Here is a 57,671-nt window from a genome sequence, read left to right on the forward strand (position 1 = left end):
CTGATACGCTTTGCTCTGATGATTTGCAAGCATTGATTGAAGACAATCACTTGAATCCAGATTTTGAAGGCTACAACTTGCGCCACATTTTTGGTAGTTCTTCTATTAAAGATACAGTGTATAATAATCCGCGTGCTTGGTACGGTCAAAAATATTTCACTCCTGAAGTGGAACAAGACCCAATGGATCAAGATTTGCCATTCATTTGTCATGCGAACCGCAAAATCTCCATTGAAGACGTGAAATTTGTGTTAAGCTCTCACTTTGAAAACACGAAATACGATCCTTACGGCGACGGGACAGAAGCAGAAAAAACCTTGATTCGTCCAATTGGGATCAACCGTAACCACAATGTACACATTTTACAAATTCGTAACGGTGTACCAGCTGAAATCGCCGGTGTTCATTGGTTAGCTTATGGTGCGAATACCTTTAATACTGTCGTGCCATTCTATTCAAATGTTAATGACACACCAGCATGCTATAAAGATGCGACTGGTACTTTTGACATGAATAATATGTACTGGTTAAGCTGTGCAACTGCTTTACTTGGGGATACGGATTACAATTTCTACGTTGATTTCCGCAATACCTTTGAATTGCAAGCAATGTCTGCCTACCACGGTATTCAAAATGAAACCGACAAGGCTGTTGCAGATCAATCTGATGTCCAAAAATTCTTGGAAGCTGCCAATGAAAAATTAGCAGAAGAATCTTTCACTCGTCAAACCAAACTATTTGGCGATATGGTCATCTCAGGTTCAGAAAAAATGAAATTGCGTTACAACTTGAACGACTAATAGATATAAAAAAACTGGAACCTCTCGCCTTAGCGAAGGGTTCCAGTTTTTTGTGCTTATTTCAGTCCGTGGCGCTGGTATAGTTCGACGACCGTTTCATAGCGGTGCAAAATCCCGCCGCCAGATAAAATTCGCTCGGTACAATCTTTTTGAATGGCGCGAGCGCGTTCCACTAAATGGCTGAGATCATTGAAGCAAAAGGCGTTCATCAGGTCGGTAGATGCCAGTTCAATCGATAAATCTTCCTTTAAAGATTGCTGCAAACTACTAGCAGTCAGAAAAGCTAACTCATTGTTATTGGTCTGCTGGCAAGTATGTAGCTTATTGAAGCTTGAACAGACTTCTTCATACCAAGTTGCGGCTTGCTGATAATCTGGAATAGCTTCAGAAGAAGTATCTGCTGAAGGTACAATTGAGTGATTCACAGGATAGTTACAAAATGTGCCGACGTCCGCAACTATTTCTTGGCAAACGATTTGCAAGTCCGTCAGATTTTGTGTCTGCAAGATTTTCTGATAGAGAGAAAAAAAGTTTTTAGGCAATTCGGACATTTTTTGTAAGGCTTGATAGTGTTCTTTGATTCCTTTGTGGAAGTATGTTTGATTTTGATAAGCGATACAAGTCGATAAAGTACTCAACAGTTTACCCGCTAATTCTCTAGCAAAACTCCAGTCAGCAGTTTGCTGAATTTGCTGATTAAGCAGCAGAGCCCTTTGTAAACGACCAACGGCATGTTGCTGCATCAGTAATTTATCGGTCAAATTTCGTTTCATCTGCTGTTTTAGCTCATTAAAATGTTTTATTTCTTCCTTAGAATAGGAAAAAAGAATCTGTGAATCGCCAAGTAAGGGTGACAATCCGTTTTTAAAATCAGCGATGTCTTTCAAGGTATCCCACGATAACGGGAAGATATCATAACCGACGTCCTTTAAGATAAATGTTTCTGACAACTCTCTATTGGCTGAACGTGGAATATAAAATACGTCAACATCAGAAAATTCTGTAGCATTTCCGGTGACATAAGACCCGTAACAGATGATCAAATCAATTTCATCCGCTAGTTTTTTCGCTCGTTCAGCAATATAGGTTAAAACCTGTTCTTGTATCTTCATAGCGCTTCCTTTCTGATGATGTCGTAACTAACTATAGCATGAATCGAAGAGGGCAAGAGTCCTTTTTTCATGATGAAAGTACCAAAAAGGCCGAATTTTTGTCAATAGTTTTTTTCAAATTCGTGAAATTCGGCAAAAAATGTCGCGTTTTTGAGACATTTCCCGACAAAGTGAAAAACCTCGTTGACTTTACTGCTTTTTTTGACGTATCGTTTAGGCGTGATTACAAGCAGAAAATGAAAAAAGGAGGCGACAGCATGTCAGAACCCCTATTTACACCGAGACAATTATTTACGTTAAAACGAAAAACTATAGAGAAACGCACGAGCACTTATTACGAAGAAACGCGCGATGAAGCGCAGACAGTCAAAATTTTGATAGCGCTTCAAGTAAGAGATGAACTGGGAGAAGACGATTTCTCCTTCTTCATGTATGACCTCGTCCGCCGTCTATTTATGAAAACCAAATCGACCCGAGCATTGCGTCGTTATTATGTCTACTTCAAAGAATATTTTGAAGCGAAGGAGTGGCGGTTATTAACGCTCCGCCTATTTCCAATCAAAACCTATATCGCTGAAAAGCTTGAGCAATTATATACGCAATTTATCAAAGAACCCTTAGAAGGATTGGTCGGGTCTTGACGAAGGAGCAGCGGTAAAAAAAACGAAAAGAAAGGATAAAAACAAATGATAAATTTAGCCGCAACATTTGAGAACAGCAATGGCAGAAACCATCGCTGGAGTATGAAAGACCCAGATACCAGTAAATCCGCGACAGAAATCAAAACATCCTTAGAAAAGTTAACGGCGCTCAATCTATTCGAAAAAGACGGTGTCGGCTTGTTCCAAAAAGTCGTGACTGCAAAATTTGTCGAAACGATCGTGACTCCGATTTTTGATAAAAATGATCCAACGAATGATGAAGCAACTGCTATGACAAGGGATGAATCTGTTCAAATGCAGACAGTTCCAGCAGTCGAACCAATAATTGAACCAGCAGAAAATTCTGCAGAACCGATCCGCGATCTGCGAGAATTAATTGTGGAACAAAAAGTGATTCAACCAGACATCCTGCGTCAAGTAGTTGAATTACCAGAAGGTGTGAACGCAGAAGAACTAAGCCAACAGGAGGCATTGTCCCTAGTGCTGGCAATCATGCCGCCAAACGGTACACTCGAAGACCTTAGTATGGATCAAAGTACAGAGCCTGTGCGAATGATCCTAACCGTTCGAATGAAAGAAGAACCCAAATCTACAGCTGGCGAATCGCCGCCGAAAAAGAGGCGAAAGCGGCTATTAGAATGGCTTAGAGGTTAAGCTGAAAGGTATAATTCGACGTGGAAAAAATCAAAACAGTACCAACAAAAGGGGGATGAATAGCGCGCAGCCATTGCCCATAGTTTGTGCTGATTAAATATAATTATCGCCTAAACTGAAAGAATCTTTGATAAAAAAGATTCCTTTGGCTTTGGGCTCTTTTTCGTGGGAGGCATCACCAAAGGTAAATCGCCCTCTACCTGTTATACTGAACTAGAAAACGGATACTTGATACTAATTTTCCAGATAACCGAAAAGGGGAGAAATGAAACTATGAAAAAAGCAGTCTTGATCGTCAATCCCAGCTCTGGGAATGAAGAGGCAAAAAAATACTCGGGTCAAGCTCGGGAAAAACTAGAGCAGTTTTTTGACGAAGTAGAAGTTCGGGAAACAGAAAAAGGCGGCGATGCGACTAAGTTTGCTCGTGAGGCCGCAGAAGCAAGAGTGGATAGTGTCTTTGCAATGGGCGGCGACGGAACGGTCAATGAAGCAATCAGCGGATTAGCAGAACAGAAATATCGACCGAAGTTCGGCTTTTTTCCACTAGGAACAGTCAATGACTTGGGGCGTTCGCTGAATATTCCAATGGACCCGCAAGAGGCGATCGCATCGTTTGATAGCGAGCGAAAAACTTCCTTGGATATCGGCAAAATCAATGAGGACTATTTCATGAATATCGTGTCCGTGGGCAGTATACCCGAGGCCATTAGTGATGTAGACGTAGAAGAAAAGACCAAATTCGGCAAGCTGGCGTATTTCGTAAACGGAGTCAAAGAGGTATTCAATGATGAGAACTATCATTTTACTTTGGAAATTGACGGCGAAAAAACGGAGATCGAAAGCAGCGCCGTTGTGATCGTATTGACGCGCACGATTGGCGGATTTACTCACATCGTACCCGAGGCTAAAAATAATGACGGAAATCTTTATCTGCTTTATCTAAAAGATCAGAGCATTACGGATCGGTTGAAGAGCGTGCCGGACATTATCAAAGGTGTCGATCAGTCCACTGAAAATATCGGGTATACACCTTTTAAAGAAGGACGATTGACAGTGAAAGAGGATGCTGATCTGCATCCTAGTGTCGATGGCGATGAAGGCCCCGAGCTGCCTTTGAGTTTCAAAGTATTGCCGCAGCATCTTGAGGTTTATTGCGGAGAAGAAGAAAATTAATAAGGTGAGGCGACTGCGAGAAATGTAGTCGTCTTTTTGTATATCAGGAAAAGAGGATTATATTGATCAGAATAACCAAAAATAATTTTATATTTAGCGTAAAATATGGTATTTTTAGAGTGTCTTTAAAATGATTCTCAGTTACTAAAAAATAAAAGTGTCTTTATTTTAAGAGCTTGAAGGGAGAAAAGATGATAAAGAAGTTAATGGTATTTGGGTTGTTGTTGGTCATCAGTGCTGGGTGTGGCGCAGAAAAGGATGGGGCGACAGAAGATACTCAGAAAACAGCAGCGACTGTTCGAAGAGTTGAAAAGAAAGACGAGAAGACCACAGAAAATAGAAACCTGGTAGAAGCAAAGGCAGAAAACGGGGAAGTCTTTCACTACACATTACTAAACGGCTGGCAAAAAAGAACGGGGGATGACTCGGACATTTCTGTTACTTCAAGCAAAGCAGGGGTAAGCGTGCTGTTCGAGAATAAGGCAGATTATGTAGATTTTGCCAGCTATCAAAATGGAATCATTAGCAGTGTCCAATCAATGGGAGATCAGATCACTGAAGAGGCAAAAGACGTGGAGATCCAAGGATTGCACGGCGTTGAAATGGTAGTGGAGTCCGAAAATGAAGGCAATAAGCAAAAAGGCCTGCTTTATTTATTGGAAGCTGACCAGAATTTCGTTCAGATCTACACAACAACAAACAAAACCCGGTTTGATAAGTCTAGAGAGACACTTGAAAAGGCCTCTAGCACATTTAAGAAAGCAGAATAATTTGAAAAAAAGCAAGCCAATCCTCCTTTTGAGATCGAGCGGCTTTTTTTCTTTAAAAAGAAAAATTATTCTAATGGTCAAATTTCTCATTAAAAGATGTAGAGAAAATGATTTTTAAAGTGAGATTAGTGCCAAACTAGCGGGAATTGGAAAACTATTTTCTCCATCAATCAGGAAATTTTTAACGGCAAATAGTTATTTTCCTTTGTTGCTCTCATGATTAATAAAAAGCGCTTAAGCTGAACATTTGGCAATTTATTTGTTAAGGATTATAGTAATTACAGAAAGGGTTTTATTTTAGTTTTGTTATTCACAACAGTAGGGGAGGAATTAAAATGGATATAGTGACGTTGGCCCGCTTTCAGTTTGCTATGACAACGGTTTTTCACTTTTTCTTCGTGCCATTCTCAATCGGGATGGTCTTGGTAGTTGCCATTATGGAAACGTTATTTGTAAAAACGAAAAATGAAAAATACCGTCAATTGGCGAAATTTTGGGGAAATATTTTCCTATTAAGCTTTGCGGTGGGCGTCGTGACTGGGATCATCCAAGAATTTCAATTTGGGATGAACTGGTCGGATTATTCACGGTTCGTCGGAGATATTTTTGGCGCGCCATTAGCAATAGAAGCTTTGTTAGCTTTCTTTATGGAGTCGACGTTCTTAGGACTCTGGATGTTTACATGGGATCGTGTGAAACCGCGGACACATGTCATCTTTATTTGGTTAGTAACTATCGCTTCAATGTTATCGGCTTTCTGGATTTTAGCGGCAAATAGTTTTATGCAGCATCCGGTCGGTTATGTTCTTCGTAATGGTCGAGCAGAAATGACCGATTTTGGTGCGGTCATTGCCAATCCAAAGGTCTGGTATGAATTTGGCCATGTAATCGCGGCGGCGATCACAATGGGCGGAATGATTGCGGCAGGTCTTGCGGCATTCCAATTGTTAAAACGCAAAGACAAAAAAACGCGTGAGTTCTTTATGAAATCGATGCGTATCGGGCTAGTAGTTACTTTATTTGGCTCGATCATGGTTTTAGGTGCAGGTGATGCGCAAATGAAGGCGTTGATTGAAGGTCAGCCGATGAAGTTCGCGGCGATGGAAGGAACGTATGAGGATACGGGCGACCCGGCAGCTTGGACGCTGATTGCTTGGGACAATGAACGGGAGCACAAGCAAGTGTTCGGCGTTCAAATTCCGTATATGCTAAGTATTCTTTCCTATAATAAACCGTCTGGCTCTATTAAAGGAATGGACACAATCAATAAAGAATTGATCAAAAAATACGGGGATCGGAATTATTATCCGCCGGTAAATGTTTTGTTCTGGAACTTCCGGATCATGGCCGGCTTTGGTATGCTGATGTTGTTAGTTTCAATACTTGGCTTGTTCTTTACTCGTAAGAAGAAACCGATTCTTTATGAAAAACGCTGGATGTTGTGGGTGATGGGACTGTGTACGTTTGCCCCATTCTTAGCAAATACTGCCGGCTGGCTAGTGACTGAATTAGGTCGTTATCCTTGGACTGTTTATGGTTTATTCACGATCGAAGACAGTGTCTCACCTAATGTTTCGGTTACTTCACTATTGATTTCAAATATCGTTTATTTCTTATTATTCTCAGGATTAGCGGTAACGATGATTTATTTAGTTAGACGTGAATTAAACAAGGGTCCAGAATTAGATGAAGGCAATAAATCTGATCAAGATTCAATTGATCCTTTCGACAAGGGGGCGTTCTCTCATGAGTAGTTTACAATTATTATGGTTCTTATTGATCGGCGTCCTGTTTTCCGGTTTCTTCTTCTTAGAAGGTTTTGATTTTGGTGTCGGCATGTCTGTTCAAACGCTGGCTCATGATGAGCATGAAAAAGATCAGATCGTCCAAACGATTGGACCGGTTTGGGACGGTAATGAAGTTTGGCTATTGACGGCTGGCGGAGCGATGTTCGCTTCTTTCCCATATTGGTATGCGTCACTGTTCAGCGGCTACTATTTGATCCTGTTTATCATTTTATTCGGCTTGATCATTCGCGGAGTGTCTTTTGAATTCCGCAGCAGTATGCCGAAGGAACGAAAACAATTATGGAACTGGACATTGAGTGTAGGTAGTTTCATCGTGCCATTCTTCTTTGGTGTTTTGTTCATCAGTATGATCCAAGGGATGCCGCTTGATGCGAATCACAATATGATGGCTACCTTTACCGATTACATTAACTTGTATTCAATCGTCGGCGGAGTAGCTTTGACGCTGTTGTGCTACTTGCACGGCTTGAACTATATCGCATTGCGCACAGAAGGTCCGGTTCGATATCGGGCGAAAAACTACGCGCAAGTATTATACGGAGTGTTGTATTTCGGGTTGGTTGCGTTCGCAGTATTGATGTATTTCAAAACGGATTTCTTCCAAAATAATTTTGCGGTGACGTTGATTTTATTGGCAGTGATCGTTTTACTTACTGTGATTGCCAATGTCTCTGTCTTCAGAAACAAGGAGATGCTGGCGTTTATCACCAGCGGGTTGACCTTGGTTGCTTTAGTTGTATTATTGTTCGGCGGATTGTTCCCACGGGTATTGATCAGCTCGATCCCAGGCAATGATCTATTGATCCAAAATGCGTCATCAAGTCCTTATACATTGAAGGTTATGTCTTATATTTCATTGACGATCTTACCGTTCGTATTAGGCTATACAGCCTGGACATACTATATTTTCCGTAAACGGATCAAGCATCCGCATGCGGTGGAGTACCAGTCCAACTCTTAACAGTTTACTTGAAGTAAAAAACCAACGACGTTTATTATTCTATTAACATTAATGAACTAGTTGGATGGCATACGTGATGACAGTAAAACTCATTTTTCGTATTTTGAAAAATGAATACTTTATTAGGAATTAGGAGTTCAATCATGATCGACAAGAAGTTATTACAACTTCCCGGTATCAAAAAAGTTCTAATGTTGCTTGCAGGATCTGCTGTCCTGCAAGCAATCTTTATAATTGGGCAAGCGTATGGTCTATCCATGACCATTACGCATTTATGGAACGGGGAAGGGCTGAACAAACAACTAACTTGGCTGCTGCTGTTCTTTGTCTCTTTCGCGTTGCGGCATTTAATGACTTATTTGCGGGAGCACGTGTTAGAAGAATATGCTTATCAGCAGGCCAAGGATCTACGCAGTCAATTGCTGCGGAAGATTTTTCACTTAGGTCCTCAAGTTGTACAAAAGCAGGGTACAGGGAGTGTGGTCACGACCGCACTGGACGGGATCAATCAAGTAGAAGAGTACTTGCATTTGATTTTGCCGAAAATGCTGAATATGATGATCATTCCGTGGATTTTACTAGTCGCGATCTTTTTTATGGACTGGGAATCGGGCGTGGTCTTATTGATCGTGTTCCCGTTGATCATTATTTTTATGATCATTTTGGGCTATGCAGCACAAAGTAAAGCGGACAAGCAATATAAGGTTTTCCAAGTATTGTCGAACCACTTTATTGATTCGCTGCGAGGAATCGACACGTTGAAATTCTTCGGAATCAGCAAGCAGTACAGCAAGAGTATTTTTACAACCAGCGAACGTTTCCGAAAGGCGACGATGAGCACGTTGAAGGTCGCGATTTTATCAACGTTTGCGCTGGACTTCTTTACAACATTATCTGTGGCGGTAGTTGCGGTTCTCTTAGGATTACGTCTGATCAATGAAGCGATTCTTTTGTTTCCAGCATTGACGGTCTTGATTTTAGCGCCGGAGTATTTCTTACCGATCCGTGATTTTTCAAGTGATTATCATGCGACTTTGGACGGCAAGAACGCGATGGATGAGGTCAATCAGATTTTAGAGTTGCCAGAAAGCCAAGATGCGACGATCGGCTTGCCTACGTGGTCGGAAGATAGTTTATTGGACGTGAATATGCGTTTTAGCTATGAAGAAAAACTAGGCGCGGAAGTTGATTTTACGGTGCAAGGCTATAAAAAAATCGGGATCATCGGGATGAGCGGTTCCGGCAAATCAACACTGATCAATCTACTGAGCGGTTTTTTACGACCGGATGAAAGTCAGCTTCGTTTTAATGAGCATGAGCTGCCGGCCTTTGATCAGCCTCAATGGCAAGAACAACTGGTTTATATTCCGCAAAATCCTTATATTTTCCAACGCTCAGTTCGGGAGAATATCGCTTTTTATCATCCGCAAGCTAGTGATGAAGAAATTCTAAAAGCGATCGAAGTGACCGGTTTGACGGATTTGTTAAATGAATTGCCAGAAGGTTTGGACACGAATCTAGGCGAGGGTGCCCGAACACTCAGCGGCGGACAAGCACAACGAATCGCTTTGGCGCGGGCGTTCTTGGATCAAGAGCGGAAAATTTTATTGTTCGATGAACCAACTGCTCATTTAGATATCGAGACAGAAGTGGAATTGAAGGAGCGGATGCTGCCGCTGATGGAAAATCATTTGGTCTTCTTTGCGACTCACCGGCTGCATTGGTTAGCGGAAATGGATTATCTGCTGGTGATGGATCATGGCAAATTAGTCGAGCAAGGAACTTTAGCCGAATTGCAGCAGAAAAATGGCGCCTTTACGAAATTGAGTCAAGCATTGCGAGGTGAGAAAGCATGAATCGAATCGGTTTATTTCAAGTCTTAAAAACGGATGAATGGGTCAAACCCTTCTTCAAACAATATAAAAGATCGTTGATTCTTGCTTTGGTACTGGGATTCATTACCTTTTTCTGTGCCGGTGCGTTAATGTTCAATTCCGGCTTTTTGATCAGTCGGGCGGCGTCATTGCCGGAAAATATCTTGCTGATCTATGTTCCAATCGTTTTGACGCGGGCATTTGGGATTGGTCGTCCAGTCTTTCGTTATGTTGAACGGTTAGTCAGTCATAACTGGGTTTTGAAAATGACCTCAAACTTACGCGTGAAGCTTTACGATTCATTGGAGCAAGACGCGATCTTCTTCAAACAGAATCATCGGACAGGGGATATTCTTGGATTGCTCTCCGAAGATATCAATCATATTCAAAATTTGTATCTTCGGACGATTTTTCCAACGATTATCGCTTGGCTGCTGTATGTTTTCATCATTATCGGGATCGGCTATTTTTCACCGTTCTTCGCTTTGGCGATGCTGCTGCTTTTAGGCATCGTAGTCTTTTTATTGCCGCTGTGGTCAATGATTATTAATGGCGCGCGGCAAGAGCAGCAGAAGCAAATGAAGAATCAGCTTTACAGTGATTTGACGGATAATGTCTTAGGCGTGTCTGATTGGATCTTTAGTCAACGAGGGCAGGATTATGTGAACCACCATGAAGAATCGGAAGAAGCCTTGCGGGAAGTGAATCGGAAATTACAAAGTTTCCAACGAAAACGCAACTTCATTTTGCAGCTGATGTTTGGTGTGATCACGCTTGCTTTACTACTATGGACGAGCCGGCAATTTCCTGGCAATCATGGCGGGGCGGCTAACTGGATCGCAGCCTTTGTTTTATCAGTCTTTCCTTTGATCGATGCCTTTGCGCCGTTGCCAGCTGCGGCTCAAGAAACCAATAGCTATCAGGACTCGATCAAAAATTTGAATGATCTGCCAACGATTCAGAAGAATCAATCCGCGGCACCAAGTATTTCGGGACCAGTCACTTTGAAAATCGATCAGGTTCATTATCATTATCCCGAAAGTACCAAAAAAGTATTGTCAGGCATTGATCTGACGCTGCATCCAGGCGAAAAAATCGCGATCTTAGGCCGCAGCGGTTCTGGCAAGAGTACGTTAGCCAATTTGATTCGCGGCGATCTGCGAGCAACTGAAGGGACAATCACGTTAAATGGAGAAGAGACTTACAAGTTTGGTGATGACATCAGCAACTACTTAGGCGTTATTCATCAAACACCGTACTTATTCCATACTACGATCGCGAATAATTTGCGAATCGGCCGCGAGTCAGCGACAGAAGCAGACCTGTGGCAAGTCTTGACCCGTGTCGAGCTGAAAGAGCTGGTAGAAAGTCTGTCGGACGGATTGGAAACGATGGTGGACGAAGCCGGCTTACGCTTTTCTGGTGGCGAACGTCAACGTTTGTCATTAGCCCGGATCTTATTGCAAGAGGCACCGATCATTCTGCTGGATGAACCAACGGTGGGACTCGATCCAGTAACCGAGCAGGCGTTGATCAACACCTTCTTCCATGAACTGGAAGATAAAACGGTTATTTGGATCACGCATCATCTGCAAGGGATCGACGCGATGGATCAGGTTATCTTTATTGAGGATGGCCACTTGGCGATGCAAGGACGTCCGAATGAGTTAGAACAAACGAATGCCCATTATCGCAAATTGAAACAAATTGATAAAGGGATCATTTAGACGAAAAACTTCTCTGGTGGATCACTGGAGAAGTTTTTTTCTGACTATAAAAAAAGATTGTTAATTATGCTTGACTCCCACGTTACGTGTTGGTCCATACTGATTGTAATGAAAGAGATACGAATCAGTTCGATTCACTAACTATGAGGAGGAAAAAATGATGGCAAGACCAACGACAAAAAATGATTTGATTCAAGCAGGGAATGATGGGTATAAGAAAATGATCGACTTATTGGATTCTATCCCGAACGAAGAAGTGGACAGCAATTTTACTTTTGATGTTGAAAATGAAAAGCAGGCGCATTGGACACGAGACAAAAATTTGCGGGATGTATTGATCCATTTGTATGAATGGCATCAACTGCTGCTGAATTGGGTGAAGGCGAATCAGGCCGGTGAGGCTAAGCAATTCTTAAAAGAGGGCTATAATTGGAAAAGCTACGGGGCAATGAATATTGAGTTTTGGGAGAAGCATCAGACGACTAGTTATGAGAATGCGCGTGACCTGCTGGCAGAAAGTCATCAACAGGTGATGGATCTAGAAGAGGGCTTTTCCAATGAGGAGCTATTTTCGAAAAATGTGTTCCCATGGGTCGGCGGCAGTACATTAGCCAGCTACTTTGTTTCCGCGACGTCGAGTCATTATGAGTGGGCGGCGAAAAAAATCAAGAAGTTTAAGAAATCGTTGTAAATCAAACTATTGAATGGAGCAGTGAATCTGCTCTTTTTCTTTTAAAAGATAATGCGAACTAAAAATATCGCAAACGAATTATTTTCAAAAATCACTCTTACTAGCCATTAGCGGAATGACTGATCGGATTCTTTTCTGGTAAAATGGAAGAAAAGGCAGGTTGGAGGTAAGGTATGAAAAAGAGCAAAGTTGTTTTAGCCGCAGGAGTACTGGGAGTCACGGCGTTGGTCGCGAAAAAGAAACTTATAGATGAAACCGTCACCAAACAATTAATCCCGCGTCATTGGGATGATAAGGAACTCAACGATCGATTGATTGCATTTACAGAGGCGTTAGCGTTAGGTGAAGAGGAAGCAATCGGGTCTTTTCTTTTAGGAAAAACAGCCAAACAATTCAATTCGCTGAAAGGTCAGTCCTTAACATTTTTAGAAGCGCATTTCGTGTCCCTTTATAAGGTTAAAGGCGATTCCTATAATGATCTACGCGGCTTGGTCTCCTATCGAGTAGCAACCCCTAAAAAGGAGTACACCTACTTGATCAAAGTAGCGCGTTTAGGAAACGAGCAGAGATTAGACTGGTATATCCAAAAAATCGTTGAACAGGATCACGGGATCAAATATCCAAATCAGTATCTACTGCAATTGACGCCGATTCGCTCAAACGAGGAGCTTTGTCTGATTGAAACGGACGCAGGGACGATCACCATGAGAGTCTTTCAGCAGGATGCGCCGAAAGCAGTCAAAAATTGGCGCGGACTGGCGAAGCAAGGATTTTATGACGGGACGCCTTTTGCACGCGTAATCAAAGATTTTGTGATTCAAGGGGGCGCCTTGGACGGTTCCGGCGAAGAAGGACAGTCAATTTATGACGGATTCTTTGAAGACGAGGTAGACGAAGGTTTGTATCATTTTGATGGCGCGGTGTGCTTGGGCAATCACGGGCCAAATACCAATGGCAATCAGTTTTACATCGTTCAGCGCAGTTATGTAGACAAAGAACAGCTGTATCGGATGAACTTTCCGTTAAAAGTCCGTTCCCATTATGAAGCTGTCGGCGGAATCCCAGAGCTAGATGGCCGCTACACTGTTTTCGGTCAAGTCGTCGAAGGGATGCCGGTTGTGCGTGCGATTGCTGCTCAAGCCACAGATGAACAGGATGCACCGCTAAGTCCAATCATGATTCAAAAAATCACGTTTAAAAAAGCCAATCAGACTTGATCTGATTGGCTTTTTCTATTTCTTTCCGTTGTGACTCATTCGTTTAGAGGTTGCCCAGTAAAGCATGATCAGCACGATCATGATAATCAACCGAGGCAGGGCAGGTGGAGACCAGACCCAAATGACAAAAGCCGCAGCTAAAAGATAGAGTAAGGTAGCAAGAATCATCAGATCGCTCCTTTAGTTATTTTATGTTCAGGGTGACGAAGTGGTCGCCAAATATTTCTCACAAAAAAAGTTAAGGAATGCTTAAATCAACTTCCTTAACTCTCTTTATAATACCACATTTTGGACTGGAATTCAAGATTGTCTTTTGGCTGCGGGTGTGCTATTAAGTCTTTGAGAGGAGCGTGTGCAGAAATGACCCAATTTGATCTGTCGTTATTTAATCAGTATTTATCGGAACGAAAGGAAGAACCGCGGACAAAGATAAACCAAGAGCTTCAGGTAAGCAGCAAGAGCTATCAATTATCGGCGGCCGATTTTTCTGAATTGGCTGAGGAGCGGAATCAGCTTTTCAAGGAGCATCACTTGCTTGATTTTAGCTGGGGGAATTCACAGGCTTTGGCAGGATTTTTAGTCACGGAACCACTATTTTACAAAAGCGATTATTTAGAGCATTTGTCGGTATGCCAAGCGATCTTCTATTACTTGCGGGCGTATCATCCTGGTCAGATAACCGATCAGGAAATCATTGACGAAATTCAACGGCGCTATCAAACGTACCAAGGTGATCTCGAAATGTTGCAGGGATCATTTGAAGATTTTCCAGACATGGAGGCGGATGAATGAAAAACGAAATATTAGATCCGGCATTTTATCCTTTTTTTATGGAGAAATTACAAGAGCGTTTAAGTGGTTCGAGCGTCATGCCGGTCGATCAAGCGGAGAGAATCCAACAATCAATCGCGTTTGTTTTGGAAAATGGAAATGAAGGAAGTCTGCCCGAACGATTTGAACAAGGGAAAGAACAATTAAAGCAGCGATTAGCCAGATTGAAAACTCTCTATTTGACGATAAAAGAAAATTATCAAAGCTTTGGAATCGAATCCTTGGAAGAGAGCTTAGAGGAAATCGGGCATTTTTTCACGACCTATGATTTGGATTATGGTGCAGCAGAGGTTGATCAGGCTTTTCTTGACTATCAACTCGCGGAGGCTGTTCCGGCAAATTATGTCGGTATTGATTTTTATGAGTGCTATTTGCACAATTTAGCCGCCGAAGTTTTCTTTTTAAAAAGTATTCCCTCAGCTCAAGTCTACGAACTTTTGGACCAGTATCAGCAAAAATTAGGATTCGATTATCGTCAGGATGTGAATAATTTATTTGAGATCGTCTACAGACAAATGATTGGAAAACTATTAATTGGAAAAAACCAAAACACGACACTCTTATTTAATCGGATTGAGGCACAATATGCCTTTGGTCGGATCAAGAATGAAAGTACTCCTCCAGAGCTAAATCAATTATTTGAACGTAGTGATTACTATCGCCGTATCTATCAGCAATTCCAAGTGACTGTCCGTCAGCTAAAAGAGGCTGAGAGCGCCGTTCACTTCTTTATCACCACTACTCCTAGGAAGAAGCAATTAGAATTGCCTCCTACGATGCCGGCAGCAGCATTTAATCGATTGCTAGAAGCTTATTCGGCCGCGAATTATGAGGGGGAAATTCGACTAATTAAGACAAATATTTCAGCACCAGCAGATTTCGAAGAATACCTCAATTTGAGTTCAGAAAGCCCTGAGTTTTACAAAAGACTTTTTAAAGAGCTTGATAAAAACTTTATAATGACTTTGGTTTTGTATTTTAGAAAAGAATATGACTACAAAATAGATGTCTAAAACATTGATTCTAAAGCAAATTACGACGTTTTGCATCTTTTAAAAGACTATTTAAAATCTTTGCCTAAAAAAGAGCGATTCGAACTATTTGCCATCATTGATGAGTACCAACTAGTTCCCAATGACTATTCATAAAACTGTAAAATAGTCCCGCTATTAATGATTTTCCTAATTATGTGCTCGCCAGTTTTGTCAACAAAATAGAAAGTTATGAAAATATTGAGCAAAAACCGATTAATTATCGCTTTAGGCGAATAAATATAATATCAATGGTTATTTTATGAGCAGTATACAACTGATAGGACCGATTTTCCGTTAATTTGTAAGCAAGAGCTAATCTCTTTGCTTAGGAGGAAATAGAAAATGAGTACCTATCTTAAAATTGTCGTTATCGCTGCCATGTTCCTATCGTCTGGTGCAGCATATGTATTAGGTGATTCTGAAACGAGCTCGCCTAGTACTACCGATCAACAAACAGTAGAACAGTCTAGTAGTAAAAAAGCGGAGGAATCAAACCATTCGACGGATGCTTCGGCTTCATCAGCTAGTCAGGAAGCATCATCTGTTCAATCAACAAAAAATAGCGAGAAGGAATCGGTCGCACAAGACAGCAATGAAGTTGCGACAGCTGCTAGTAGTTCAGCTGAACAAGATTCGGCAACCGCTCCTGCAGTAGAAACTGCTGAAGCCAATAGTCGTCCTGCTCCTACTATTAATGAAGCAGCTCCCGCTAGTGAGCCAGCCGCAGCACCAGAAAATCAAAATGCGGCAACACCTGTTCCTGAAACCATGCAGGCCGACCAATTGAAGGTCAACGGTCAATTGATTTCATATTCAAATGCAGGGCAGGGATATGGGCAATCGATCATTGATGCTAATCCCAATCAAGTCGCAACTTGGGGTGGAGCGACTGTTCAATCTGGGAACGATGGATCGAATACTCACTTTATCGGTCATAACCCTGGAATCTTTAATGTACTATTCTCAGTAGGAAATGGTGCTACGATCGAAGTATCGGATGGATCAAATAATGTGACTGCTTATAGCGTGACACATACCGTGACCGTGGATGATTCAGGTATAGCCGCAGATGGAACGGACTATTGGGATCAAATCACTGGAACAGGCGGAGGCGAACGTATTACTTTGCAGACCTGTATCAACGATGATTACAACCTAATCGTTTTTGCCAGCAAATAGACACAAAAGAGCCGTGGATTTAAAGTGTAATTTCACTTTGAACCCACGGCTCTTTTTTAGTTGTTTAATACTTTTTGCGAAAAATAAATCTCCTTGGCGGTTTTTAATTTTACGTTGCCCAATTCTTTCAAATGCTTGCGAGCCGCATTTTTTTGAATCGCCACGATGAAGTTCAACAGATTCTCCCGATCGGAGGCAGAGAAGAAATTGTTGACGATCAATACATTTTCATTGTCATAGCCTTTGATCGGATTATTACTCAGCACAATGTCATATTGAGCAAACTTTTCAAAATCCTCTGGTCCGGTTGAAATGACCGGCTCATTGAAGGTAGAGACGACGATCCGCTTATTGTAATTGACGACCAGAAAATCCTGCAGCATTTCTGCATGTCTGCGGCCTAAATCGCTGATTACGAGAATCGTAACTTTCTTTCGCAGATTTTCTAAATGGATAGGCAGATGCGACCATTCTTTCATCAGCAGGAAGAAGACATTATTCAAACGAATGTCCGTCCACAACTCCGGCGACTTCTTCTCAATATCCCCCAAATAGATTTTTACTAAGGTTGAGAAAATCGGATAGACAAGTTGGATCTCTCGGGCAAATTTTTGATGTTTATCAAACAGCATGATCTGGCGGTAAGGATAAAAATTATACTCTACGTACCAAGACATCATCTCTTGAATAATCTTTCGCTTGTCATCACGATCCAGCGGGTATTCAATTGCCTGCGAAACGTTTTCTAAAAAGGTTTCGATTTTCCCATTGATTCGGACGATCTGTTCCGGATTGTCCCAATTATAAAATTCATGAAATACGGTTCGACTGATTTCCTTGTACCACTTTTTCGGAAGCTTGAAATCAGTCCCAGCTAATAAATGCTCCGCAAAAGGACGGCTGAAATCCAAGACTTTGTCGAGGGTATCATCTTCTTCAGCATAGACATTTTCCGGCAGATAAAACCCTTGATGCATGCGGTTCAGCGTCACCATGAAAAGATAGGCGGCTTCTTGGATCTCCCGATCATCTAATGAAACATCAAAATCTGTCGATGTCCGCATAATGAAACAGGTCGTACCCTCATGGTCCAAAGTGAAAGGCCACTGATTGACCCCATAAGCTTCAGTAAAATATTGCTGGTAGAAAAAGCGCACCCAGCGTTCATCAGGTCCGGTGACTCGAAAAGGGGAGCGTTCAAGCTTAAGACCGCGCCGCTGCAAGAAATCTTCTAAAGCATTGACCATTCGATAAAACGACGCCTCGCTCATAAACAGCTCATTGATCCAATAATCGGCGTCCTGATTGGATTCATAGAGCATTTTTTCTAAAAATTGAAATTCGAGAGATTCATGATAAATCTGGCCATAAACATTGCCTAATTTATTTGACGTGAGGTTGTTCAAGCGTACTCCTTGAAATTTTGAGTACTCGATATAAATATAGTCGCCCCAAAACTCATTGATAAAATCAATGTCTGATAATAGCGTTTTTACGGAGCAATCCACTGTATGTGCGGCTTCTTTGATATCGCACCAAGAGGGAAGCTGATCCAAAAACTCAACGAATTGAATTCGTCGATAGGTAGAGGAGTTTAATAGTTGTTTCATGTTGCACTCCTTTCAAGAAATAGTTTTTATCATTATAATTTTACCGATTTTTTTCAAAAAAAGCGAGTCATTTAGCTAATCAATCGGATAAATCCTGCAAAAACGCTCTGCACAAAGGAATAGCGGGCCTAAGCAAGTCCTGCCAGAAGAAATTTCCACATAGCCATAGCCGAAATCGATTTCCGGCAGAATTCGATTAAATGCGCAATCCGTTAATGTAGACCTCACAATTTTATTCTTGAAAGGGAACATCTGTGCTTGTGAATCGTTTATAAATAGAACCACAAGAAATAATTCTGTAACCTTTTAGCTTACTAAAACACACCAATAAATCATGGTTTGAGTGCTTTCTTATCAATTAAATTTGAAAAAATAAATATTTTGGGTAGTTTTTTAAGCTGATTTCTAATAAACATTCTAGAATCCTCATTGTGAAACCGTTATACTTTAATATAGACAGGCAGTCGGTCATAAAAGAAAAGGAATGAGTACTATGCGTGTATCAAAAGATCCAACCGTACGAAAAAATGAAATTTTGGATGTTGCTGGTAGACTTTTTGCGGAAAAGGGCTTTGATCAAACGAGTACTGGGGAGATTATTACTCAAGCAGGGATTGCTCGCGGGACTTTGTACTATCACTTTAAATCAAAAGAGGAAATTATGGATGCCTTAGTGGAACGAACAACGAGTTTGCTGTTCGATGCAGCCAAAAAAGTGGCAGACGATCATTCGATTCCGGTTTATCAGCGTTTTGTTCAAACAGTCCTGGCTCTGCGGTTAGATACTTCAAAAGACGATACGATGATGGACTATGTTCACAAGCCGCAAAATGCACTGATGCATCAAAAAATCCAAACGGCGTTAGTACGGGAAATTACACCAGTACTGGCAAGCATTGTTGAAGATGGTATCCAACAAGGAATTTTTCAAACGGATTACCCGTATGAATCTGTGGAGCTGGTGGTAGTTTACGCGAGCGCGGCATTTGATGAACAGGAAATGGTTCCAGACAGCAGAGCTAAGAAAGAACATCGAGTGAAAAGTTTCTTTTATCTTTTAGAACGATTGTTGGGTGTTGAAGAAGGAAAATTAGCAAGAGAAATGGAGGGTATGTTTGATTAGTACATGGGTAAAAATGAAGGAGGAATGGGTTTTATGTATGGTAGGTTAATCACAAATGATATCAAAAAAAGTAAGCTGGTGACCGCCGCGACAACAATTTTCATCGCGATTACCGCAATGCTGGTCTCTTTGGCCGCGATTTTGATAATCAATTTGGCTGGTTCGATCGATGGGATGATGGAGCGAGCGAAAACACCGCATTTTATGCAGATGCACTCTGGAGCACTCGATCAAAGTAAATTGGAGGAGTTCGCAGAAGCACAATCGAATTTGGCCGATTGGCAAGTCTTGGACTTCCTGAATGTCGACAACAGTGAATTATTTATCGCTGGAAAGCCTATGACAGAAAGTGTTCAGGACAATGGCTTTTCGGTTCAAAGCGAACAATTTGATTTTCTGGTAGATACGAAGGATCGTATCATTCAGCCAAAGGTCGGCGAAGTCTATCTGCCGATTATCTACGAAAGAGAAGGCATCGCCAAAAAAGGGGATTCATTGGAGGTACGCGGTCATAAGTTAAAAGTCGCTGGTTTTCTGCGGGATTCTCAGATGAATGCGTCGCTGTCTTCGTCGAAACGATTCATTGTTAATAAAAAGGATTATCATGTATTAGAAAAGTTCGGTAACGTCGAATACTTGATTGAATACCGGGTCAAAGATACGGAGAAAATCGGTGATTTAGAAAAGGCTTATTTGAAAGCTGATCTGCCAGCGAATGGTCCCGCGTTGACTCACACGCTGTTTCGCATGATGAATGCCATGTCAGATGGAATCATGATCGCAATCATTTTACTGGTGAGTCTTTTGATGCTGGCGGTGGCCTTTTTATGTATTCGCTTCACGCTCTTGTCAAAAATCGAAGATGATTATCCGGAAATCGGAGTACTGAAGGCCATTGGACTAAGAAATTCAGATGTGAAACGTTTGTATCTGGCGAAATACGCGGCGCTTGGATTGGTTGGCTGTATTCTTGGTTATCTGCTGTCCTTTGGCTTCCGCGGCATTTTATTGAAAAATATTCAGCTTTATATGGGGGAAAGCGGCAATCAAGGTTTGTCGTTGCTCGTTGGTTTGGTAGGAACGGTGTTGATCTTCTTTGGTGTCGTCTTGTACGTTAATCTCGTCTTGCGCCGTTTTCGGAAGATTTCCGCGGCCTCGGCCATTCGATTTGGCGGATCACAAGATAAAGCTCGTGGGCGCAAAGGAATAAAAATAGCTGGGCGCTCTTTCCCGAAAATCAACAACTTATTAGGGATCAAAGACGTCTTGGCACGTAAAAAGATTTATCTGACCCTGTTTACTGTTTTGCTGCTGTCTTCGTTTATTTTGATCATGCCGCAAAATCTTTACAGCACGGTTTCGTCCCAGAGTTTTTCTCGTTATATGGGGATCGGAAAATCGGATCTGCGTTTAGATATTCAGCAAACCAAAAATATTCCTGCTAAAACAGCGGAAGTTATGGAAGCATTGCAGCAAGACAAACAAGTCACCAAATCAGTCGCTTTGACAACAAAAGCTTTTTCTTTGATCAAGCAAGGCAAAGCGGAGGACCAATTAAAAATCGAATTAGGCGATCATACGGTCTTTCCAGTGGAATACGCTGAAGGAAAGGCTCCAAAAAAAGCCGATGAAATTGCTTTATCCAGCTCATTGTCTGATGATATTGAGAAACCACTCAATAGTTCGCTGACAGTGAAAACCTCAACCGGCAATCGCACACTTAAAGTTTGTGGCATCTATTCCGATGTAACTAATGGCGGAAAGACCGCCAAAGCTGTTTTCACTGATCAAAAGGCGAGAACCATGTGGTGTACGATCAGTGCGAACTTGAAATCCGGCATCTCGGCAAGTGAAAAAGCCAAAGACTACGGCAAACAATTCACCTATGCCAAGGTCTCTGATATTAAGAACTATATGCAGCAAACATTTGGTTCGACGATTCAAACGGTGGCGACCGCAGCCAAAGTAGCAGCAATCGTAGCCTTAGCCATCACTGCTTTGATCGTTTTATTGTTTATCAAGATGTTGCTGGCGAAAGATCGCCACGAAATCGCGGCGTTGAAGGCTTTAGGATTCACCAGTTCAGATGTACGCCAGCAATACTTTATGCGTTCACTCGTCATTGTTGTGTTAGGGACAATTATCGGAACGCTGTTAGCGAGTACATTAGGTGGACAGGTCGCGGGTATCGCCATGTCCATGATGGGTGTCAGCACCTTCCGCTTTTCGATCAATCCGCTAATCAGTTTTGTGCTTTGCCCAGTGGGTATGCTGCTGGTGACTTTAGCAGTCACAACATTAGCGACCGGCTCGTTACAAAAAATAAAAATCAGCGACAATATAAAGGAATGATGACGATGAAAAAAATGATTGTTGGGACCAATATAGAGAAAGCTTTCGGGCAAGAAAAAGTTTTACGCGATGTGTCAGTTGAAATTGATCAAGGAGAATTTGTCTCGATTATGGGACCCTCAGGATCAGGAAAAACTACTTTAATGTTCGCGTTGAGCGGCATGGATGAAATTGATGCAGGAAGTGTGCAGTTTGATGATAAGGAATTGGCGAGTCTTTCAGAAAATGCTCTGGCCGATCTGCGCCGCAAACAAATGGGCTTTGTTTTTCAACAGCCGACATTATTGAAAAATCTGAATGTGTTAGACAATATCGTGCTGCCCGCCCAAAAAGGCAATGAAAATCAGGCCAAATCATTAATGGAAAAAGGCCAGCAATTAATGAATCGAATGGGTATCGCCGGACTAGAGCAGCGAGACATCACACAAGTGTCAGGCGGTCAGCTGCAGCGTGCAGGAATCTGCCGAGCATTGATGGGTGATCCGCAAATAATTTTTGGTGACGAACCAACCGGTGCACTGAATTCTAAATCGGCCCAAGAAATCATGACGCTCCTAGCGGAAATCAATCAACAGGGAACCGCGGTTTGCTTAGTCACTCACGATGCGAAAGTTGCCGCGCAAACGCAGCGCGTACTATTCATGAGTGATGGTCAGATCGTTAGTGAACTTCAATTTTCAAAAGATGAGCCGAAAAACTTGGAAGAACGAATGGCTTGTGTTTCGGAAAAAATGCGAGAAATCGAAATCTGAACATCCTACAGAACAAAGGTTGGTGCATAATTGCCCAGCCTTTTTATTGTGCCGTCCAATAATATTCTTTTAAGACAAGAAAAAAAGTGAAATCGTTATGCTATACTTTTTTTATTAAATTTATATGAGAAAAGGGGAGGGAACTGGATGCGAATCGGTTTTATTGGCGCTGGGAAAGTTGGCACGAACTTGGGACGCTACTTTCGCAGCAAAGATTTTCCTATCGTCGGCTATTATAGTCGAAATTATGAAAATGCCGTCGCTGCTTCACGACAAACGAACAGCCGAGCGTTTACAGATTTAAAAGAATGTATTGAAGCCTGTGATTGGTTGTTTATCACTGCGCCTGATGATCAAATAGCCGCCGTTTGGTCAGAAGCGGAAGCCTTTGTATCTGCTGAACAATTCATTTTTCACTGCAGCGGAGCGAAAAGTTCGCTGGTTTTTGCTACGGACAAAGATGTTTCTTGTTTTTCGTTCCATCCGTTAGCAGCCTTCGCGAACAAAGAGCTGCCGCTGACTCAACTAGCCGATACTGCCTTTACTTTAGAGGGAACAAAGAATGTGGAGCAAGTCGAACAGGCGCTTGTGCGGCTGGGAAACCCGATCGCGGTCATCGCATCGGAGGAAAAAGTGCTTTATCACGCGGCCTGTGTGTTTGCCAGTAATCTAGTTGTCGGTCTAAGTGCGACCGCTGAGGAATTGTTCGTAGCGAGCGGACTGCCTAATGAGTTTGCCAAAAAAGCTTGGCGCCAATTATTTTCACAAAATATCCAGAATTTACTGGTCATGAGTCCTAGTGATGCATTGACTGGCCCGGTGGAACGCAACGATCTTTCAACAGTAAGCGACCACTTAGCGGCGCTTCCACCCGAATCCGTAGAGATTTATCGCGAACTTACAAAGAAATTGCTTCAAATCGCAGCAGAAAAACACCCCGAACGAGATTACCGACCGATGGAAAGGAAGTTAGATCAATGAAAAATACCGTTTTGACAATGCAAGAGCAAAAAGTAAACCACGAAAAAATCAGTATGTTGACCGCCTATGATTATTCCGCCGCCAAATTAATGGACGAAGCAGGAATCAACGCGCTATTGGTAGGCGATTCGCTAGGCATGGTAATGCTTGGATACGAGGATACTTTATCTGTAACTATGGAAGATATGATTCATCACTCCCGCGCGGTAGCTAGAGGAGCAAAAGAGGCATTCGTAGTGACTGACATGCCGTTTATGTCTTATCATGTCTCGATTTCTGATGCGGTTTATAATGCTGGCAGACTTATTAAGGAAGGAAATGCTGCGGCGGTCAAGCTTGAAGGCGGTGCGGAATTTTCCAAAACGATTGAAGCCATTACCCGTGCGTCCATTCCTGTGATGGGACATATTGGTCTAACACCACAATCGATCAACGCTTTCGGCGGTTTTAAGGTTCAGGGGAAAACCATGGAAGCGGCGAAGAAAATACTGAAGGATGCCTTAGCTCTGGAAAAAGCGGGTGCTTTCGCAATTGTTTTAGAAGCAATCCCCGCAGATTTGGCTGCGTTGATCACGAAAAAACTAACAATTCCTACGATTGGGATCGGCGCCGGAAACCAAACCGATGGCCAAGTTTTGGTTTATCAGGATATGTTGGGCATGTATGGCGATCTTCAACCAAAATTCGTCAAACGCTACGCTGAATTAGGAAAAAATATAAATACCGCCATTCAACAGTACAAAGAAGAAATCCAACAAGAACAATTTCCGGCTTCGGAACATACATTTAGCATCGCTCCGGAAATAATCGAAGGCTTGGAGAAGGAGATATAGTCATGCAAACACTTGAAACGATCGAAGCAGTCAGAAAACAAGTCAACCTCTGGCGGCAAGTCGGTGAAACCATCGGTCTTGTACCAACAATGGGTGCGCTTCATGCAGGACATCAAAGTTTGATTGAACGTGCCGCAAAAGAAAATGATCACGTGATTGTCAGTATTTTTGTCAATCCGACACAATTTGCGCCAAACGAAGATTTGACTAGCTATCCTAGAAAACTTGAGGAGGATCAAGCATTATGCGAAAAGGCCGGAGTAGAAGTGATTTTTCATCCTGAACCCCAAGAAATGTATCCTTCAGGTTTTGACACGTTTGTTGAGGTTCACGGAACGACCGAGGTTCTTGAGGGAGCCAGCCGTCCAACGCATTTTCGCGGCGTCACGACGATCGTTTTAAAACTATTGCAAATCGCTCAGCCTGATCGTGCGTACTTCGGACAAAAGGATGCGCAGCAAGTCGCGGTCATCCAGCAAATGGTTCGTGATCTGAATGTTCCAGTAGAAATCATTGTTTGTCCGATTATTCGAGAAGCTGACGGATTAGCCAAAAGTTCACGAAACGTCTATTTGAATCCCGCCGAACGCAAAGCCGCCTTAGTTTTGAGTCGAGCATTGAATCTGGCGCAGCAGCGATTAAATGCAGGCACACGAGAACCGAAAGAATTAATTCAACTTATAATAGAAGAAATAAGTAAAGAATCCTTAGCGAAAATCGATTATGTTGAAATTGTTGATCAAAAAACCTTACAAAAGGTCGAAACGATCAATGCGGCCATCTTAGTCCCGATTGCGGTTTATATCGGCAATACACGCTTGATCGATAATTTTTATTGGGAAGCGAAGTGAGATCTAGTTGCGAAGAAGACTGTATCCATATTATTGGATACGGTCTTTTTAATGATGATTTAGCGATTAACGATATCCAACCTTTCCCTGCTTAATTCCTTATGATACGCTTAATTATGAGGGGAGGGCCGCAAATGATTGAAAGCAGATTGTTACAGCTTCTTTTTATTTTATTAGAGAAGGGTTCGGTGACGGCACCGGAATTAGCAGAACGGTTTGAGGTGTCTGCGCGGACAATTTATCGCGATATTGATGCGCTCAGTGCTGCCGGCATCCCAGTTTATGCGGTTCGAGGCAAAGGCGGCGGGATTTTTATCCAAGAGGATTATGTGCTGGATAAGGCTGTATTCACCGATGAAGAACAAAAGGAAATATTGATCGCTCTTCAAAATTTGAATCTCACCAATGGGGCACTGACAAGCTCTTTAGTTTCGAAGCTTCATTCTTTGTTTAAAAAGGAAAGCCACGATTGGTTAGAGATCGATTTTTCCGATTGGACCGGATTACGGAATGAATTATTTACGGACCTTCAGCAGGCGATTCTTTCGAGACAGGTCATTCAGATAGACTATCTTAGTACAAAAGGACAAATGACTACGCGTGACTTAGAGCCTTTAAAAATGGTTTTTAAAGATAAAGCCTGGTATTTATACGCTTTTTGTCGTCTAAGAAATGAAAATCGATTGTTCAAGTTATCGCGAATACGCGCGTTTCAAACCTTAACTGAAAACTTTATTCGAGAAACTCCCAAAAAGGTTCTCGCAGAACGACAACGTCCCACCGAAAATCTAGTTGAAATGAGATTATTATTTGATTCCGGTGCGGCCTATCGCGTCTATGAAGAGTTTGATACGATCACTCAAAACCAGGATGGCAGCTTGCTGGTTGAGATCACTTACCTCGATGATGAATCAACCATGAATTATTTGTTTTCCTTTGGGGATCATTTAGAGATTTTAACGCCAGAGTATTACCGTAAAAAAATGGCTGATCGTATTGATGTACTGCGAAATAAATACAGAACTTGACATCAGATTGCAAGTTACACTTGCTAAACTGGGAATAAAGGAGGCGTTCTAAATGAAACCGATTTCAAAAGACAAGGAAGAATTTCCGACGATTGAAAACTTGGCTAGTCATCTATCCCCAAAAAATTTAGACCTTTACCAGCAGCTGCTGGCGGAAATCCATGCGTGTTCTTTCAAGGAAGACTGGAACTACTATAACGATGGAAAAACATGGTTGAGCAAAATATTGTTCAAAAAGAAAAACCTTGGCTGGATCTCAATTTGGGAGACCGGCGTTAAGGTAACAGTTTACTTTGGGGAACGAGTTTGGCCGCAATTAGTAGCCAATGAGCTATTCAACAAGCTTGAGGCAAACGAAGCGTCGATTCAAAAATCCGGCAAACTAAACGCTGTTTTAGTTCCCATTCAAGATGAATCCAGTTTGCATGCAGCTGTTGAATTAGTGAATTTAAAAAAGAATATCAAATAGTTTCATGTGAATACATCATAGTGAAAAGTCTTTTTATTGATAGGTGAAGAAACCGCAATAATTCCGACTTTAAACTATGATGTCTTTTTGTTTATAGAGACTCAATCAACCCTGGAAATTTGCATATTTTTGGATCACGAAATGGTATGATTATACTAGACACTAATTTTTGTACATAGCTTTATATGATGTTAGAAAACGATATTGGAGAAAAAAATGAAGAATAAACTAGGAATCATTCATGGAAGATTCCAAATCCTGCATAATGGTCATTTGGAATATCTTTTAGAAGGAATGAAAAAATGCGAGTATCTGTTGATCGGTATTTCAAGTCCGGATAGCGACTATACTAAATACACAGCCTCAAACCCGCATAGATCATTGGATAGTGCCAATCCGATGACTTATTATGAACGCTTTGAAATGATCCGGTCAGCTATGCTAGAATGTTCGATTCCCAGAGAAAAATTTGATATCGTTCCTTTCCCAATAAATGTACCTGAGAAATTATTTAATTATGTTCCCAAAGAGGGCAAATATTTGATGACTCTTTATGATGAATGGAGCTATGAAAAAAATGAGATTCTCTCAGCTCTTGGCTGCGATATTGACGTCATGTGGGAACGAACGAATGACCAAAAAGTAACTAGCGGAACGGAGGTTCGTTCTAAAATCATCCATGGCGAACCTTGGGGAAATCTCGTTCCTAAAAGTGTTTATCGTTTCATCAAAGAAAATGAGATAGATAAAAGAATTATCCATATCTCTAAGGAGAAGTAGCCATGTTAAAAATCTGTTCCCTGCAGAACTTTTCTTCCGCTCACCAGTTTGGAGGAAAAGCGAATGGCCTAAAAGAACTATTTTCGAAAAATTTTAATGTTCCTGAAAGCTTTTTTATTGAGGCAACAGATGATGCTGCTAAGGTAGATTGCTTATCGTTTCAGAAAGAACTTTTTACGTACCTAGAAGAATTTAAAAATCGGGAAGGATTATATGATCTCGCGATTCGCTCTTCCGCTTTAAATGAGGATGGTGTCAATGATAGTTTAGCTGGACATTATGAATCAATTCTTGGTTTGATGAGTTTTGAAGAGATATTATCAGGAATCAAAAGGGTTATTCTGAGCCAAGATAAGGTGGCTGACGAGACGCAATCGAACAATAAAATGGGTGTAGTCATTCAAGAATTTATTCGTGCCGATTATTCTGGGGTCATTTTTTCCTCCAATCCCTTAACTTTTTCAAAAAATGAAAGCATTATCGGTTTTACAGATGGCTGTGGGGAGAAATTAGTTTCAGGAGAAGAAGAGGGCACGGATGTGCTGATTACCATCTGCGACAAAGAACTTTCTTTGCCTAATCAACAAGCAATTCCTTTTGGAGAACAAGAATTGTTCGAATTATGTCGAAGGGTAAAAGAGTTGGAGGCTCGCTTAGGATATCCGCTTGATGTTGAGTGGACCATTCGGAATGGCATCATTTCATATATTCAGTGCAGACCGTTAGCATCCATAACTAGAATCGAACCGATGACGGTTCCTGTTAAGGCTGAAGAGCTAGCTGCGCTACCTAAACAGCTTTTAAAAAGTGATAAAGTCACTATAAGAATGGAAGCGCAGAAAAAAAATACGCATGTTTCAGATGCCTATGTAATAATTAGCAACGACTCGTTCAAGCAGAATTCCTCAAACGATCTTAAAATCATTACAAGAGGTCCATTCTGTCAGGGATATAGCGCCGTAGTAATATATCCAAAACTCATTTCAGAAAAAGTTATCCGATCCTTTGTTGGAGATACTGGAAGGCTAAGTCTAGGGTCGCTAAACAAACAAGACAGTTTAATTAAAACTTACCCAAAATATCAGGACATAAACGAAGGCAACGCGGACTTTATCAGCATGGCAAAGAAAGATTTTTGGGTTTCGTCAATCATCATTCAGGAAATTTATTCTCCAAAATTTACTGGTGTCATCAAAAAAGAAGGCGATAATTATATTATTGAAATTATAAAAGGCCACTTCTTTACAAAAGGGACCATTCCTTCTTCTAATTATCTCATTTCACGAGCGGGGGAAGTCATTTCTAAACAAGAAGTTTTGCAAAACGAATGGTATGAGATATCTGAAGGGGCAGTGATACAGCATAAAGCCACGTCTAACAAAGAAAATAGCTTAACAAAACAGGAAATTCAAGCCATTCTAAATGAATTTGAAGGATTTTTGGCTGAAGAAGATGCTTTAATCGAATTTGGTTTATTAGAAATAGATCATGCAGCAAAACCTTATTTAATCGATCTCGTTAAAAACTCTGAGAAGCTCTCAGAGTTAACCTCCAAAGATATTTCTCAAGGAATTTTGTCTCATGGAAAACTGACAGGAAAATTAGTCCATGTGGATTTAACTGATGATGAATCGTTTGATCTCCATTTTCATAATAAATTTACGAAAAACAGTCAAAACACTGAGGAGAACATCATTTTTGCCTGTGATAAAACAAGTATTGAGCTTTTGAACCTCATCCATTCGTATGATTCGAAAAATATAGCTTTCATTTTTGAGCGCGGCTCCATTCTGTGCCACTTGTCGATTGTTCTGAGAGAAAGCGAAATTCCTGCAATTCAAGTTGGCTCTTTCGAGGAGTGTAATTTAGAGTTTGGGGCATATTACACTGTAGATGCAGAGAGCGAAATGACGGAAAGAACTCAGAGAGTGCAGAAAATTCTAAAGTAGAAGACGAAGGGATTTTCATCCAAGACGAGGAATAGTTTGCGAAGGGTTGTCGCGTTAGTAAATTTCAAAAGAGCAGCAAAAATAGAAAAGAAGTGTCAGAGTTATCAGTAGGTGACTCCGATGCTTCTTTTTTTAATACTCAAATATCAACCACTTGGTGGATAGGAATCGACTAGAACTTTTTCTACAATGAGTGTAGTCAGGAGGAGAGCGTTGATGAAATCATTAATCGAAGTAAAAAACTTAGAAAAAAGCTATAAAAACAAACAGGTGATTCATGGAATATCCTTTTCCATCTATCAAGGAGAAATTTTATGTCTCTTGGGACCGAACGGCGCATCAAAAAGCACTACAATCAATATTTTGTGCGGCGCGCTTGGATTTGATCGCGGAGAAGTTACCTGCAAAGGCGATCCAATCGATCAGAATTTACAGGCATTCAAACAACAGCTGGGTGTTGTTCCGCAGGACTTGGCATTGTATGAGGATCTAACGGCTGAAAAAAATGTACAATTTTTTGCCTCCTTGTATGGTTTGAAGGGAAAAGAATTAGAAGCGGGAGTCACTTTTGCCTTAAACTCGGTTGGCTTAACTAGTCATCGAAAAGAAAAGGTCGCGACTTTTTCTGGCGGGATGAAGCGGCGGTTGAACATCGCTTGTGCCATCGCCCACCGACCCGCACTGCTAATAATGGATGAGCCGACGGTGGGGATTGATCCGCAATCGAGAAATCATATCCTGACTTCGATCAAAAATATGCAGTTAAAAGGAATGACGGTTCTCTATACGACTCATTATATGGAAGAAGTAGAAGAAATCTCTTCGCGCATCATTATTATGGATCATGGTCGGATCATTGCTGAAGGAACCAAAGAGGCTTTAAAAGAGAAAAATGATGAGCGGAAGATCACTATTGAGATCAGCGACTCCAATGATATTTCCTTGGACACCTTTTATCAAATCGAAGGTGTAAAGGAAGTTACTTTAAATAAAGATGAATTGCGGATTACTTCGATCAAAGGAATTGAAAATCTCGATCATATCATCGGCAAACTGATCAGTCTGCAGCAGAAAATCCAAAACGTCTTTGTCCAAGAAGCAAATCTAGAGACGATCTTCTTAGACTTGACAGGTCGCTCGTTAAGAGATTAAGAAAGGAGAAAAACGATGTATCGATTAGTTAAAATTATTCAGCGAGACACGATCAATCTATTAACGAACCCGATGTGGATTTTCTTTAGTTTGATGTTCCCATTTTTATTAGTGGCGATATTAGGTTTTCTTACGGAGGGGCTATATGGCGACTATTTCACTAGTTATGATTATTACGGCGTCACTCTAATGTTGTTTTCAGCGATGTATGCAGGCACTTTTTCGGCAAATAGTTTTATGGAAGAAAAAATCAAAAGGGCCAATCTGCGAATTGTTTATTCACCTATTCGCAATTGGTTTATCCCATTTTCAAAAGTCATTGCGACATTTATCTTTTCCACGTTCTTTTATACCATCGCCGCTGTGATCTGCCATTTTCTGTTTCAGATACGCTTCGGCGATGAGAAACTCTTGCAAATCTGGCTTTTATTTATCGGGATGAATTTGCTGTTTAGCTGTATTGGCGTTTTGATGTGTTGCATTTTCAGAAGTGAAGGCGTAGCTAATCAAATTTTGAGTATTTTGACGGCCGCTTTGGCGATGCTTTCAGGCTTCTTATTTCCAGTCGCTAATTTGGGAGAAACATTTGTCAAAATAAGCAAGTGGCTGCCCACGACCAAAGTAGCACAGACAGTCTTTGAAATGATTTACGATCAGAACGCGGCGAATTTTCTGCCTGTTTTCATGCTGCTGCTAATTTTGTCTGGTCTGATTATGGCTGGATCAATGATTCTATTTAACGGGGAGGAATATGTATGATTGCGATGTTCAGAAATGATTGGGCTAGAACGTGGCAGAATAAAGCGCGGCTATTTGTTATGTTGGGCTTGATCCTCGTCTCCATTTTTCTAGCCGTTTTTGTCAGCAGCAAAGGAAACTTTTCAACCAAGATTGGAGTAATTGGCGGTCCTAAACAGGAAGTTGCTTCTGATACAGTAAAAATCGTCCCACTGTCCAAAGAGCCGAAAAAATCAGCACTGGCATTAGGGACCTACGATGCCATTGTTGATATGCGCCAAGAAACGCCTGTAATTTCGACGTTTAAAGGTGCAGAATACAAAAAAGAATTGATGAACTATTTTAAAGATCCGCAATCGATCAAGGCGATTCAAAAAAATGAGGGCGGGATCGGCAGTAAGATTATCGGCTATATGCTGATGTTCTTGTTGATGTTTAGTGTGACGAATATGCTGCTGTTTAGTGAGGATAAGGAAAAGCACATCATGGAACGGATCATCACGACGCCAATCAGCTTTATCAAATTATTTGCGAACTACGCATTGTTCGCATGGCTGGTGCTGTTTATTCCCAACTTGTTGATTATTGCGGGTATTTCATTTTTAGGATTGACTGATATTGGTCTTTCTTTAATAAACTATACTATTTTAATTGGTGTGATCACACTGTTTGCGACGGCTTTCGCAGTCTGTAATGCGTCGTTTTTCCAAGTAGCTGATACCGCAAGTATGCTGGGATCAATGATCATGATGATTACTACATTGTTATCCGGCAGTTTCTTTTCATTGGATAATGGCAATAAATTCTTTAATGATCTGATCCATTGGCTGCCGCAAAAACAATTCTTAGAGCTGGTGAAAAATATCGAAGCTGGCCAAAGTTATGGAGACAACTTTCAGCTGCTATTCTATTTAATTGGTATCAGTGCCGTTTTGATGATCATCGCGATAGCTAAAACAAGAAAGGAGTATGTCCGCAACTGAGTAAACTGATATACTAAGGGTACTTTTTAGTGGAAGGACTACTTTTATGCGAAAACACTTATCAACCAATCGTGTTAAAGCACCAGAAGCGCTTGAAAATTCTATTACTAGAAGAGAGTTGGCAGAGAAGATCCAAACAGGACTTCAAAAAAAGCTGATGGTTTTGGAGGCTGGTGCGGGACACGGTAAAACAACTTCTATTCGTGAAAAGCTCAATCAACTGCCTTCTGATCGGTGGCAATGGCTGACGTTGAATGAAGACTGCAATCATTTAATCGTTTTTTGGAGCTATCTGATTGAAACGTTAAAGGATCAATTAGGTCCGATGAAAGAGGAAATGCTTGTCTATTTTCAATCTGGAATGAATGCCGAGAACATTGAGGAATTTATTTCCTTTTTAACGGATAGTCTGGTTTTGGAAATAAGTGATTACCTTGTACTGGATGATTTTCATACGATAAATGATAAAGAAGTGCTTCATTCCTTCGAGCGTTTTTTAGAAGAACTACCGGAGAATTTGCATGTAGTAATAACAACGAGATATCAGCCAGAGTTATACTTAACCAAATTTTTACTGGCGGAGCAGCTTCAGTACCTTCAGGAAGAGGATTTTCTGTTGTCCGACGTTGAAGGGGAGAGCTTTATCCAGCAAAATTCGCGAGAGACACTTTCTCAGGAAACAATGACGTATTTACTTAAGACAGCTAAAGGGTGGATCGGCGGACTGAAATTATTGATGGCCGTTAAAAAGATCAATCAATCGCAAAATCAAAAGATCCGCTTCGAAAATAAGATTCTCTCTGAATATCTAGCCAAAGAAATACTTGGCAACTTATCGAAAGAAGAACAGGAATTTTTAGTGATCACTGGTTATTTCCCTTTTGTTTATCCTAATCTGAGTCAACAGCTGTTTCCTGAGATCGACTTTTCAGCGATGATCGAGGACTTGCAGGAGAAAAATCTGATGATCAACTGCATTGATCGTCTGGAGCAAAAATTTACTTTTCATCCGATTCTAAAAGACTATTTAGTGAAAGAATTTCAGGCGCAGTCCGTTGAGAAGCAGACAACCTTAAAAAATCAAACCGCGGCGATCTTTATTGAAGACGGTTATTTGGATGAAGGTGTGGCATTATTATTTGAATTAGGCAAGTACCAGCAGCTCATGAATTTGATTGTAGAAAACGAACAGTCTTTTCGGCGGATTTATTACATTGAGCAGATACCGAGAGAAGTTGCCTTGACGAATATCGATTTCGCGTTTCAAAAATTTGTCTACTATTACTCCAATCTTGAATATGAAAATTGCCACGATTTGATCGAAGCATTGGAAGAAAAATATCCTGATAAAAAAGAGATTCGCGCCTTAAGCGGAATCAAATTATTATTGGGATCAGATTATTTAACAACGGAACAAACACCGAATACTATTCAAGAAATCAATCAATTGAAATTGGATGACGTTTCAAAGGCCTTCATTTTTCTAAAAAGCGCATTGATTCTTTTCTTTAAGGAAAGCTATCAGCAGGCCAAGCATTTCATTGAAGCAAGCTTGAAGCTCAATCAAAAGAGCAAGAATAACTTTTTGCTGTACTTTAACCAAACATTGCTGGCACAAGTTTGCGAAGAGACCGGAGAATTAAACAAAGGATTGGCTATTTTGACAGCCATCTATCAGAAGCTGGACGGTATGGGGTTCAATTCAAAGATGAAGGAGACCTATCAAGTCAGTTTCTTTATCACGATCACCGGTATCCATCTGAAACAATTGAATCTGGAGGCAGCGGCAGATACATTAAAAAAAGCCAATACAAATAAACATCCGCATATCCACGCGTCTTATTTGTACAATTTGGCCGAGCTGCATTATCTTTCTGGCGATGAAGAGAAAGGCTGGTTAGCCTTTAAAGAGTTAGAAACCGGGGCAACTGGAAGCTATAGCAATCCATTTACACAATCAGGCATCATGAAATATGCTTTAAAACTTGGTCAATTACCTGGGTATTACGAAGAGCAGTTCATCGAAGCTTTTGAGGCACACCCAGAACTTCATAATATGGCCTATCGGTTGTTTTATGGCATGATCCTGTTGAAAAGAGGGGATTATCAAGAGTGTCTAGCGATAACAGATCAAATTTTGGAAAAAAGCCGCAAGCAGCGTATTTATTCTAAAATTATTGAAGCCAACCTGCTAAAACTTTCAGCATTGCTGAAAATGAAAGGCGACACCGCCAGACAAATGCTTAATATCTATCACGAGTGCTTATACTATGGAAGTGAAAATCGAATATTGAATGACTTCTTTCTTTTTCGAAATGAAATCGAAGAGCTGACGAAACTGCTGAAAGACGAAATCGAAGCAAATTTAGAACCACGGGAAAAAGACTTTCATCATGAAATACTCAAGCTGTGCTGTACCAGCTCAGATTCTTTGCTGACCGAGCGAGAGAGCGAGATTTTGGCTGAAATGGCGAAAGGCTTAACCAATAAAGCGATTGGCGACAAATTATTTATTTCCGTAGCAACAGTCAAAACCCATATACTAAATATTTACCGCAAATTGGAAGTCAATTCCAGAGTCACCGCGATTGAAAAAGCGAAACAACTGCATATCCTTTAAACGATCCATAAGAACATACGACTGGTTATGTTTTTATGGATTTATTTTGTGTTTGGACTGTAAAAATAAGGGTTCATTGGAATTAAATTCGAATATGTAAATTAGCAGTGTATAAAAATTTTACATTGCTTATTTTAGTGCACGATTTACTATAGCAAATTGAAATTTAGACTTTTCCTCTTCTAAAAAAACATTTTTTTATTATTTCTATAAAGTGTTTAACAAGATATTTTTGATAACTAAAAATAATACAACTTTACAAGTATAAAAAATATTCGATTGAATTGTTTTGCAGTGCAAGAAGGCTGACCTTTCCTAATTTATGATCATAAACGACACTCTAAACTTTTTCACGAATCCACAATTTATTCTGATATAAATCAATGTTATGCCTTCTTAAGGTATAAATGTAAAAACGAAAGAGTGTTACTTATCTAAGCGAAATTAACTGAAAAAACAAATGTAATGTTTTATAAAGGTATAATGTGACCAATTTTTTAGTTGTATATCCAAAAAAATGGTCACATTATATTGTTAAAAAAATATACAATTAATATACAGTATGATAATATTTTATAATGTAGTTAGAAAATAATTATAAAATATTGCTTTTGTCTTTGATTTTAATTAATTTATATTGAAGGAGAGTTAAAAATGGAGGTTTTATTACTAACAGAAAATGTTCTTGCTGAAGAAAAGTTACAAAATAATATTCAACAATTAGGTCATGAGGTTTTTGTAAATAAGAGCTTTCTTTATAATATCAGTAATATTTTTTATTTTAATTATGATGTCTGCATTTTCAGCAATACTATCCCAAAAAGTAAAGTGAGAAAAATAGTAGCAAATGCTATGAAAGGAACTGCAGGGTTAGTTTTTGTATGCGAATCCTTCTTTGGAAGAGAGAATACATCCATTTTAGAAGAAATTTGGATTACGCAAGACGAACCATTAGAAGACTTAAAAGAGAAACTTGAGGTCTCAAATGATAAGGCGAAAATTGATTTGAATCAAAGAGAGATAAAAAAAATTGAACAGGAAGTTATACCAATAGCGGATCTTCATCTAAGCATGAATGAGCAGAGAGTGTTTTCACTTCTAACAACAAATGAAAACCATGTCTTATCTCGCGAGGAGATATGTGAACATGTATGGGATCAAAATTATACGGATTCTCGGAAATCCCAACTCTCTTCATTGATTAAACGAATCAATGAAAAATTGAAGGTCAGTTCGTTATCATCTCATGAAATCAAGACATTATGGGGAAAAGGTTATGCATTTAGTAAGGTGAATCCTGAAACACAATGAACGAAAGCATTTTGATACGAGCATAGTTAAGGAGGAGAAAAAGAAACGCAATGAGAATTCTGATATTTACTAAAAATGTTTTAGCAGAAAAAAATACTCAACAAAAGCTTCAAACTTTGGGTCATGAAGTTTTTGTTACTAAAAAATATTTGCAGAGTTATTTAGAAGACCGGCTTAGTAGTAGAACAATCAGTCAATTTCATGTCTGCATCATAAGTAAGACAATTTCTGATTATGAGGCGAGAGAGATTTTTTACAAGTTTAACAATCAGCCATATGTCTTCTTTCGCGAGGTGGAAGAAATACCTGAAGTTGCTGCACAATCAGTAAATGACTCTTACTGCTATGTAAAAGAAAATGCCTCTATGGTGGAGTTGCGTGAAGCAATAGCAAATACAATATAATCTAATTTTATAAATAAGGAGAATTTTAAATGAAGAAAAAATCGATTGCTATTATTGGTACTGCAATAATTGTTTCTAATCCAGTTGTTCAACCTGCAGTTGTGTTAGCTGAACAAACTTTGGTTTCAGATCAAAAAGAGACGAACAACACGGGGGATACTTTAGAATCTAACCTAAAAACTGACAATCTGAACTCTGAGCAATCTTCGGACCAAACTGTAGGTTCACAAGAAACAGAAGCAATAACAGACGAAAAAGAAACGGTCTCCAGTACTTCTGATGAGAAGGATAAAGATTATGACGCGGCTGAAGAAAACTTAACTGAAGAAGAATCAGAAAAAGAGGATAAAGAAAAAGCATCAAAGGTTGAAAAGAGTGCTCTTCAAACGGATGGCATAAAAGTAGGAATCAGTGCTCCAACAAAATTTCAAACGTATACAGATCCTGTTTCGGGTGTAAAACCAACGGAACTGACAGTCGCATTGGCAGTATCAATTAGTCAAGCTGGGGTTGAAGGTGCGACTATTGAGGTTCCATATGGCTTTACACCAGATCAATCAAATCCTACTTTTGAAAATTTCACTATGACGGACGCAATTTTTAGTTTTGTAGATCCAGGAACACCAAGCGAAGATTCTATTGTGGAATCCTATGAAGAAAAACTGGATGAACAGAAACTGATCATTCATTTGAAGGAAACAACAACAACTGTTGAAACATTGAATTTACGATTTAAGTACAATGAAACATATGATGCTAAAATTCCAGCAGATCAGATTATTTGGGAAAGCTTAAAAGCTGTTACTTTCGATTCGGATAAAACAGAAATTGACAGTACCGCTGGAATGAACATTGTGTCTAGTGCTAGAGATGGTTTTTCTGTGAGTATGGAAAGATTTGATCCGACTGATGAGAAATACACTAGTGGTCCAATCAATACAAGAGGATATTTGTTTAATAAATTTAATCAATATAGTCTGTTGGATACAACAACTGAAGATATCAACCAAATGTGGGTACAAGTGCCTATCGGCTCTTCTATGAATTCAGTTTATACAAATATTTTTGGAACTGATGGAAAAACATCTGCAGACAATTCAGATATTCCAGAAGGTTACATCCGCTATTCCACCAAAATGAAAGACGACTCATCTAGTTTTCCTGTTTGGGCTTATGCTGGTGATGTGAATGATAATAGAAGAATGATAGACGCGGCTTTCACCCCGCCTGCTGGTCTTTCAGAGGGAGATAAATTTAACATAACACTCGGGATGACTTACCGAAAAGTGAATGGAAAAATTACTACTATAACGGATTCAAGGGAATATATTAAATCAGATTTACAAGAATGGAACCTATACAATCCAGGCACCAATTCTACTGGAGGTTTCAATGAAGCAATGGTGATGATTGGTGATCCTTCATCGGTCAGTCTAGCGATGAATACAGGTTATTCCTACATTCATAATCAAACAACCAAAAATATAGGGAAAAAGCCCATTAGAAACACGAAGAAAACACTTTTTCAGGATGAAACGGTTAGTTCAAAGATTAACTATGGATCTGTTGTAGTGGTAGGTCTGATTGATACTAATGATAGCGAAGCAATTCAAGGGCATTATCGAACAGAAGTAGTTGTAAAAAATGCGAAAACTAAAACAACTCGGACTACTGATGGCGGATCAGGTACCACCAAAATAGATGTTGCCTTGCCAAGTCTGAACGAGAACGAGTTTATTAGTGAGATTATCGTGGTACCAATGGGAACAGATGGAAATACAGAAGGTGAGCTGCCTTCAAAAAATGGATTTAGAATAAATTATTCAGCGAAAAATTGGGATTCGGATACATGGCCGGATGGAACCAAAATAGCTAAGGACGAGGTCACAAGGGCTACTACTTACTGGACATTTGATTATGATGATGAGAAAGACGGAAAAACACCTACAGCTACGACTAAACAATCTAATACAGGTACTATTTATTACGCACCTGCATATACTACAGATGCTTATGTAACCTTTGCAAGCAGTGACGCTACAGATAGAAAACCAGGAGAAACAGTTCACTATGATATTTTAGGATACAACACGAGTAAAGCGGTTGGGGATTGGACAAATCCGGAAATCAGAGTGAGTATTCCAAAACAATTGGAATTAAAAAATCCCGAGGCTTATAAGGATTATAAAGACCTGGTTACTGGTGATAATTACCCTGATTCTGTGAAAGTAACTTTAGTCTCTTCGGACGAAAAATTTAATTATTACAAATTCGAAGCAATAGGATCTGCGAAAAAGAATGGGAATAAACCAACCTTTTCTATCCCATTAGAGTTTAAAGTAGTATCAGGGACAAAAGTTGGAAAATATGATGTTTCTTATGCAACTGCAAGTAATAATATCCCTTCCTTTGCACAGATGAGAAGTACTAATAATTTAAGTGATAGTGTTGCTAAATCGTTTGGTTTTGATAATTCAGTTCGAAATTCTTATACTGCTGCTGGTGGTCACACTCCACTTACCGTTGTCTACGCGACGAAATTAAATGGTGGAACATCTGGAAGAAAAGCTTCTTCGGAGGATTGGTCGAATATCACGAACTTTGCAGTCGAAAAGGGCGGTTCACCTCAGATGAAAGCTGCGATTCAAAATACTGGAAATACGAATTTCAGCAGTGTTCGTCTGTATGACATTTTACCTTCTTCGAATGACGGCCGTGGTTCTACCGGAAATGTTTCCTTCTCTGGCTTGGAAAGCGTGGATGGAGCTACTGTCTATTACACAACGAAAGCCGTTTCTGAACTACCAAATTATGAATCCAATCTACAGGAGTGGGATGCTGCGAAAATTTCTTCTTATGGATTTACTACAACGAAACCAAGCAATGTATCTGATGTAACTGCGATCTTTATTGATTTCGGTTCAAAAGTAGTGGCGCCAAACAATAGCTTGGATACCGTCATGAATTTCTTGATTCCAAACGCGGACAATTAAAAAGCGATCAATCAATTCCAATATTCAGCTAAGGAAGAAGGCTCAGGTACGACGTTAAATGCGAAAAGCAGCTCGATTGTTTTCAGTACAGAAGTCGCTCAAATCAATTTTGATCAAAACCTACCTGACTATTTACCCGCAGGCGTGGAGAACGCGACGGATATTCCTGAAAGCCAAAGTGAACTACTTGATGTAAAGGGAGACGGTTCAGTAACTATTCCGGATACAGTTCCTACGTTGACCGGTTATGAGTTTGTAAAGTGGGTCGATAAGGAGGATGCAAAAGAAGAATACCAACCTGGAGATTCGATTAATTTTACTAGCAGTAGTACAAAAACTACAGTGGATTTAAAGGCGGTTTGGAAAGCAAAAGCGGTCAACGTTATTTACAATGAAAATTTCGGCAGCAAACCAAATGAAGTGAAAAAAGAGTACGGCTTTGGTGATACAGTGGATTTTGCGGAAGTAACTACACCAAAACGGAATGGTTATGAATTTGTTGGATGGAGTAGTTCAAACGTCGCGACTGAAGAGGATTTCAAAGACGGTTCGAAAATCAGCTTTACTTCAGACAAAACAGTCTATGCGATTTGGAAGGCAAATACCTATACGATCTCATTTGATGCCAATAATGGTACTGGCACGATGGACGATCTGTCAATGATTTATGATGTGGAGAAGAGTCTTCCTGAGAATACATTTAGTCGAAAGAACTATATTTTCCAAGGATGGTCAACTAAGAATTCTGGTACAGAAGAATTTAAGAATAAAGCAGCTGTCAAAAATCTTACAGACAAAGCAAAAGGCTCTATAACACTTTATGCCGTTTGGAAGCTTGATCAAACAGAAATTGTTGTTAAAGATTCAACGGTCTATGTCGGAAATACATGGAATCCCGAAGAAAATTTTGTGAGTGCAAAAGATGAAGACGGAAAGTCAGTCGCTTTTGACAAAGTAACGGCACCGGCTGCAGATAAGGTAAATACTGCGATGGCAGGAGATTATGAAGTTACCTACAGCTATAACGGGAAAGAAGCAAAAGCCACGATTCACGTGGTAGCAAATCAAGAGAGTTTGGTCGCAAAAGATGTCACGATCTATGAAGGGGATTCATGGGAAGCCGAGGATAATTTTGTTTCGGCTACGGATAAAGATGGAAAGACAGTTGCTTTTTCTGCTGTAAGTGTGGCTGGTTCTGAAGCAGTGAATACAGCTAAAGAAGGCACATACAAAATAACTTACACTTATGGAAAGCAAACTGCTGTCGGAAATGTCATTGTTCTAAAAGATCAAACAAGTATCACCACGAAAGATTCTACAATTTATGTGGGAGGCAGTTGGACCCCTGAAGATAATTTTGTTTCGGCTACAGATAAAGATGGGTCAGCAGTAGATTTTAGTAAGATTTCTGGGCCAGCTAACAATGCAGTAAACGTTTCAAAAGTAGGTGATTACGAAGTTACCTATACTTTGAACGGTAAGAATACAAAAGCAATGATTCATGTTGTAGCAAATCAAGAAACACTCACAGTTAAAGACGTTACGATCTATGAAGGCGATGTTTGGACAGCAACTGATAATTTTGTCAGTGCTACGACGAAAGATGGCACAAAAGTAGAGTTTAAGGATATTGTAGTGACTGACGATGATTCGGTAAATCCAAATCAAGAAGGCAGTTACAAGGTGACTTACGCTTATGGTGATCAAACAGCTGTTGGTAAAGTGATCGTTTTGAAGAATCAAACGAGCATTGTTGCGAAAGATTCAATGATCTACGTAAATAGCTCATGGAATCCGGCCGACAATTTCGTCAGCGCAACGGATAAAACAGGGGCATCGGTTGAATTTAGTCAAATAACAGCACCCGCTAGCAATGAAGTGAATGTAGCGACGGTCGGTGATTATGAAGTCACTTATAAATACAATGGCCAAGAAACGAAAGCAACGATCCATGTAGTTGCTAACCAAGAAACGCTAACGGCGAAAGATGTCACGATCTATGAAGGAGAAACTTGGAAAGCAGAAGATAACTTTGTCGGCGCGACAACGAAAGATGGCGATCCAGTAGCCTTCAAAGATATCAATGTATCAAACGCAAATAAAGTTAATACTTCAATAGCCGGGACCTATGAAGTGACCTACACTTATGGCGATCAAACAGCCGTTGGTAAAGTGATTGTTTTGAAAGACCAAACGACTATCGTTGCAAAAGATTCAACGATTTATGAAGGAAGCAGCTGGGAGCCAGCGGACAACTTTGTGAGTGCAACGGATAAAACGGGGACTTCTATCGATTTCAGTCAAGTAACACCACCTTCTAGTGATGCAGTGAATGTAGGGAAGGTTGGTAATTACGAAATTGTCTACAGTTACAACGGCAAAGAAACGAGGGTCACTGTCCATGTAGTGAAGAACCAAGAAACTTTGACAGTCAAGGATGTAACGATTTACGAAGGCGATGATTGGAAAGATGAGGATAATTTCGTCAACGCAACTTCGAAAGATGGCGGTAAGATTGATTTTTCAGATGTTAAGAAAACAGGCGCCGACACGGTGGATTCTACAAAAGAAGGAGTCTACGAAGTGATTTATGAGTATGGCGCTCAACAAGTTACAGCTAAAGTAATCGTTTTGAAAAATCAAACAGCTATTTCAGCAAAGGATTCAACAATTTATGCTGGTGGTAAGTGGAGTCCAGCAGATAACTTTGTCGGTGCAGCGGACAAAACTGGTACGGCAGTAACCTTTGATCAAGTGAACTCACCTTCAGCAGATGCCGTTGATACAGACAAAATTGGTGACTATGAGATAACGTATAGTTACAACGGTAAAGAAGCGAAAGCAACCGTTCATGTAATTGAGAATCAAGAAACGTTAACTGTCAAAGATGTGACAATCTACGAAGGAGACGCTTGGAAAGCCGAAGATAACTTCATCAGCGCGACCACAAAGGATGGCGAAGAAGTTTCTTTCAAAGATGTCAAAGTAGAAGGTATAGAAAACGTTGATCCGAAAAAGGCAGGTACCTACGCGTTGATTTTTGACCAAGGAGATGTTCGTCAAACAGCTAATGTCATCGTATTGAAAGACAAATCGAGCATTACTGTAAAGGATACAGTTATTTATATCGGCGATACTTGGGAAGCGAAAGATAATTTCGTTTCAGCAACGGATCGTTATGGCAATGGCTTGGATTTAAGTGATTTAACTGTTTCTGGTAAGGTAAACATAAATAAAATAGGAACTTATGAAGTGACCTATTCGTTAGACACAGCAAAAAGAGAAAGTCGAGCTGGAGGAACTGAATTACCAAATTCATTAGCTGCCATAGCAGAAATTCAGGTGTTAGATAATAAAAAGGAAACACCAACTGATAATTCAGAAACTGCAACCTCCAAGGACAATCAAAACGTGCACTTAGGAAACACTGGAACCAATATTCGAACTAACACGTTACCAGATGCAGCAAATCGTACAGTAACTTCAAATCAAAAAAAATATCCTCAAACAGGTGAGAAAAATTCACATATACCAATTATTTCAGGCGTTTCTATGATTAGTGTGGCATCCATAATCGCTTGGTTTAGAAGAAAACGTAAACGAGGATAATTTGAATTAAGAGTGGACTGTGTCAAGAAAACCCTTGGCACAGTTTTTCTACAAAATGATAGGAGCATCTCGAATGAAGGGGAAAAAATTTTTAAAAGTATTATTTACACTGTCTTTCTTAATCCAGATTATAGAAAGCACTGAAAATAAAGTTTTCGCTTTTGATGAGAACTCTTCTCAGGGAAAGCTAGAATTATCGTAAAAAAAGACCTATCTCAAATAAATATACGAGATATGAAAATTGAAACCCATTCGAAATGGGAGGCAAAAGATTGTTTCATTGATGCGTTTGACAGGGATGGTTATCCACTCAATTTTGAAGATATCTTCGTTTCTTCTGATGTAGACGTAAACAAAGCTGGAACCTATCAAGTACGTTTTCAATATAAAAATACAGTTTCACTTGCGAATGTTGAGGTAGAAGATTCTCCAATGAAAAAACTTGAATCTCAATTACTATCAGAAAATGCTAGGTATCGTTCAGGTCCGATTATTTTAAATGAAGATTTATTCAAGAAGTCCAAAGCAGAATTTGAACCGGAAAAATTGGGTAGAGGTGGAGTTAAACCTCTAAACGAAATAACTCTAGGATACTACTTGTCTGGCACTCTATTATTTGGACAAAGGAGAATAGAGAAATGTTAGATAAGCTTATTAGTGAAAGGAGTCAGACTAAACTAATTCTGTTTCGATATTTAGAAAATTACCTGGGTACTACTGTAAAACTTGTCAAACTTGAAAAGGACTTAGGGTATACGAACTATTTGATAAAAAGTCTGATTGAGGAACTCAATGAAGATGCTCTCACTCTTCCAATGGACAATGGTTTTCATATTGCGATTGATAAGGATCAAATCGAGTTTCAGCAACAGTATTATGTCAGCTCTAATATATTAGAGGAAGAATACTTAAGTCAGTCTCAAGAATTTTTATTGTTGAAAAATATTTTCTTCAATAAATTTGGTTCAAAAAAATCTTATTCTGAAAAAAACTATCTTAGCCGAACCAGTGTTCATCGATTGTTTGATCGTGTAAATAAGCAATTAAAAGAATATGAACTTTCACTTGATGGTAAGGGGAATATTCAAGGAGACGAGATGCTGATTCGTCAGTTTTTTTCGGCATTATTTTATAAAGTTTACAAAGACAGTTTTTCTATCTATTTGTTTGCTTCTCAAGCCGATGTGGTCCTTTTAGAGACTGACTTGAAAAAATGTATCAGCGATTATTCAAGTTCTAGTCGATTTAAACATTATGTTTTTGTAATGCTTGTTCGAGTTCAAGGAAACAGGAAGTATTTACCAAATAAAAGCTATTACCCGATTGATATCAAAAATGAACAATTGATAAAAACGTGTGCCGATTGGTTGAGCAAAGCCGGATTGAAAGTAGATGGTATTGAAACTGAGATCGAGACAGCTGGTTTGATTGGAAACATACGAGATATTGACTTCAATGCTCAAGGTATAGTTAGAGACTTTAAACGATGTAAAAAGTATGGGGATGCTTTATATCGTGAGCTTCAATTGGCCATCAACATGCCTTTAAGCGGAGATTTAGTTGAAAATGAAAAACTATACAACACAATTTTCGATTATTTATATGTTGATAAATTCAAAGATATTTTTTTACGGGATATTGATTTGACTTATTTCAAAGAAAATTTCCCGGAATATTTTTATGGCTGTCTTAACTTTATAAAGCATAATATAAATGATGAGCAGGTTATTTCACATAATAAAATTTCGTTTTTCTTTGATTTGCTGCTATCTATCGTAAATATAATGCCTTACAAGACCATTGGATCAGAGATAAATATTTTCGTAAATTTTATTCATGGGGATGCTTACAACGACTTTATTAAGCAAAATATCGCAACATTTTCTAATTTTAACTTTCATTTTCATTCCCATTTAAGGCCAGATACAGATCTGATTCTTTCAGATCATATAGTGAATCAAGAATTACTTGATAGAACGATAATTTGGTTATCACCACCACGAGCAAAAGATTGGGAGATATTTGGCGATCATGTGGTTACTATCTTACATAGTAAATACGATGCTCAAAAGAAAAATCAAAAGGATATTTTTGAGGTCACCAAATTTTAAAAAATTAGATAATGTTGAGAGGCAAGTATTAATAGTACTTTCATGAGGCTATTGACAGTTGCTGAATTATGGCAAGGGAAAATAAATAAGGGATGTTACCATCTAAGTGTTAGTTAGTATATAAGTAAAATTAAAATATTATTGTAAAGCAAGGGAGATAGTATGTTCCTATTTTTTAGTGGATTATTGTTAGGCGGAATTTTGAGTACCATTTTAATGGCGTGCTTGGTAGCAGGAAAATACGATGACATGAAATCTGGAAGATATTAAAAAAATTAAATCAAAGAAAGAATATTACAATAACCTCATATCAATTAATTGATATGAGGTTATTGTTTGTCGCTATATAAAAGTAGTTCATTAGATAAGTTTCAATTGACACAAAACCAAGATGACCAGCTATTTTTTATTCTAATGTAATGTTCCAATTACTATCAATTTTTTTACTTAATACATCCGCACCTATATATCCGTTGACTGATTTAGTTTAAGAGTAGGAAATAGCTGTTTTATGGTTTGTGAATAATGTTAGTTTTTCTCAAACCATAACATAGCATAAAAGGAAGAGCTGATTAAATCAAGAATCCGATAAGATCAGCAATTTTTTGATTTTCATCGTATTTTTTTCAACAATAAAAAAAGTTTTACTAAAAGTGTTTAGCATTTTTATTTTTGAAACAAAGCTGATAAATCATAAAGCATAAATCAATTTATCAGCATTCAGAGCAAGGTTTATGATGAAGTATCTATATGAACGATCTGAAACGAGTTCAAATGATTCGTTGTATGATTGTATGCACCAGATGATCACAGAACCGTGATTGGCCGCAATTTGAAGCTGAATATGGTCAATAAGAGCTGAAAATTGCTGTTAGTGCTGATATACGTGAGCACAAGCCTTTTAGTAGATTATAGGTGGATCAGCAGCCCGTGAACGACAAAAGAAAAGAAATCATGTTTTCGTAACAATATCTATTTTCCCGAAAGCATGATTTTTAAACAGTGATCCGCGCTAAAAAGCTGCTTTTACGAAGAATTGCTTCAGATTATTTCTTGTACGAATTTTACTAAAATACTAGTGATTGGTGCACGAGTTCAAGCAAAAACGTCTTATAAACTTAGTTGAACTAGCAATGTGCGAACAGACCGATGTATCAAGGTTTTGTTGAGATATTTCAATTGATTGTTAGCAACTAACGTAAATTTGCGGCAGCAATTGATCATGGATTTCTTAAGTTGAAAAATACTTTCGGTTCATTTTTTCTTGCGACTCCCCCTTTTCTATATTTCTCTATCAGTTATTTTATATTGGTTTTATAGCAGTCTTTAGCTTTATAGAAAGAACCATTTTTCAGTAATAGTAAATGTTTTTATCGATACCCCCTCTTTCAAATCAATTTATTAATTCGTTATTTTATAATTGACTTAAAGGTATATACCAATTATACTGTAGTTAGGGATTCCTATCCCTCTCCCACTATAATGAAAGGACTGAATCAAATGAGTCGAGAATTACTAAAAGAACGTTATGAAAAAGAATTTGAAAAATTGCCGGACTTCATCCAAAAATATCTATTGTATTTAGAAGCTATCCCCCGTTCGACCAACACTCTGTATGAGTACTCAAAAGAATATCGCCGATTTCTTGCCTGGCTCACCTCTGAGAAAATTATCTCTGTTAATGATATTTCAGAAATCTGCTTAGAAGATTTTGAACGGCTGAATAAAGATAAAATCGTTTTATATAAGTCCTTTTTGAATCAGTCACCTAAACGGACTTTTGAAGGAAAAACGGAAAATGATGTCGCCCAATCCCCTTTGAGTGAAAGAAATACGCATCGGTTAAAAGTAACGGTACAGAGAAGCATCACTGCCCTGCGTTCCCTCTTTAAATACTTAGCGAATGAGGAGGTCGAGGAATTTGACGAACAGACAGGCGAATATATCATTAGGCCAATGCTGCGGAGAAATATCATGGTTAATATCGAAAATGGCGGCGTTGATGCTTCCGATGCAGTCAGAAAAGACAAGATTGAAAAGATGCTGTATTTAGATTCTGATGCGATTGACTTTGTTGAATTTGTTTATGAAGGGTATGGAAACAACCTTACCTCGCGCCAGGCCAAGACAGCCTATGAAAAAAATCGAATCAGGGATACGGCTATCTTGGCCTTGTTTCTTGGATCTGGGATTCGATTATCAGAACTAGTCAATACCAATGTTAGTGATCTCAATTATGATGGGCTATATATTCAAGTTCAGCGTAAAGGCGACACCATGGATCACGCGATGATCTCGCCCATCTTTATTGATTATATCCAGGAATATATCGATCAAAGAAAGGTTCTCTATAATGCGGACGATTCTGTGGCCGCATTGTTTTTGACCAAACATAAGAATGTTGCCAAACGAATGGAAGGCGGATCGATTGAAAAGATGATCGACAAATACTCCACTGCCTTTGGCAAACGAACCACCCCTCATAAGCTGCGGCACAGTGTTGGAACGATGGCTTTTAGAAAGACCAAAAATCTGAAAACGGTCAGTGAGATTTTGGGACAGCGCGGTACCTCAGCCACGGAGATCTATACCCATATCGTCAAAAAAGAAAAACGTTCAGTGATTGACGATCTATGGACATGAAAAAAAGGACACTCTCAATAGAGAATGTCCTTTTTTAGCGAATTTATTTCACTTCTTTAAAAATTGCACGTCGGCGCAGCTTGGGAGAATATTTTTTCAACTCCAAACGATCTGGCGTATTACGTTTACTCTTGCTCGTAAGGTATAAGCGTTCGCCTGTTTCTACGCATTCTAAAATAATGTTTTGTCTCATTCATTTCACCTGCCCCTATTGGTTTATCGATCTTCAAGGAATTCTTCAATCTGAATTTTTTCATCATAGCTAATTTCGTCCAGTACTAGTTTCCCTAATAACTCATTTTTGATATCGAGCGGAATTTCCCAAAATCCATCTATTCGTTGAAAAAGAGTCGAATCATACGATTGAAAAATAGGATAAATCGTTAAGAAATCCTGAAAGGAAAGATTCGGCTCTTCATAAAAATCTCGGACCAATCCCTGTTCGATCGCTTCAGGCGTAGGAGCGCCGTTCTCATAAATAATATGATTTTCAACCATGGAACGATATAGCTCGCTCTTGCTATATTCCTGTTCATCGTTCGTTTGATAAAATTGAAAGCTTTGCTCGACTAAGGGGGGATAAATAATTTTCAAGAATACGCCTCCTATTCTTTATCGATAACTTTACGTCCTTTGTAGTACCCCTTTAGAGATACATGATGACTACGCCGATAATCGCCTAAACTTTCATCGAAAGAAATTTCAGGTTTTTTTAGATTATCCTGGGCTCTGCGCAATCTTTTTTTTGCTTTTGATGTTTTTCTTGCTGGTACTGCCACACGGCTTCCTCCTTGCTTGATTAAATTACCAACTTGCTTTCTTTACGCCTGGGATCAGGCCTTGATGCGCTAAGTCGCGAAAGTTAATTCGCGACATGCCAAACTTGCGCATATATCCACGAGGACGCCCATCGATTTGATCGCGTAATTTTAACCGGTTGGGATTCGAATTCTTCGGCAGCTTAGCCAATCCGTCATAATCATGTGCTGCTTTTAGCTCTAGCCGTTTTTCAGCATACTTTTCAATTAACGCCTGTTGTTTTTTTGCTTGTGCTATCTTTGATTTTTTGGCCATAAGCAATGACTCCTTTTCGTTTTGCAACATTCAAATCGTAATTATTACGATTTGTCACGAATACTGTACCAAGTTCTTTTTCTTTTGTCAACAAAAAAATAACATGAAAATCTATTCAGATGAATAGATTTTCATGATTACTAGCAGCTTTTAGAGATATTAACGAACAGGATAAAAATGTCTATGACTTAAAAAGAAGCATCCACTCATTGGAATGCCTCTTTCTTGAGTGCGTCTTAGAAAAATTCGGTCTTTTGCATAGCTAATATATCCTCATAGAGCATCGTTGTATTTACTTTATATAAGTAATTTCTGGTTGTGTGTTTGATTTCCTTTGGAAGCAAAGTTCGGATCTCCTCTTCATTAAAACCAACTTGAATCTTTTTCTCATCGTAGATAATAGGCCTTTTCACCAGTTTTGGGTATTGACTAAGCAAGACCAATAATTGATTAAAGGATAGTTCGTCGAAATCAATGTTCAAGGCTCTATAAATTTTCGATTTTTTTGAAATGATCTTATCAAACCCGCTTGGACAAAGCGTAATAATTTGTTTTAACTCCTCTTTGCTTAATGGCTCATGATCAATATTTCTTGCAGCAAATGGAATGTCATGCTCCTGAAACCAGGCTTTCGTTTTTCGGCACGAAGTACAAGAGTTGCCAAGTAAAATAGTAATCATCTTTTCCCCTCCTCTTTTTTTCTATCTTAATTAAAAAAAGAGAGATGGATTCTGCTATTTTTATTGGGAAAATGAGTAAATTGTAGAATGGGCAAACTATACTTGGCGCAAATCAAAAATATGATCGGACAGTTGATTGAATAAATCTTTTATTTTTGATGCGGTAATTTCCCCATCGATTAAATAGATAACCTTCGTATTTTCTGCTAAATCGTTTACTGGACAATCGCTGATAATGATGTCGCAGGTTTTCATCGCTTTCTTTTTTAGTAATACATTTGCTGGACCAAAATGCTGCTCGATTTGCGAGCATAAATCATCATTAATGTAGTAATCCCTAGTAAAATTTACCCCAATAACAATTTGTATATTTTCTTTGTAGCGATCATAAATATGAATCAAATCTTCAAGCAGCCACTGTTGGTTTTGCTGTTCAATAAATGGATACCTATTCCTCTTTTGTGAGACAAAACGTTTGTAGAATTGCTGGATTTTTTTCTTTACATCATTTTGATTCTTTTCAGCGTAAATGCTATAACTAGCCATTGTCGTGTTGGGATGATTTGCGGTCAAGACATCATAATAAATTTGATTTCTCAAAAAATTGAGTACATAGATTTTTCTTTCGTCCTCAGGGATCACCAAGCAAAATTCAGTCGAAAAGGCATCTATCAGCTCTTCAGAATACTCGAAATGAGGTGAATCATTCTCCTTCAGCACCTCGTATTGTTTGAAATTTATCCCCCTCGGTTCAGTCTTTGAAAGTAATAATCTGGCAAGAATATTGATTGTTGTTCGCAGCTCACTGCTTAAGTGCGGCACTGGATTAAGAATATCAAAATAGGGATGGACAAATAATTCTGAGTTGGGCGTCGCTTTTAATTGTTTGCGGATCATTTCGATTGAGCTAATCGGAAAATTCCTCAAGCATAAATGAATCAGCAAGAATAACTTATCGAGCATTCCACCTTCTAGATTTTGGATCGTTTCTTTTTTGACATAGATATTCAAGGTCGAATACACGAGTTGCGATTGTTCCTTATCGGCGTGCAGGTCGATATTGCTATGAATATTCCAATAGATATCGAGTATGCAATAGTGAAGCTGCACTTCACTTCCCGTGATCGTTTTCTTTCCGGGTTTAGAAAAGTCCACCCTGATCCCGTAATGAAAAAGAAAGGCATTGATCGCTTTCATCCGAGAGTAAATATAGGAAACACTAAAATTAGTTTTTTCGCTGATGCTTAAAATGGAGTTCGTGTCCCTTCTCAGCAAAGCGAGCAGAATATTGTAATTCGTGGACTGCTCACAATAGTCAATTAACAGACGATAATAATATTCCGCAAGATCAGTGTAAGGCAAATTGATTTTGATGAAATTTGCCTTTTTCAAAAGCGGTTGTTCGCATAATTCTAATGAGAGAATATCCTTTTCAAGCTCCTTGATATAGATAGAAAAATTCAATTGCGACATGTTAAAATATTCGGCTAAATAGTCGCTGGTTATATAAAAGCGATTATCGGACAGAAACTGAAGAATCGATAATTTTACTCGGCTTTTTTTATCTAAGAGATTCTCTTTGATTAAATTTTGACTGTTCATCGAATTCATCCTCTCCAATTTTGACTCCATTCTAACGTAACCTGCCATTTTTCTTCTAAGGAAATGCTTTGAGAGAAAATGAAAAAAGATACCTCAGAAGAGATATCTTTTCATCGATAGACATAAATAATCGTTTGGCAGCATAAATATCAGCTGCATTGCTTTAGGTTCCTTGCCCTTTTATTACTGATGTTTATTGTCGTAGTATACTAAATAGTATTACTCCTTCGCACCATTTCTAATATCTTCCTCTAAAGAATCTGTTAACTCCTTTAAAAGATCCAGAGTACTGTTCATATTGGCACTGTAATATCTTTCAGTTCCAGCCTTACTAACAGATAGAATCCCAGCATTCAGCATTAGTTTTAAATGATGTGAAACAGCAGGTCTAGATAACGATAAATGATTAGTAATCTGATTAACCGTTAATTTCCCAGATTTACAAAGCATTACTAGAATCTGTTGCCGGTTCTCATCCTGCAACATAGTAAAAATTGGAATGCCCTTTTTAAAAATTTCTAATGTTTGTTCTGCCATTCGGAGGCCTCTTTCTCAATACCTTTATATTGCGTTTATGATTTTAAACTATTAAACAATACTTTTTTTTTGCTGTCAACAACTATTGGTTGACATTTTTAAACCAACGAACTAAACTCATAAAAAGCAAACGTTCAAAAGATTAAACGTTTAAACTATTGAATGATAAAGGTGGATATATTAATGATGACTACTATGAAAGCTGCAATTATTGACAACTACAAACAACCAATACCCTACATAAAAGAAACTGCTATTCCAAAAATTCGTTCCAATGATGTTTTGGTGAAAATCGTTGCTGCAAGCATTAATCCTATTGATACAAAAACGAAAGATGGCGAGATCAAAATGCTGCTTGAGTATGACATGCCGTTGATTCTAGGAAGTGATTTTGCCGGCATCATTGTTGAAACTGGCGAAAGTGTTTCTGAATACAGTGTTGGTGATGCGGTCTATGGGCGTGTACAAAAGGACCGTATTGGAACTTTTGCGGAGTATATCGCCGTCGATAAAGGAGATATCGCTTTGAAACCGCAGAATATTACTTTTGAAGAAGCAGCTTCAATCCCTTTAGTTGGATTGACTAGTTATCAAGCTTTGTACGATATTATGAAAATCAGGCCTGGGCAAAAGGTGTTGATCCAAGGCGGATCAGGCGGAATCGGGACAATTGCTATACAGATTGCTAAATACCTTGGTGCCTATGTGGCAACGACAACTTCAAGTGGCCACTTTGACTTAGTTAGATCACTGGGCGCCGATTATCCAATTGATTACCATACAACCAATTTTGCAGCAGTGCTTTCTGATTATGATTACGTGTTTGACACGCGTGGCGGAAAAACCTTGGAAGATGCATTTAAGATTATTAAACCGGGTGGAAAAGTTGTCAGCATCGCTGGTCTTCCTAACAAACAATTTGGTAAGGAGTTCGGTGTGCCATTATGGAAACAATTTGCTTTCGGATTCGTCACTCGTAAATTAACTAAGTTGGAAAAACAAACGGGCGTTTCTTATACCTTTCTTTTCATGAAGCCAAGTGGTGCGCAGCTTGATGTTTTAAGCCAGTTAATTGAATCAGATACGATCAAACCTGTGATTGATCGCGTGGTTCCCTTTGCTGCTATTGAAGAAGCGTTCTCTTATTCCCAATCAGGAAGAGCCACTGGAAAAATCATTTTACAGATGAGCGATGATTCAGAAAGTGAAGTGTACCGTTCACACGATAAATAGTTCACTCGTTTTCTCGGAGTAAAGAAAGCTTCAAAAAACGTTTATCAAATTAAAAATGCAATTCGAAGACGGAAATCTCAGGCGGTACACCGAATCGTGCGTGGATCGAAGTTGTTCCTAATCCTGTATTGACGTAGAGTTTGGTGTGATCGCTGAGTTCATATAACCCTCGGATGTACTTTTCTGCTAAAACGTTTTTCACCGGATGAAATGGAATCCGGATTTGTCCGCCGTGACTATGTCCTGCTAAAACTAGTTGAGTATTGGTTCCGACAAAGTCATCGGCCACATCGGGTTCATGCGTCAGTAAAACTGAATAGTCATATTTTTCGCGATATGCCAAGGTATCGTTTACTGATGGGTTTCCCAGTAAGGAATCATCTAGCCCGCCGATAAAAAGTGTTTTGCCATTTTTGAGGGTCAGTGTTTCACCAGTATTTTTTAAGACATCAAAATTCGCGGCGTTCATCACCCGCTCGTAAATATTTGCTGCTCCGCCGCCATAATCATGGTTGCCCCAGACTGCGTATTTGCCAATGGAGGCCTGCATTTTGCTTAATTTTTCGATAATTTCCTGTTCGTGCTGATATTTGGCGTAGTTATCAAAAAGGTCACCGGTAAAAACGATTATGTCCGGTTTCTCCTTGTTCACTTTGCGGATCACCTTATCTAATCGATTGGTGGCATAGCTCTCAGATACTTGTATGTCTGAAAGCTGAACGACTTTCAACTCTGCTGGTTTCGCTTGATCGCCTAGCTTAAGGTGATGAACTACCGCTAAATTCGGTTCGATCTTAAAGGCATAAATGGGTATAGCCAATAAAATCAGAAATAGTCCTAATAATATTTTTTTAATCATGCTGTTCTTTCCTGCTCTCTTTTAATTAGTGACAGATTCTTTTAAAGCGTTATAAAGCCACCAAAAGGGTTTCATTGTTGCTTGATCGGATTCGCTATTCTCCCAACGAATCTTTGGTATTCCTTGTGACGTCTGATCAGAGTCAGCATAGTCATCTATTTTGGAATCAATGAAGGAGTTATCCTTCAGAGAATTTGCGGGTTCCTGCGCTTTTGGCTGCGTGGCGAAGGAAGCTAATAGTCCTCCCGATAGCAATAAGGCAATCGTTAAAATGCTTATGATGATCTTTCTCTTGGTTTCATTTTTCATATCCTCGCCTCCTATGAGTAACAGGATAGAATACAATTATGCAAAACTTGTGCAAAAAAAGAGAACGTACTTATTTAAGTACGTTCTCTTTTTTGATTGGTAAAGTAATCGTTGCGATGAATTGATTATTTTTTTGCTGAAGGGTCATTTTTCCGTCTAAGCCTTTCATGGTTTGTTCGACGATTGAGAGGCCTAAGCCTGTTCCAGATAGATGATTGTTGCGGGACTCTTCTCCTACAACAAAAGGTTCTTTCAATTGAGCGATTTGCTGATCAGTCATTTGGATTGCTTTATTTTTAAAGATTAATTGGTAATCACTGCCGAGTTTTTCGCCAGTGATCGTTATTTGATTGTCTAAGCTGTACTTCATTCCATTTGTCAGCAGGTTAATGAAAACCATCCGCAACAGCTGCTCATTTGTTTGAAGTTGGCAAGGCTCCAAATGAAGCTCAATCTGAAACTTTGGAGCGATTAAGCGCTGCTGTGTTAGTTCTTTTTCAACGAATGCTTGGATATCAATCGTTTCAAGTGGGAGTTCTTCTTGCATTTGCTGACTATAAGCCAAAATATTGGCAACCAAATGATTCATGTCTTCTAGCCGCTGATTGAGATCAGGCAAGAAGGTTGGATTTTCGAGCCCCATATCTTCGCCATCAACTAAGAGCTGCATGACTGACAACGGCGTTTTTAATTCATGTGCTAAATTAGATGAAAAATTCTTTAACCGTTCGTTTCGTTCCAGCAGGTCCAATTCATGCTGCTGAAGGGAACGTTTCATTAAGTTGATCGAATGGCTTAGACTGCTCAATTCATTTTCTTCCTGGATATCTGAGTCCGCGAAATTCAACTCAGAAATACTGCGGGTCGCCTGCTCCAAACGGCTGATCGGTTTAATGATCTGGTTTCGAACCAGAACGATCACTAAACCGAAGAGCAGCGCTAAAAATAGAATGGTGGCTGCAACTAAGAGCGGCAGCAGCGTATGGATCGCGGACTTAAAATCGGGAATACTGGTTCCCGCCAGATATAAGGTATTGCCCTTGCTGAAGAAAACAGTGTAAAAATCACTCTTTTGTTTGGTTTGGTTGTATAGACGTTGGACAGAACGCCCGTCATTTACGGCTTCGATCGTTGTTTGATCCACCCAGAATCGATTGAGGGAAATTCCTTCCCGCTCCAAACGGAATGCTAGGTCATCCGTTAAATCTTCTGGATTAGTATTTCCTTTAGTAATGGGAACCACGACAAGATCGTCAGAGGACTGATAGTTTTGTCCATTTTGCAGCGCTTTCTGGGCCTCTTTCACCGGTTGCTCCATTTTCCAATAATAATAGGTAGGAAATCCCCAACGATAAACCAGTGTGACGAATAAAAGAATCAGCACAAAAATGATTCCCACCCGCTGGATAAAGGAGCGAGTCAAACTATTCTTTCGGTAATTCAAAGCGATAGCCTATTCCATAAACAGTTTGGATGAATTCCTTGCCGATCTTGTCGCGCAAGATACGAATAAAACTGTCAACGGTCCTTTCGTCATTTTCATTATCCAATCCCCAAACAGATAACAGGATCTGTTCGCGGGTCAAAGGCAAGCCTTGATTTTGGTAGAGATAATACAGCATCTCGTATTCTTTTTTCGTCAAGGTCAGCTCCGCGTCATGCAGCAAAACTCGTTTTTCATTGGGAATAAATACTAGAGGTTGCTTGATATCCTGTTGAATCACACCCAATAATTTAGCGACGCGAATCAGCAGTACGTTCGCGTGAAACGGTTTGGCTAAATAATCATCAACGCCAGCCATCAGCGCATCAACCTCATCTTCAGGCATGTTCTTGGCCGTCAGCATCAGAATCTTGATATTGCGTTCCCGCTTCATGATTTGAGCGACTTCTAACCCATTCATTTTTGGCATCATCCAATCCAAAATGACCAGATCAAATTTTTCGTCATAAAATTTTTCCAAAGCCGCTTCGCCATCACTGGCCTCAACAACCTCGTAGCCTTCCTTTTCAAAGAATTTCCGCAATAATTCCCGCATTTTATCTTCATCTTCACCTAGTAAAATCCTCATTCAAAAAATTCCTTTCGCACTTCTTCATTTCTACTATAAAATTCCATCTAGCCTATTGAATACCGATGCGTGAAATTTGTCCATTCATCTCCGCCAATCTTATCGTTTATATAAAAAAGATACCTCTGAAGAGATATCCTTTCTTAGTTAAGCTTTGTCTTGAAGACAATTTCTCCACTATTCGATTGTCTTGATTACTTTACATGGCGAACCGTAGGCCAGGACATTTTTAGGGATATCTTTTGTGACGATGCTGCCTGCGCCGATTACGGAATTTTCACCGATGGTTACACCGGGCAAAACAATGGTTCCTGCTCCGATCCAGACATTCTTTTCGATCACGATCGGCAGATTGTATTGGGCCTTTTTCAAGCGCATTTCAGGCGATAATGGATGGGTTCCGGCACATAAGGTCACATTGGGGCCGATCATCACGTCATCTTGGATCTCGATGGTCGTATCATCTACGAGGGATAATCCAAAGTTCGCGTAAACATTTTTACCAAAATAGGTATTTTTTCCCCAATTCGCATGAAAGGGCTGCTCGATATAAGAATCTTCGCCAAAACTGCCTAACAGCTTATTCAACAGCACCGCCTTTTCTTGTTGTTTACTAGGCAGCGTCTGATTGAATTGAAAGAGCAGATCGCGATAAACGGCTTGTTCATCTTTCAGCTCGCTGGACTCAAAATAATTTTCACCGGAGTCCATTTGTGCTTTCATCAAGGTATCAGTCAATGTGCTTTCCTCCATTTAAGACGTTGCGTTGAAAGGGACGTTTCTTATGCAAGAAGATTCCGACTAAAATGACAATCAGCAGCAGGCTTAATAGTTTGAATGGTGCAAAAAGGTCGGATGTTCCTGAAATGAATTGCAGCGTGCTTAGGCCGAATGGCGCGATAAAGTTCCCAAGGTTGCAGCCGATCAGAATGATCGAAGTGGCCGCTGTCATTTTCGCTGGTGATGCGTAAAGATTTAGCGAATTATAAATGAAAGGAAAAATCAGACTGCCGGGAATCCCGCTGATAAAATAGCCGATCAGTAGCAGACCAAAATTATTTTCAGAGATAGCGATCATAAAGGTCGCCAATGCTAGCAAAGCCAAACCAAGGTACAAGCATTTCTCCCCTAATAAGCGGTTGAAAAAGCCGAATAGGGAACCTGTGATGATCCTGATAATCGGCATCACCGCCAAGAAATTGGACGCGTTATAGTTGGCGCCTTTGATATCCGTCACCATAGTAGGGAAACGAACACCGATGGCCACAAAGGTCATGACTAAAAACAGGGCGAAAAGCGCTAACAAATAGACGGAAATTTTAAGTTCACCCTTCTCACTTGTCTTCGCCTTGCTGCCTTCTTTGATTTCGGGAACAAAGAAGGTGAACAAAATCAGGATTGGAAAGGCAATCAGATAGACACTAAAGGAGAATCTCCAGCCGAATGCCAGTAATGCCCCAGCCAATAAGGTCAGGCCGGCATTTCCGATATTTTCCGCTGCTCCGCGATACCCCAACAAG

Annotated in this window: 53 protein-coding genes (2 of these 53 only partly in view); 37 read left to right on the top strand and 16 right to left on the bottom strand. The window is 39.6% G+C overall.

The genetic code is table 11. The features are described 5' to 3' along the window. Positions 1-800: the 3' portion of a C69 family dipeptidase gene (locus PGP85_RS01745; protein WP_090403796.1), read on the top strand. The gene continues 607 nt to the left of window position 1, outside the view; only the last 800 of its 1,407 coding nucleotides appear in the window; the start codon falls outside the window, past its left edge; its stop codon occupies positions 798-800. A 56-nt stretch (positions 801-856) separates the two neighbouring features. Here the strand turns inward: PGP85_RS01745 and PGP85_RS01750 are convergent, their stop codons facing one another. Beyond that, positions 857-1,912 carry a nucleotidyltransferase domain-containing protein gene (locus tag PGP85_RS01750; protein ID WP_270325689.1) on the bottom strand — a complete coding sequence of 352 codons (1,056 nt, stop codon included), beginning with the start codon at positions 1,910-1,912 and terminating at the stop codon, positions 857-859. 257 nt (positions 1,913-2,169) lie between these two features. On the opposite strand from PGP85_RS01750, the gene PGP85_RS01755 reads away from it, so the two are divergent. The 10 genes from PGP85_RS01755 (at position 2,170) to PGP85_RS01800 (ending at position 13,449) form a co-directional block, all read left to right on the top strand. Beyond that, the gene (locus PGP85_RS01755; RefSeq protein ID WP_270325690.1) at positions 2,170-2,553 is read left to right on the top strand and encodes a hypothetical protein; all 384 of its coding nucleotides are present in this window, start codon (positions 2,170-2,172) and stop codon (positions 2,551-2,553) included. 45 nt (positions 2,554-2,598) lie between these two features. Next, a complete protein-coding gene (locus tag PGP85_RS01760) occupies positions 2,599-3,228 on the top strand; it encodes a DUF2922 domain-containing protein (protein ID WP_270325692.1) in 630 nt (209 codons plus the stop codon). Between the two features lie 273 nt (positions 3,229-3,501). Beyond that, a complete protein-coding gene (locus PGP85_RS01765; protein WP_270325693.1) occupies positions 3,502-4,401 on the top strand; it encodes a diacylglycerol/lipid kinase family protein in 900 nt (299 codons plus the stop codon). 191 nt (positions 4,402-4,592) lie between these two features. Beyond that, the gene (locus PGP85_RS01770; protein WP_090403801.1) at positions 4,593-5,171 is read left to right on the top strand and encodes a hypothetical protein; all 579 of its coding nucleotides are present in this window, start codon (positions 4,593-4,595) and stop codon (positions 5,169-5,171) included. Positions 5,172-5,506: 335 nt separating this feature from the next. Further along, positions 5,507-6,925 carry a cytochrome ubiquinol oxidase subunit I gene (locus PGP85_RS01775; RefSeq protein ID WP_090403803.1) on the top strand — a complete coding sequence of 473 codons (1,419 nt, stop codon included), beginning with the start codon at positions 5,507-5,509 and terminating at the stop codon, positions 6,923-6,925. Continuing rightward, a complete protein-coding gene (gene cydB / locus PGP85_RS01780) occupies positions 6,918-7,940 on the top strand; it encodes a cytochrome d ubiquinol oxidase subunit II (RefSeq protein WP_270325697.1) in 1,023 nt (340 codons plus the stop codon). Before PGP85_RS01775 ends, cydB begins: the two co-directional genes overlap by 8 nt. 143 nt (positions 7,941-8,083) lie before the next feature. Then, positions 8,084-9,796, top strand: coding sequence for a thiol reductant ABC exporter subunit CydD (gene cydD / locus PGP85_RS01785; RefSeq protein WP_270325698.1), 1,713 nt, complete (start codon positions 8,084-8,086; stop codon positions 9,794-9,796). Continuing rightward, positions 9,793-11,541 (top strand): thiol reductant ABC exporter subunit CydC, encoded by a 1,749-nt coding sequence (gene cydC / locus PGP85_RS01790; protein WP_270325700.1) that lies wholly within the window; start codon positions 9,793-9,795, stop codon positions 11,539-11,541. Before cydD ends, cydC begins: the two co-directional genes overlap by 4 nt. Before the next feature lie 160 nt (positions 11,542-11,701). Further along, the gene (locus PGP85_RS01795; RefSeq protein WP_270326120.1) at positions 11,702-12,232 is read left to right on the top strand and encodes a ClbS/DfsB family four-helix bundle protein; all 531 of its coding nucleotides are present in this window, start codon (positions 11,702-11,704) and stop codon (positions 12,230-12,232) included. Positions 12,233-12,405: 173 nt separating this feature from the next. After that, positions 12,406-13,449: a peptidylprolyl isomerase gene (locus PGP85_RS01800; RefSeq protein WP_270325701.1), complete on the top strand. Its 1,044-nt coding sequence runs from the start codon at positions 12,406-12,408 to the stop codon at positions 13,447-13,449. A 15-nt stretch (positions 13,450-13,464) separates the two neighbouring features. Here PGP85_RS01800 and PGP85_RS01805 read toward each other — a convergent pair whose 3' ends face one another. Then, positions 13,465-13,617, bottom strand: a complete 153-nt coding sequence (locus PGP85_RS01805; RefSeq protein ID WP_270325702.1) for a hypothetical protein — start codon at positions 13,615-13,617, stop codon at positions 13,465-13,467. 192 nt (positions 13,618-13,809) lie between these two features. Between PGP85_RS01805 and PGP85_RS01810 the strand changes: the two genes are divergently transcribed. From PGP85_RS01810 to PGP85_RS01820, 3 genes are all read left to right on the top strand, one after another. Then, positions 13,810-14,241, top strand: a complete 432-nt coding sequence (locus tag PGP85_RS01810; RefSeq protein ID WP_270325703.1) for a DUF6323 family protein — start codon at positions 13,810-13,812, stop codon at positions 14,239-14,241. Further along, positions 14,238-15,293, top strand: a complete 1,056-nt coding sequence (locus PGP85_RS01815; RefSeq protein ID WP_270325705.1) for a DUF6179 domain-containing protein — start codon at positions 14,238-14,240, stop codon at positions 15,291-15,293. The genes PGP85_RS01810 and PGP85_RS01815 overlap by 4 nt, the downstream gene beginning before the upstream one ends. A 363-nt stretch (positions 15,294-15,656) precedes the next feature. Then, a complete protein-coding gene (locus PGP85_RS01820; protein ID WP_090403816.1) occupies positions 15,657-16,493 on the top strand; it encodes a class F sortase in 837 nt (278 codons plus the stop codon). Between the two features lie 56 nt (positions 16,494-16,549). On the opposite strand, the gene PGP85_RS01825 is transcribed toward PGP85_RS01820, so the two are convergent. Next, positions 16,550-18,103, bottom strand: a complete 1,554-nt coding sequence (locus PGP85_RS01825) for a helix-turn-helix domain-containing protein (protein WP_010742104.1) — start codon at positions 18,101-18,103, stop codon at positions 16,550-16,552. Positions 18,104-18,596: 493 nt separating this feature from the next. Between PGP85_RS01825 and PGP85_RS01830 the strand changes: the two genes are divergently transcribed. The 22 genes from PGP85_RS01830 (at position 18,597) to xerS (ending at position 47,785) form a co-directional block, all read left to right on the top strand. Next, a complete protein-coding gene (locus PGP85_RS01830; protein ID WP_270325708.1) occupies positions 18,597-19,226 on the top strand; it encodes a TetR/AcrR family transcriptional regulator in 630 nt (209 codons plus the stop codon). Positions 19,227-19,259: 33 nt separating this feature from the next. Beyond that, positions 19,260-21,578: an ABC transporter permease gene (locus PGP85_RS01835; RefSeq protein ID WP_270325710.1), complete on the top strand. Its 2,319-nt coding sequence runs from the start codon at positions 19,260-19,262 to the stop codon at positions 21,576-21,578. A gap of 5 nt (positions 21,579-21,583) precedes the next feature. After that, positions 21,584-22,330, top strand: coding sequence for an ABC transporter ATP-binding protein (locus tag PGP85_RS01840; protein ID WP_270325712.1), 747 nt, complete (start codon positions 21,584-21,586; stop codon positions 22,328-22,330). A gap of 147 nt (positions 22,331-22,477) precedes the next feature. Beyond that, the gene (locus tag PGP85_RS01845; protein WP_270325713.1) at positions 22,478-23,311 is read left to right on the top strand and encodes a Rossmann-like and DUF2520 domain-containing protein; all 834 of its coding nucleotides are present in this window, start codon (positions 22,478-22,480) and stop codon (positions 23,309-23,311) included. After that, a complete protein-coding gene (panB, locus tag PGP85_RS01850) occupies positions 23,308-24,144 on the top strand; it encodes a 3-methyl-2-oxobutanoate hydroxymethyltransferase (RefSeq protein WP_270325714.1) in 837 nt (278 codons plus the stop codon). Before PGP85_RS01845 ends, panB begins: the two co-directional genes overlap by 4 nt. A gap of 2 nt (positions 24,145-24,146) precedes the next feature. After that, positions 24,147-24,995 carry a pantoate--beta-alanine ligase gene (gene panC / locus PGP85_RS01855; protein WP_270325715.1) on the top strand — a complete coding sequence of 283 codons (849 nt, stop codon included), beginning with the start codon at positions 24,147-24,149 and terminating at the stop codon, positions 24,993-24,995. Positions 24,996-25,129: 134 nt separating this feature from the next. Next, positions 25,130-26,023: a helix-turn-helix transcriptional regulator gene (locus PGP85_RS01860; protein ID WP_270325716.1), complete on the top strand. Its 894-nt coding sequence runs from the start codon at positions 25,130-25,132 to the stop codon at positions 26,021-26,023. A gap of 52 nt (positions 26,024-26,075) precedes the next feature. Beyond that, entirely contained in the window at positions 26,076-26,492 is a 417-nt protein-coding gene (locus PGP85_RS01865) for a DUF3788 family protein (protein ID WP_270325718.1), read from the top strand. Between the two features lie 216 nt (positions 26,493-26,708). Beyond that, the gene (locus PGP85_RS01870; RefSeq protein WP_270325719.1) at positions 26,709-27,272 is read left to right on the top strand and encodes an adenylyltransferase/cytidyltransferase family protein; all 564 of its coding nucleotides are present in this window, start codon (positions 26,709-26,711) and stop codon (positions 27,270-27,272) included. Between the two features lie 2 nt (positions 27,273-27,274). After that, positions 27,275-29,221: a PEP/pyruvate-binding domain-containing protein gene (locus tag PGP85_RS01875; protein ID WP_270325720.1), complete on the top strand. Its 1,947-nt coding sequence runs from the start codon at positions 27,275-27,277 to the stop codon at positions 29,219-29,221. A gap of 216 nt (positions 29,222-29,437) precedes the next feature. Next, entirely contained in the window at positions 29,438-30,373 is a 936-nt protein-coding gene (locus PGP85_RS01880; protein WP_010742093.1) for an ABC transporter ATP-binding protein, read from the top strand. Positions 30,374-30,388: 15 nt separating this feature from the next. Beyond that, the gene (locus PGP85_RS01885) at positions 30,389-31,132 is read left to right on the top strand and encodes an ABC transporter permease (RefSeq protein WP_270325722.1); all 744 of its coding nucleotides are present in this window, start codon (positions 30,389-30,391) and stop codon (positions 31,130-31,132) included. Continuing rightward, positions 31,129-32,094, top strand: coding sequence for an ABC transporter permease (locus PGP85_RS01890; protein ID WP_270325724.1), 966 nt, complete (start codon positions 31,129-31,131; stop codon positions 32,092-32,094). Before PGP85_RS01885 ends, PGP85_RS01890 begins: the two co-directional genes overlap by 4 nt. Before the next feature lie 46 nt (positions 32,095-32,140). Further along, on the top strand, positions 32,141-34,714 hold the full coding sequence (locus PGP85_RS01895) for a LuxR C-terminal-related transcriptional regulator (protein WP_270325725.1): 2,574 nt from the start codon (positions 32,141-32,143) through the stop codon (positions 34,712-34,714). A gap of 654 nt (positions 34,715-35,368) precedes the next feature. Next, positions 35,369-36,025 carry a winged helix-turn-helix domain-containing protein gene (locus tag PGP85_RS01900; RefSeq protein WP_270325726.1) on the top strand — a complete coding sequence of 219 codons (657 nt, stop codon included), beginning with the start codon at positions 35,369-35,371 and terminating at the stop codon, positions 36,023-36,025. Between the two features lie 50 nt (positions 36,026-36,075). Then, positions 36,076-36,429 carry a hypothetical protein gene (locus tag PGP85_RS01905; protein ID WP_270325728.1) on the top strand — a complete coding sequence of 118 codons (354 nt, stop codon included), beginning with the start codon at positions 36,076-36,078 and terminating at the stop codon, positions 36,427-36,429. Positions 36,430-36,458: 29 nt separating this feature from the next. Further along, positions 36,459-39,422, top strand: coding sequence for a hypothetical protein (locus PGP85_RS01910; protein WP_270325730.1), 2,964 nt, complete (start codon positions 36,459-36,461; stop codon positions 39,420-39,422). 144 nt (positions 39,423-39,566) lie between these two features. Beyond that, entirely contained in the window at positions 39,567-43,031 is a 3,465-nt protein-coding gene (locus PGP85_RS01915) for a bacterial Ig-like domain-containing protein (RefSeq protein ID WP_270325732.1), read from the top strand. A 73-nt stretch (positions 43,032-43,104) separates the two neighbouring features. Beyond that, a complete protein-coding gene (locus tag PGP85_RS01920) occupies positions 43,105-43,233 on the top strand; it encodes a hypothetical protein (RefSeq protein WP_270325734.1) in 129 nt (42 codons plus the stop codon). A gap of 32 nt (positions 43,234-43,265) precedes the next feature. Continuing rightward, positions 43,266-43,676, top strand: coding sequence for a bacterial Ig-like domain-containing protein (locus PGP85_RS01925; protein WP_270325735.1), 411 nt, complete (start codon positions 43,266-43,268; stop codon positions 43,674-43,676). Continuing rightward, entirely contained in the window at positions 43,670-45,142 is a 1,473-nt protein-coding gene (locus PGP85_RS01930) for a helix-turn-helix domain-containing protein (RefSeq protein ID WP_270325737.1), read from the top strand. The genes PGP85_RS01925 and PGP85_RS01930 overlap by 7 nt, the downstream gene beginning before the upstream one ends. Positions 45,143-46,642: 1,500 nt before the next feature. Continuing rightward, complete coding sequence (gene xerS, locus PGP85_RS01935) at positions 46,643-47,785, top strand: tyrosine recombinase XerS (RefSeq protein ID WP_010742089.1); 1,143 nt, start codon at positions 46,643-46,645, stop codon at positions 47,783-47,785. Positions 47,786-47,828: 43 nt separating this feature from the next. Here xerS and rpmG read toward each other — a convergent pair whose 3' ends face one another. The 7 genes from rpmG to PGP85_RS01970 form a co-directional block, all read right to left on the bottom strand. Beyond that, on the bottom strand, positions 47,829-47,978 hold the full coding sequence (gene rpmG, locus PGP85_RS01940; protein ID WP_010742088.1) for a 50S ribosomal protein L33: 150 nt from the start codon (positions 47,976-47,978) through the stop codon (positions 47,829-47,831). A 23-nt stretch (positions 47,979-48,001) separates the two neighbouring features. After that, a complete protein-coding gene (locus tag PGP85_RS01945; protein WP_270325740.1) occupies positions 48,002-48,379 on the bottom strand; it encodes a hypothetical protein in 378 nt (125 codons plus the stop codon). Between the two features lie 11 nt (positions 48,380-48,390). Next, positions 48,391-48,564, bottom strand: coding sequence for a 50S ribosomal protein L32 (rpmF, locus tag PGP85_RS01950; protein WP_010742086.1), 174 nt, complete (start codon positions 48,562-48,564; stop codon positions 48,391-48,393). Positions 48,565-48,589: 25 nt separating this feature from the next. Continuing rightward, positions 48,590-48,859: a 30S ribosomal protein S14 gene (gene rpsN / locus PGP85_RS01955; RefSeq protein ID WP_270325741.1), complete on the bottom strand. Its 270-nt coding sequence runs from the start codon at positions 48,857-48,859 to the stop codon at positions 48,590-48,592. Between the two features lie 236 nt (positions 48,860-49,095). Continuing rightward, positions 49,096-49,539 (bottom strand): transcriptional regulator Spx, encoded by a 444-nt coding sequence (spx, locus tag PGP85_RS01960; protein ID WP_010742084.1) that lies wholly within the window; start codon positions 49,537-49,539, stop codon positions 49,096-49,098. A gap of 96 nt (positions 49,540-49,635) precedes the next feature. Beyond that, positions 49,636-51,141 (bottom strand): helix-turn-helix domain-containing protein, encoded by a 1,506-nt coding sequence (locus PGP85_RS01965; protein WP_270325743.1) that lies wholly within the window; start codon positions 51,139-51,141, stop codon positions 49,636-49,638. A 219-nt stretch (positions 51,142-51,360) separates the two neighbouring features. Beyond that, a complete protein-coding gene (locus PGP85_RS01970) occupies positions 51,361-51,678 on the bottom strand; it encodes an ArsR/SmtB family transcription factor (protein ID WP_010742082.1) in 318 nt (105 codons plus the stop codon). 195 nt (positions 51,679-51,873) lie between these two features. Here PGP85_RS01970 and PGP85_RS01975 point away from each other — a divergent pair, with 195 nt between their 5' ends. Then, a complete protein-coding gene (locus tag PGP85_RS01975) occupies positions 51,874-52,911 on the top strand; it encodes an NADP-dependent oxidoreductase (protein ID WP_270326122.1) in 1,038 nt (345 codons plus the stop codon). A 49-nt stretch (positions 52,912-52,960) separates the two neighbouring features. On the opposite strand, the gene PGP85_RS01980 is transcribed toward PGP85_RS01975, so the two are convergent. The 6 genes from PGP85_RS01980 to PGP85_RS02005 form a co-directional block, all read right to left on the bottom strand. Next, positions 52,961-53,770, bottom strand: coding sequence for a metallophosphoesterase (locus PGP85_RS01980; protein ID WP_270325744.1), 810 nt, complete (start codon positions 53,768-53,770; stop codon positions 52,961-52,963). 21 nt (positions 53,771-53,791) lie between these two features. Then, on the bottom strand, positions 53,792-54,079 hold the full coding sequence (locus PGP85_RS01985; RefSeq protein ID WP_270325745.1) for a hypothetical protein: 288 nt from the start codon (positions 54,077-54,079) through the stop codon (positions 53,792-53,794). A gap of 70 nt (positions 54,080-54,149) precedes the next feature. Continuing rightward, entirely contained in the window at positions 54,150-55,523 is a 1,374-nt protein-coding gene (locus tag PGP85_RS01990) for a sensor histidine kinase (protein WP_270325746.1), read from the bottom strand. Further along, the gene (locus PGP85_RS01995) at positions 55,504-56,151 is read right to left on the bottom strand and encodes a response regulator transcription factor (protein ID WP_270325748.1); all 648 of its coding nucleotides are present in this window, start codon (positions 56,149-56,151) and stop codon (positions 55,504-55,506) included. The genes PGP85_RS01990 and PGP85_RS01995 overlap by 20 nt, the downstream gene beginning before the upstream one ends. A gap of 177 nt (positions 56,152-56,328) precedes the next feature. Then, entirely contained in the window at positions 56,329-56,889 is a 561-nt protein-coding gene (locus PGP85_RS02000; protein ID WP_270325750.1) for a sugar O-acetyltransferase, read from the bottom strand. Then, a protein-coding gene (locus tag PGP85_RS02005; RefSeq protein WP_270325752.1) for an MFS transporter crosses the window boundary here: on the bottom strand, positions 56,882-57,671 show its 3' portion. 401 nt of this gene lie beyond the right edge of the window; the window shows 790 of its 1,191 coding nt (coding positions 402-1,191); its start codon lies off the right edge, out of view; the stop codon is at positions 56,882-56,884. Before PGP85_RS02005 ends, PGP85_RS02000 begins: the two co-directional genes overlap by 8 nt.

Source organism: Enterococcus malodoratus, assembly GCF_027659535.1.
Taxonomy (GTDB): domain Bacteria; phylum Bacillota; class Bacilli; order Lactobacillales; family Enterococcaceae; genus Enterococcus_A; species Enterococcus_A malodoratus.

What these genes read in the sequence shown, in the direction of transcription:
- PGP85_RS01750 (WP_270325689.1), bottom strand. Translation starts at nt 1,912, where the DNA reads ATGAAGATACAAGAACAGGTTTTAACCTATATTGCTGAACGAGCGAAA.
- PGP85_RS01755 (WP_270325690.1), top strand. Translation starts at nt 2,170, where the DNA reads ATGTCAGAACCCCTATTTACACCGAGACAATTATTTACGTTAAAACGA.
- PGP85_RS01760 (WP_270325692.1), top strand. Translation starts at nt 2,599, where the DNA reads ATGATAAATTTAGCCGCAACATTTGAGAACAGCAATGGCAGAAACCAT.
- PGP85_RS01765 (WP_270325693.1), top strand. Translation starts at nt 3,502, where the DNA reads ATGAAAAAAGCAGTCTTGATCGTCAATCCCAGCTCTGGGAATGAAGAG.
- PGP85_RS01770 (WP_090403801.1), top strand. Translation starts at nt 4,593, where the DNA reads ATGATAAAGAAGTTAATGGTATTTGGGTTGTTGTTGGTCATCAGTGCT.
- PGP85_RS01775 (WP_090403803.1), top strand. Translation starts at nt 5,507, where the DNA reads ATGGATATAGTGACGTTGGCCCGCTTTCAGTTTGCTATGACAACGGTT.
- cydB (WP_270325697.1), top strand. Translation starts at nt 6,918, where the DNA reads ATGAGTAGTTTACAATTATTATGGTTCTTATTGATCGGCGTCCTGTTT.
- cydD (WP_270325698.1), top strand. Translation starts at nt 8,084, where the DNA reads ATGATCGACAAGAAGTTATTACAACTTCCCGGTATCAAAAAAGTTCTA.
- cydC (WP_270325700.1), top strand. Translation starts at nt 9,793, where the DNA reads ATGAATCGAATCGGTTTATTTCAAGTCTTAAAAACGGATGAATGGGTC.
- PGP85_RS01795 (WP_270326120.1), top strand. Translation starts at nt 11,702, where the DNA reads ATGGCAAGACCAACGACAAAAAATGATTTGATTCAAGCAGGGAATGAT.
- PGP85_RS01800 (WP_270325701.1), top strand. Translation starts at nt 12,406, where the DNA reads ATGAAAAAGAGCAAAGTTGTTTTAGCCGCAGGAGTACTGGGAGTCACG.
- PGP85_RS01805 (WP_270325702.1), bottom strand. Translation starts at nt 13,617, where the DNA reads ATGATTCTTGCTACCTTACTCTATCTTTTAGCTGCGGCTTTTGTCATT.
- PGP85_RS01810 (WP_270325703.1), top strand. Translation starts at nt 13,810, where the DNA reads ATGACCCAATTTGATCTGTCGTTATTTAATCAGTATTTATCGGAACGA.
- PGP85_RS01815 (WP_270325705.1), top strand. Translation starts at nt 14,238, where the DNA reads ATGAAAAACGAAATATTAGATCCGGCATTTTATCCTTTTTTTATGGAG.
- PGP85_RS01820 (WP_090403816.1), top strand. Translation starts at nt 15,657, where the DNA reads ATGAGTACCTATCTTAAAATTGTCGTTATCGCTGCCATGTTCCTATCG.
- PGP85_RS01825 (WP_010742104.1), bottom strand. Translation starts at nt 18,103, where the DNA reads ATGAAACAACTATTAAACTCCTCTACCTATCGACGAATTCAATTCGTT.
- PGP85_RS01830 (WP_270325708.1), top strand. Translation starts at nt 18,597, where the DNA reads ATGCGTGTATCAAAAGATCCAACCGTACGAAAAAATGAAATTTTGGAT.
- PGP85_RS01835 (WP_270325710.1), top strand. Translation starts at nt 19,260, where the DNA reads ATGTATGGTAGGTTAATCACAAATGATATCAAAAAAAGTAAGCTGGTG.
- PGP85_RS01840 (WP_270325712.1), top strand. Translation starts at nt 21,584, where the DNA reads ATGAAAAAAATGATTGTTGGGACCAATATAGAGAAAGCTTTCGGGCAA.
- PGP85_RS01845 (WP_270325713.1), top strand. Translation starts at nt 22,478, where the DNA reads ATGCGAATCGGTTTTATTGGCGCTGGGAAAGTTGGCACGAACTTGGGA.
- panB (WP_270325714.1), top strand. Translation starts at nt 23,308, where the DNA reads ATGAAAAATACCGTTTTGACAATGCAAGAGCAAAAAGTAAACCACGAA.
- panC (WP_270325715.1), top strand. Translation starts at nt 24,147, where the DNA reads ATGCAAACACTTGAAACGATCGAAGCAGTCAGAAAACAAGTCAACCTC.
- PGP85_RS01860 (WP_270325716.1), top strand. Translation starts at nt 25,130, where the DNA reads ATGATTGAAAGCAGATTGTTACAGCTTCTTTTTATTTTATTAGAGAAG.
- PGP85_RS01865 (WP_270325718.1), top strand. Translation starts at nt 26,076, where the DNA reads ATGAAACCGATTTCAAAAGACAAGGAAGAATTTCCGACGATTGAAAAC.
- PGP85_RS01870 (WP_270325719.1), top strand. Translation starts at nt 26,709, where the DNA reads ATGAAGAATAAACTAGGAATCATTCATGGAAGATTCCAAATCCTGCAT.
- PGP85_RS01875 (WP_270325720.1), top strand. Translation starts at nt 27,275, where the DNA reads ATGTTAAAAATCTGTTCCCTGCAGAACTTTTCTTCCGCTCACCAGTTT.
- PGP85_RS01880 (WP_010742093.1), top strand. Translation starts at nt 29,438, where the DNA reads ATGAAATCATTAATCGAAGTAAAAAACTTAGAAAAAAGCTATAAAAAC.
- PGP85_RS01885 (WP_270325722.1), top strand. Translation starts at nt 30,389, where the DNA reads ATGTATCGATTAGTTAAAATTATTCAGCGAGACACGATCAATCTATTA.
- PGP85_RS01890 (WP_270325724.1), top strand. Translation starts at nt 31,129, where the DNA reads ATGATTGCGATGTTCAGAAATGATTGGGCTAGAACGTGGCAGAATAAA.
- PGP85_RS01895 (WP_270325725.1), top strand. Translation starts at nt 32,141, where the DNA reads ATGCGAAAACACTTATCAACCAATCGTGTTAAAGCACCAGAAGCGCTT.
- PGP85_RS01900 (WP_270325726.1), top strand. Translation starts at nt 35,369, where the DNA reads ATGGAGGTTTTATTACTAACAGAAAATGTTCTTGCTGAAGAAAAGTTA.
- PGP85_RS01905 (WP_270325728.1), top strand. Translation starts at nt 36,076, where the DNA reads ATGAGAATTCTGATATTTACTAAAAATGTTTTAGCAGAAAAAAATACT.
- PGP85_RS01910 (WP_270325730.1), top strand. Translation starts at nt 36,459, where the DNA reads ATGAAGAAAAAATCGATTGCTATTATTGGTACTGCAATAATTGTTTCT.
- PGP85_RS01920 (WP_270325734.1), top strand. Translation starts at nt 43,105, where the DNA reads ATGAAGGGGAAAAAATTTTTAAAAGTATTATTTACACTGTCTTTCTTA.
- PGP85_RS01925 (WP_270325735.1), top strand. Translation starts at nt 43,266, where the DNA reads ATGAAAATTGAAACCCATTCGAAATGGGAGGCAAAAGATTGTTTCATT.
- PGP85_RS01930 (WP_270325737.1), top strand. Translation starts at nt 43,670, where the DNA reads ATGTTAGATAAGCTTATTAGTGAAAGGAGTCAGACTAAACTAATTCTG.
- xerS (WP_010742089.1), top strand. Translation starts at nt 46,643, where the DNA reads ATGAGTCGAGAATTACTAAAAGAACGTTATGAAAAAGAATTTGAAAAA.
- rpmG (WP_010742088.1), bottom strand. Translation starts at nt 47,978, where the DNA reads ATGAGACAAAACATTATTTTAGAATGCGTAGAAACAGGCGAACGCTTA.
- rpsN (WP_270325741.1), bottom strand. Translation starts at nt 48,859, where the DNA reads ATGGCCAAAAAATCAAAGATAGCACAAGCAAAAAAACAACAGGCGTTA.
- spx (WP_010742084.1), bottom strand. Translation starts at nt 49,539, where the DNA reads ATGATTACTATTTTACTTGGCAACTCTTGTACTTCGTGCCGAAAAACG.
- PGP85_RS01965 (WP_270325743.1), bottom strand. Translation starts at nt 51,141, where the DNA reads ATGAACAGTCAAAATTTAATCAAAGAGAATCTCTTAGATAAAAAAAGC.
- PGP85_RS01970 (WP_010742082.1), bottom strand. Translation starts at nt 51,678, where the DNA reads ATGGCAGAACAAACATTAGAAATTTTTAAAAAGGGCATTCCAATTTTT.
- PGP85_RS01975 (WP_270326122.1), top strand. Translation starts at nt 51,874, where the DNA reads ATGAAAGCTGCAATTATTGACAACTACAAACAACCAATACCCTACATA.
- PGP85_RS01980 (WP_270325744.1), bottom strand. Translation starts at nt 53,770, where the DNA reads ATGATTAAAAAAATATTATTAGGACTATTTCTGATTTTATTGGCTATA.
- PGP85_RS01985 (WP_270325745.1), bottom strand. Translation starts at nt 54,079, where the DNA reads ATGAAAAATGAAACCAAGAGAAAGATCATCATAAGCATTTTAACGATT.
- PGP85_RS01995 (WP_270325748.1), bottom strand. Translation starts at nt 56,151, where the DNA reads ATGAGGATTTTACTAGGTGAAGATGAAGATAAAATGCGGGAATTATTG.